General features: G+C 62.8%; 62 protein-coding genes (2 of these 62 running past the window's edge). 25 read left to right on the forward strand and 37 right to left on the reverse strand.

What is annotated here, in order from left to right; genetic code table 11:
• From sdhA to SM764_RS01650, 7 genes are all read right to left on the reverse strand, one after another.
• Positions 1-164 carry the 5' end (the start) of a succinate dehydrogenase flavoprotein subunit gene (gene sdhA / locus SM764_RS01620; protein WP_369000851.1) on the reverse strand. The gene continues 1,642 nt to the left of window position 1, outside the view, so the window shows 164 of its 1,806 coding nt (coding positions 1-164); its start codon is at positions 162-164; its stop codon lies beyond the left edge, outside the window.
• 15 nt (positions 165-179) lie between these two features.
• Complete coding sequence (gene sdhD / locus SM764_RS01625; protein WP_065272520.1) at positions 180-551, reverse strand: succinate dehydrogenase, hydrophobic membrane anchor protein; 372 nt, start codon at positions 549-551, stop codon at positions 180-182.
• A gap of 21 nt (positions 552-572) precedes the next feature.
• Positions 573-956: a succinate dehydrogenase, cytochrome b556 subunit gene (gene sdhC, locus SM764_RS01630; protein ID WP_065272519.1), complete on the reverse strand. Its 384-nt coding sequence runs from the start codon at positions 954-956 to the stop codon at positions 573-575.
• 299 nt (positions 957-1,255) lie between these two features.
• On the reverse strand, positions 1,256-2,302 hold the full coding sequence (locus tag SM764_RS01635) for a MaoC family dehydratase (RefSeq protein WP_369000852.1): 1,047 nt from the start codon (positions 2,300-2,302) through the stop codon (positions 1,256-1,258).
• Positions 2,302-2,505 (reverse strand): DUF1737 domain-containing protein, encoded by a 204-nt coding sequence (locus tag SM764_RS01640; protein WP_065272517.1) that lies wholly within the window; start codon positions 2,503-2,505, stop codon positions 2,302-2,304. The genes SM764_RS01635 and SM764_RS01640 overlap by 1 nt, the downstream gene beginning before the upstream one ends.
• 7 nt (positions 2,506-2,512) lie before the next feature.
• Positions 2,513-3,061 carry an NnrU family protein gene (locus SM764_RS01645; RefSeq protein ID WP_065272516.1) on the reverse strand — a complete coding sequence of 183 codons (549 nt, stop codon included), beginning with the start codon at positions 3,059-3,061 and terminating at the stop codon, positions 2,513-2,515.
• 36 nt (positions 3,062-3,097) lie between these two features.
• Positions 3,098-3,952, reverse strand: coding sequence for an HpcH/HpaI aldolase/citrate lyase family protein (locus SM764_RS01650; protein ID WP_369000853.1), 855 nt, complete (start codon positions 3,950-3,952; stop codon positions 3,098-3,100).
• 412 nt (positions 3,953-4,364) lie between these two features.
• Between SM764_RS01650 and SM764_RS01655 the strand changes: the two genes are divergently transcribed.
• Entirely contained in the window at positions 4,365-4,679 is a 315-nt protein-coding gene (locus SM764_RS01655; protein WP_065272514.1) for a hypothetical protein, read from the forward strand.
• A gap of 42 nt (positions 4,680-4,721) precedes the next feature.
• On the opposite strand, the gene SM764_RS01660 is transcribed toward SM764_RS01655, so the two are convergent.
• Positions 4,722-5,477, reverse strand: coding sequence for a sulfite exporter TauE/SafE family protein (locus tag SM764_RS01660; RefSeq protein WP_368947358.1), 756 nt, complete (start codon positions 5,475-5,477; stop codon positions 4,722-4,724).
• Between the two features lie 160 nt (positions 5,478-5,637).
• Here SM764_RS01660 and mdh point away from each other — a divergent pair, with 160 nt between their 5' ends.
• Positions 5,638-6,600, forward strand: coding sequence for a malate dehydrogenase (gene mdh, locus SM764_RS01665; protein WP_065272512.1), 963 nt, complete (start codon positions 5,638-5,640; stop codon positions 6,598-6,600).
• 67 nt (positions 6,601-6,667) lie between these two features.
• Here the strand turns inward: mdh and SM764_RS01670 are convergent, their stop codons facing one another.
• Complete coding sequence (locus SM764_RS01670; protein WP_369000854.1) at positions 6,668-7,255, reverse strand: TetR/AcrR family transcriptional regulator; 588 nt, start codon at positions 7,253-7,255, stop codon at positions 6,668-6,670.
• 83 nt (positions 7,256-7,338) lie between these two features.
• On the opposite strand from SM764_RS01670, the gene SM764_RS01675 reads away from it, so the two are divergent.
• The 8 genes from SM764_RS01675 to lpdA all read left to right on the forward strand — a co-directional run bounded on the left by SM764_RS01675 (position 7,339) and on the right by lpdA (position 17,361).
• Positions 7,339-7,752, forward strand: coding sequence for a DUF4345 domain-containing protein (locus SM764_RS01675; RefSeq protein WP_369000855.1), 414 nt, complete (start codon positions 7,339-7,341; stop codon positions 7,750-7,752).
• Between the two features lie 370 nt (positions 7,753-8,122).
• Positions 8,123-9,316: an ADP-forming succinate--CoA ligase subunit beta gene (gene sucC / locus SM764_RS01680; protein WP_065272510.1), complete on the forward strand. Its 1,194-nt coding sequence runs from the start codon at positions 8,123-8,125 to the stop codon at positions 9,314-9,316.
• Positions 9,317-9,377: 61 nt separating this feature from the next.
• A complete protein-coding gene (sucD, locus tag SM764_RS01685) occupies positions 9,378-10,265 on the forward strand; it encodes a succinate--CoA ligase subunit alpha (RefSeq protein WP_065272509.1) in 888 nt (295 codons plus the stop codon).
• A gap of 288 nt (positions 10,266-10,553) precedes the next feature.
• Positions 10,554-10,844: a hypothetical protein gene (locus SM764_RS01690; protein ID WP_065272508.1), complete on the forward strand. Its 291-nt coding sequence runs from the start codon at positions 10,554-10,556 to the stop codon at positions 10,842-10,844.
• A gap of 41 nt (positions 10,845-10,885) precedes the next feature.
• The gene (locus SM764_RS01695) at positions 10,886-13,837 is read left to right on the forward strand and encodes a 2-oxoglutarate dehydrogenase E1 component (RefSeq protein WP_065272507.1); all 2,952 of its coding nucleotides are present in this window, start codon (positions 10,886-10,888) and stop codon (positions 13,835-13,837) included.
• A gap of 11 nt (positions 13,838-13,848) precedes the next feature.
• A complete protein-coding gene (gene odhB, locus SM764_RS01700; protein ID WP_368947284.1) occupies positions 13,849-15,378 on the forward strand; it encodes a 2-oxoglutarate dehydrogenase complex dihydrolipoyllysine-residue succinyltransferase in 1,530 nt (509 codons plus the stop codon).
• Positions 15,379-15,480: 102 nt separating this feature from the next.
• Positions 15,481-15,870, forward strand: coding sequence for an MAPEG family protein (locus SM764_RS01705; RefSeq protein WP_274831420.1), 390 nt, complete (start codon positions 15,481-15,483; stop codon positions 15,868-15,870).
• Between the two features lie 96 nt (positions 15,871-15,966).
• Positions 15,967-17,361: a dihydrolipoyl dehydrogenase gene (lpdA, locus tag SM764_RS01710; protein WP_369000856.1), complete on the forward strand. Its 1,395-nt coding sequence runs from the start codon at positions 15,967-15,969 to the stop codon at positions 17,359-17,361.
• 124 nt (positions 17,362-17,485) lie between these two features.
• Here the strand turns inward: lpdA and SM764_RS01715 are convergent, their stop codons facing one another.
• Genes SM764_RS01715 through SM764_RS01730 form a run of 4 tightly spaced genes read right to left on the reverse strand, consistent with a single transcriptional unit; the run spans position 17,486 to position 20,400 of the window.
• Positions 17,486-18,091 carry a pyridoxamine 5'-phosphate oxidase family protein gene (locus tag SM764_RS01715; protein WP_369000857.1) on the reverse strand — a complete coding sequence of 202 codons (606 nt, stop codon included), beginning with the start codon at positions 18,089-18,091 and terminating at the stop codon, positions 17,486-17,488.
• The gene (locus SM764_RS01720) at positions 18,069-18,818 is read right to left on the reverse strand and encodes a lysophospholipid acyltransferase family protein (protein ID WP_368947287.1); all 750 of its coding nucleotides are present in this window, start codon (positions 18,816-18,818) and stop codon (positions 18,069-18,071) included. The genes SM764_RS01715 and SM764_RS01720 overlap by 23 nt, the downstream gene beginning before the upstream one ends.
• A complete protein-coding gene (locus tag SM764_RS01725) occupies positions 18,815-19,726 on the reverse strand; it encodes a cell division protein FtsX (protein ID WP_347509551.1) in 912 nt (303 codons plus the stop codon). The genes SM764_RS01720 and SM764_RS01725 overlap by 4 nt, the downstream gene beginning before the upstream one ends.
• Positions 19,723-20,400, reverse strand: a complete 678-nt coding sequence (locus SM764_RS01730) for a cell division ATP-binding protein FtsE (protein ID WP_065273706.1) — start codon at positions 20,398-20,400, stop codon at positions 19,723-19,725. The genes SM764_RS01725 and SM764_RS01730 overlap by 4 nt, the downstream gene beginning before the upstream one ends.
• A gap of 205 nt (positions 20,401-20,605) precedes the next feature.
• Between SM764_RS01730 and SM764_RS01735 the strand changes: the two genes are divergently transcribed.
• Positions 20,606-21,541, forward strand: coding sequence for a zinc-ribbon domain-containing protein (locus tag SM764_RS01735; RefSeq protein ID WP_369000858.1), 936 nt, complete (start codon positions 20,606-20,608; stop codon positions 21,539-21,541).
• Between the two features lie 101 nt (positions 21,542-21,642).
• Here SM764_RS01735 and SM764_RS01740 read toward each other — a convergent pair whose 3' ends face one another.
• From SM764_RS01740 to SM764_RS01750, 3 genes are all read right to left on the reverse strand, one after another.
• Positions 21,643-24,282, reverse strand: a complete 2,640-nt coding sequence (locus SM764_RS01740; protein ID WP_369000859.1) for a TIGR02302 family protein — start codon at positions 24,280-24,282, stop codon at positions 21,643-21,645.
• A gap of 75 nt (positions 24,283-24,357) precedes the next feature.
• Positions 24,358-25,623, reverse strand: a complete 1,266-nt coding sequence (gene lysA, locus SM764_RS01745) for a diaminopimelate decarboxylase (RefSeq protein ID WP_274831425.1) — start codon at positions 25,621-25,623, stop codon at positions 24,358-24,360.
• Between the two features lie 74 nt (positions 25,624-25,697).
• Positions 25,698-26,285: a TetR/AcrR family transcriptional regulator gene (locus SM764_RS01750; RefSeq protein ID WP_368947290.1), complete on the reverse strand. Its 588-nt coding sequence runs from the start codon at positions 26,283-26,285 to the stop codon at positions 25,698-25,700.
• Positions 26,286-26,426: 141 nt separating this feature from the next.
• Between SM764_RS01750 and SM764_RS01755 the strand changes: the two genes are divergently transcribed.
• Positions 26,427-27,320, forward strand: a complete 894-nt coding sequence (locus SM764_RS01755; protein ID WP_369000860.1) for an SDR family oxidoreductase — start codon at positions 26,427-26,429, stop codon at positions 27,318-27,320.
• Positions 27,321-27,488: 168 nt separating this feature from the next.
• Here the strand turns inward: SM764_RS01755 and SM764_RS01760 are convergent, their stop codons facing one another.
• Positions 27,489-27,665: a hypothetical protein gene (locus SM764_RS01760; RefSeq protein ID WP_165832669.1), complete on the reverse strand. Its 177-nt coding sequence runs from the start codon at positions 27,663-27,665 to the stop codon at positions 27,489-27,491.
• A 99-nt stretch (positions 27,666-27,764) separates the two neighbouring features.
• Complete coding sequence (gene argH / locus SM764_RS01765) at positions 27,765-29,159, reverse strand: argininosuccinate lyase (protein ID WP_274827589.1); 1,395 nt, start codon at positions 29,157-29,159, stop codon at positions 27,765-27,767.
• A 20-nt stretch (positions 29,160-29,179) separates the two neighbouring features.
• Here argH and SM764_RS01770 point away from each other — a divergent pair, with 20 nt between their 5' ends.
• The 6 genes from SM764_RS01770 to phbB all read left to right on the forward strand — a co-directional run bounded on the left by SM764_RS01770 (position 29,180) and on the right by phbB (position 34,561).
• The gene (locus tag SM764_RS01770; protein ID WP_197492318.1) at positions 29,180-29,743 is read left to right on the forward strand and encodes a TlpA disulfide reductase family protein; all 564 of its coding nucleotides are present in this window, start codon (positions 29,180-29,182) and stop codon (positions 29,741-29,743) included.
• A 109-nt stretch (positions 29,744-29,852) separates the two neighbouring features.
• Positions 29,853-30,239, forward strand: a complete 387-nt coding sequence (locus SM764_RS01775; protein WP_368947293.1) for a hypothetical protein — start codon at positions 29,853-29,855, stop codon at positions 30,237-30,239.
• 13 nt (positions 30,240-30,252) lie between these two features.
• Positions 30,253-31,200: a sterol desaturase family protein gene (locus SM764_RS01780; RefSeq protein ID WP_065272491.1), complete on the forward strand. Its 948-nt coding sequence runs from the start codon at positions 30,253-30,255 to the stop codon at positions 31,198-31,200.
• A 141-nt stretch (positions 31,201-31,341) separates the two neighbouring features.
• On the forward strand, positions 31,342-32,181 hold the full coding sequence (locus SM764_RS01785) for an EAL domain-containing protein (protein ID WP_065272490.1): 840 nt from the start codon (positions 31,342-31,344) through the stop codon (positions 32,179-32,181).
• Between the two features lie 291 nt (positions 32,182-32,472).
• Complete coding sequence (locus SM764_RS01790) at positions 32,473-33,648, forward strand: acetyl-CoA C-acetyltransferase (protein ID WP_065272489.1); 1,176 nt, start codon at positions 32,473-32,475, stop codon at positions 33,646-33,648.
• 190 nt (positions 33,649-33,838) lie between these two features.
• The gene (phbB, locus tag SM764_RS01795) at positions 33,839-34,561 is read left to right on the forward strand and encodes an acetoacetyl-CoA reductase (RefSeq protein WP_274827588.1); all 723 of its coding nucleotides are present in this window, start codon (positions 33,839-33,841) and stop codon (positions 34,559-34,561) included.
• 79 nt (positions 34,562-34,640) lie between these two features.
• Here phbB and SM764_RS01800 read toward each other — a convergent pair whose 3' ends face one another.
• Positions 34,641-34,787, reverse strand: coding sequence for a hypothetical protein (locus SM764_RS01800; protein WP_156767922.1), 147 nt, complete (start codon positions 34,785-34,787; stop codon positions 34,641-34,643).
• Between the two features lie 115 nt (positions 34,788-34,902).
• Between SM764_RS01800 and SM764_RS01805 the strand changes: the two genes are divergently transcribed.
• On the forward strand, positions 34,903-35,850 hold the full coding sequence (locus tag SM764_RS01805; protein WP_369000861.1) for a transcriptional regulator GcvA: 948 nt from the start codon (positions 34,903-34,905) through the stop codon (positions 35,848-35,850).
• Between the two features lie 162 nt (positions 35,851-36,012).
• Here the strand turns inward: SM764_RS01805 and SM764_RS01810 are convergent, their stop codons facing one another.
• The 3 genes from SM764_RS01810 to SM764_RS01820 all read right to left on the reverse strand — a co-directional run bounded on the left by SM764_RS01810 (position 36,013) and on the right by SM764_RS01820 (position 37,509).
• Positions 36,013-36,192, reverse strand: coding sequence for a YdcH family protein (locus SM764_RS01810; protein ID WP_065272486.1), 180 nt, complete (start codon positions 36,190-36,192; stop codon positions 36,013-36,015).
• Between the two features lie 322 nt (positions 36,193-36,514).
• Entirely contained in the window at positions 36,515-37,297 is a 783-nt protein-coding gene (locus tag SM764_RS01815) for a tRNA1(Val) (adenine(37)-N6)-methyltransferase (RefSeq protein WP_369000862.1), read from the reverse strand.
• Entirely contained in the window at positions 37,294-37,509 is a 216-nt protein-coding gene (locus SM764_RS01820) for a putative signal transducing protein (protein WP_369000863.1), read from the reverse strand. The genes SM764_RS01815 and SM764_RS01820 overlap by 4 nt, the downstream gene beginning before the upstream one ends.
• A 57-nt stretch (positions 37,510-37,566) precedes the next feature.
• Between SM764_RS01820 and SM764_RS01825 the strand changes: the two genes are divergently transcribed.
• Positions 37,567-38,565 (forward strand): polyprenyl synthetase family protein, encoded by a 999-nt coding sequence (locus tag SM764_RS01825; protein ID WP_368947297.1) that lies wholly within the window; start codon positions 37,567-37,569, stop codon positions 38,563-38,565.
• Between the two features lie 267 nt (positions 38,566-38,832).
• On the opposite strand, the gene SM764_RS01830 is transcribed toward SM764_RS01825, so the two are convergent.
• The 4 genes from SM764_RS01830 to soxR form a co-directional block, all read right to left on the reverse strand.
• Positions 38,833-39,672 carry a 4-(cytidine 5'-diphospho)-2-C-methyl-D-erythritol kinase gene (locus SM764_RS01830; RefSeq protein WP_369000864.1) on the reverse strand — a complete coding sequence of 280 codons (840 nt, stop codon included), beginning with the start codon at positions 39,670-39,672 and terminating at the stop codon, positions 38,833-38,835.
• Positions 39,662-41,401 (reverse strand): tetratricopeptide repeat protein, encoded by a 1,740-nt coding sequence (locus SM764_RS01835; protein WP_065273704.1) that lies wholly within the window; start codon positions 41,399-41,401, stop codon positions 39,662-39,664. Before SM764_RS01835 ends, SM764_RS01830 begins: the two co-directional genes overlap by 11 nt.
• A gap of 161 nt (positions 41,402-41,562) precedes the next feature.
• On the reverse strand, positions 41,563-43,212 hold the full coding sequence (locus SM764_RS01840) for an electron transfer flavoprotein-ubiquinone oxidoreductase (protein ID WP_274827582.1): 1,650 nt from the start codon (positions 43,210-43,212) through the stop codon (positions 41,563-41,565).
• Between the two features lie 174 nt (positions 43,213-43,386).
• A complete protein-coding gene (soxR, locus tag SM764_RS01845) occupies positions 43,387-43,854 on the reverse strand; it encodes a redox-sensitive transcriptional activator SoxR (RefSeq protein WP_065272480.1) in 468 nt (155 codons plus the stop codon).
• A 95-nt stretch (positions 43,855-43,949) separates the two neighbouring features.
• Between soxR and SM764_RS01850 the strand changes: the two genes are divergently transcribed.
• From SM764_RS01850 to SM764_RS01860, 3 genes are all read left to right on the forward strand, one after another.
• Complete coding sequence (locus SM764_RS01850) at positions 43,950-44,330, forward strand: VOC family protein (protein ID WP_274837542.1); 381 nt, start codon at positions 43,950-43,952, stop codon at positions 44,328-44,330.
• Between the two features lie 340 nt (positions 44,331-44,670).
• Positions 44,671-45,141 carry a transcription elongation factor GreA gene (gene greA / locus SM764_RS01855; protein ID WP_065272478.1) on the forward strand — a complete coding sequence of 157 codons (471 nt, stop codon included), beginning with the start codon at positions 44,671-44,673 and terminating at the stop codon, positions 45,139-45,141.
• Between the two features lie 20 nt (positions 45,142-45,161).
• Positions 45,162-46,184, forward strand: coding sequence for a hypothetical protein (locus tag SM764_RS01860; protein WP_274827580.1), 1,023 nt, complete (start codon positions 45,162-45,164; stop codon positions 46,182-46,184).
• Positions 46,185-46,403: 219 nt separating this feature from the next.
• Here SM764_RS01860 and SM764_RS01865 read toward each other — a convergent pair whose 3' ends face one another.
• The 5 genes from SM764_RS01865 to SM764_RS01885 form a co-directional block, all read right to left on the reverse strand.
• Positions 46,404-47,660 (reverse strand): molybdopterin-binding protein, encoded by a 1,257-nt coding sequence (locus tag SM764_RS01865; RefSeq protein ID WP_369000865.1) that lies wholly within the window; start codon positions 47,658-47,660, stop codon positions 46,404-46,406.
• The gene (locus SM764_RS01870) at positions 47,657-48,469 is read right to left on the reverse strand and encodes a molybdopterin guanine dinucleotide synthesis (protein ID WP_369000866.1); all 813 of its coding nucleotides are present in this window, start codon (positions 48,467-48,469) and stop codon (positions 47,657-47,659) included. The genes SM764_RS01865 and SM764_RS01870 overlap by 4 nt, the downstream gene beginning before the upstream one ends.
• Positions 48,466-48,957, reverse strand: coding sequence for a molybdopterin-guanine dinucleotide biosynthesis protein B (gene mobB / locus SM764_RS01875; protein ID WP_065272474.1), 492 nt, complete (start codon positions 48,955-48,957; stop codon positions 48,466-48,468). The genes SM764_RS01870 and mobB overlap by 4 nt, the downstream gene beginning before the upstream one ends.
• Positions 48,954-49,589 carry a molybdenum cofactor guanylyltransferase MobA gene (gene mobA / locus SM764_RS01880; protein WP_369000867.1) on the reverse strand — a complete coding sequence of 212 codons (636 nt, stop codon included), beginning with the start codon at positions 49,587-49,589 and terminating at the stop codon, positions 48,954-48,956. Before mobA ends, mobB begins: the two co-directional genes overlap by 4 nt.
• 109 nt (positions 49,590-49,698) lie before the next feature.
• Positions 49,699-50,586 carry a formate dehydrogenase accessory sulfurtransferase FdhD gene (locus SM764_RS01885; protein ID WP_369000868.1) on the reverse strand — a complete coding sequence of 296 codons (888 nt, stop codon included), beginning with the start codon at positions 50,584-50,586 and terminating at the stop codon, positions 49,699-49,701.
• Positions 50,587-50,651: 65 nt separating this feature from the next.
• Here SM764_RS01885 and SM764_RS01890 point away from each other — a divergent pair, with 65 nt between their 5' ends.
• Positions 50,652-51,386 (forward strand): AzlC family ABC transporter permease, encoded by a 735-nt coding sequence (locus SM764_RS01890; RefSeq protein ID WP_274827574.1) that lies wholly within the window; start codon positions 50,652-50,654, stop codon positions 51,384-51,386.
• Positions 51,383-51,730 (forward strand): AzlD domain-containing protein, encoded by a 348-nt coding sequence (locus SM764_RS01895; RefSeq protein ID WP_065272470.1) that lies wholly within the window; start codon positions 51,383-51,385, stop codon positions 51,728-51,730. The genes SM764_RS01890 and SM764_RS01895 overlap by 4 nt, the downstream gene beginning before the upstream one ends.
• 58 nt (positions 51,731-51,788) lie before the next feature.
• Here the strand turns inward: SM764_RS01895 and SM764_RS01900 are convergent, their stop codons facing one another.
• The 6 genes in view from SM764_RS01900 to SM764_RS01925 are tightly spaced (at most 42 nt apart) and all read right to left on the reverse strand, a layout consistent with a single transcriptional unit that may run on beyond the window.
• A complete protein-coding gene (locus tag SM764_RS01900) occupies positions 51,789-52,430 on the reverse strand; it encodes a hypothetical protein (protein WP_237028373.1) in 642 nt (213 codons plus the stop codon).
• Positions 52,431-52,440: 10 nt separating this feature from the next.
• A complete protein-coding gene (locus SM764_RS01905) occupies positions 52,441-52,575 on the reverse strand; it encodes an aa3-type cytochrome c oxidase subunit IV (RefSeq protein WP_065272469.1) in 135 nt (44 codons plus the stop codon).
• Between the two features lie 11 nt (positions 52,576-52,586).
• Positions 52,587-52,727 carry a hypothetical protein gene (locus SM764_RS01910; protein WP_368947308.1) on the reverse strand — a complete coding sequence of 47 codons (141 nt, stop codon included), beginning with the start codon at positions 52,725-52,727 and terminating at the stop codon, positions 52,587-52,589.
• 40 nt (positions 52,728-52,767) lie between these two features.
• Positions 52,768-53,307 (reverse strand): DUF6173 family protein, encoded by a 540-nt coding sequence (locus tag SM764_RS01915; protein WP_370570628.1) that lies wholly within the window; start codon positions 53,305-53,307, stop codon positions 52,768-52,770.
• Between the two features lie 42 nt (positions 53,308-53,349).
• On the reverse strand, positions 53,350-54,396 hold the full coding sequence (locus SM764_RS01920) for an MBL fold metallo-hydrolase (protein ID WP_369000869.1): 1,047 nt from the start codon (positions 54,394-54,396) through the stop codon (positions 53,350-53,352).
• On the reverse strand, positions 54,396-54,612 hold the 3' portion of the coding sequence (locus SM764_RS01925; protein ID WP_369000870.1) for an acyl-CoA dehydrogenase family protein. It continues 1,487 nt past the right edge of the window; the window shows 217 of its 1,704 coding nt (coding positions 1,488-1,704); the start codon falls outside the window, past its right edge; its stop codon occupies positions 54,396-54,398. Before SM764_RS01925 ends, SM764_RS01920 begins: the two co-directional genes overlap by 1 nt.

The raw sequence follows: 54,612 nt of genomic DNA on the forward strand, positions 1-54,612 counted from the left end.
CCGCCCTGCGCCGCAACCGTGTGGGAGCGGGTCGGGAAAACCTTGGTCACACAGGCCGTGCGCAGACCCTGTTCGGCCATGCCGAGGGTCGCGCGCAGACCGGCGCCGCCGGCACCCACCACGACCACGTCATAGTCATGTGTTTCGTATTCGTAAGCAGCCATTGGGAACCTCGGGGATTAAAGGGCCAGACGGACGAGGGCGTAAACCCCGGTCACGGCGACGGCGTAGGACAGGCAGGTCATCAGGATGATCGCTAGGCGGCCCTTGAAGCCGTGGACGTAATCCTCAAGCATGATCTGCGCACCCGATTTGAAGTGCATCATGCCGACCCAGATGGTCAGCGCGGCGATGATCGCCGGGAAGGGACGCGCGTAATAGGCGGTGATCTCTTCGTAGGATCCGCCCAGCGCGCAGCCGAAGGTGAAGATGAACAGCGGCACCAGGATCAGCAGCGCGACCGAGCTGACCTGCATCGACCAATGATGCTCGGTTCCGGATTTCGCGGCGCCCATGCCAATGGCGCGCTTGCGGTCTGTAAGATATCGCATAGCTTTCTCTCTCCCTTGGCGTCAGACGATGATCAGGGTGATGGCGGTCAGGACAACCGACCCGATGACGACAACCCAGCCCAGTTTCTGCGCGGGTTCCAGATCCATCATCTTGCCGTTGTCCCAGAGCAGGTGACGCACACCGGCCAGCAGGTGATACCACATGCCCAGGACCGACAGGCTGAGGACCAGATCGCCGAACCAGCTGGTCAGCACTCCGTTGGCGATTGCGAAATATTCAGCAGAGGTCGCCGCAGCGAGGAACCACCAGACAACCAGCAATGCGGTCACGATCAGGGCGTTGCCTGTGATCCGCGTGAGGATCGAGGTGACAGAGGTGATCTGCGGGCGGTAAATCGACAGATGCGGCGAAAGCGGGCGATTGCCCCGATTTACATCGGCCATGTTGGCTCCTTTCCGGTTAGCTGCTCACGTTTTAGCGGATTTTTGCGCGCTGTCACGCAAACGAGTGGTAAAAATCGGGTCATATTTGTACTGCATCGCAGAAAAGCCGGATTTTGTGATCACGCGGGTCAGATAAGTGATCACAAATCTTGGTTTCCCAAAAATTGCGCAGAATCACGGCTGCGGCGCTTCGGCTCCGCCTGGCCGACGATATATCCGTATTTCGATGTCAGAAGTGTAGTGCCCCCGCACCGTCCCGGGCAACAGCCGGGTCGCAAGCGGGGGCGGGTCTTTTGAGCTTACTTGGGCATCAGCGCCCAGTAGTCGAGATCCAGCAGGACCTCGGGCAGGTATTTGCCGTCTTCGCCCTTCAGCGCGAAGGGGGCGCCGCCGCTGGTGGCGACCAGGCGCAGGCGGATGGCACCGACGCCGGGGGCTTCGGTATCGGCCTTGTCCAGTACCTCGGACCAAGCGCGGATGGTGGTGCCGGACAGGCAGGGGTTCGCATGCGCACCGCCGTTGAGCCCGACGATCATCTGCGCATTGGCCAACCCGTTGAAGGACAGCGCCCGCGCCATGGAGATCACGTGACCGCCATAGATCAGCCGAGTACCATCGGGCCGCGCGGTGGCGTCGAAATGCACCTTGGCGGTGTTCTGCCACAGACGGGTGGCCAGCATATGCTCGGCCTCTTCGACTGTCACACCATCGACGTGGTCGATGGTCTCGCCCACCTCGTAATCGCCCCAGCGATGCGCCTCACCGGCAAGGGTGAAGTCATAGGTGCTGAAATCAAGCCCACCGGGGATCTTCAGATCCGAGGCCGGGATCACCTTGCTCAGCTCGGGGATCACGGTTTCGGGCGCGGGCGCATCAAGGTCCTTCTTACGCACCATCACCCAGCGCACGTATTCCATCACGACATCGTCGTTCTGGTTCAGCCCGCGGGTCCGCACGTAGACCACGCCCGATTTGCCGTTGGAGTTCTGCTTGACCCCGATCACCTCGGATTCCGAGCGCAGGGTATCGCCCTCGTAAACAGGCAGCAGCCAGCGGCCCTCAGCATAGCCCAGGTTCGCCACGGCATTGAGCGAGATATCCGGCACCGTCTTGCCGAATACGATGTGGAAGGCCGCCAGATCATCCAGCGGCGCTGCAGGCAGACCACAGCCGCGCGCAAATTCATCCGAGGAATAGAGCGCATGACGCGCCGGATAGAGCGCGTGATACAGCGCCCTTTCGCCCCCCGAAACGGTGCGCGGCACCGCGTGGGCGATCACATCCCCCACCTTGTAGTCTTCGAAAAAGCGCCCCGGATTGGTTTTCGCAGCTGTGGTCTTCGCCATCAGTGCTCTCCTAGTTTTGTGTCAGGTGTGTAGGTGCCCTCCACCTCTTTCACCACGGATTGGCCGCAACGCATGATGCCTTTGACCGGGTCAAAGGTCTGGGTGGGACTGCCATACAGCTCCCATCCCTTGTTCAGCGCATCGGTCACCTTGTGACAAAAGGCAGAAGTGTCGTCTTCGCTCAGAAAGCGGTAAAGTTTCATGGCTCAGTTATCCCGGAAATGGTGTGGGGCCGATCAGCCCGTGAATATAGCCGATCACCGCGAGCAGCACGATCGAGGCGACAAAGAACATGCCATCCTTGGCGATGCTGCCCTTGGGGCCGGGCGTCCATTGCGGCTCTGCACGGTTGATCAGCATCATCTGCACCGGCACATAAAGCAGCATACCGCCAAACAGCACGATCGAGGCGAGATCGCCATTGACCAGAAGGTGCGCAATCGCCCAAAGCGCGAAACCCGTCAGCATCGGATGCCGCATACCGGACAGCAGCGCGCCCTTTTTCGGGGCCGGAGACATCATATAGATGGCGATCAGCACCAGCAGGTTATTGATATGCACCATGAAGGACGGCGGCGCCCAGACGTAGATGAAATCTGTAGCGCGATAGCCGATGACCATCAGGACAATGCCCGCCACGATGGCCAATGCGGTGATCCCCTTGCCTTTGTCGCCAAGGGAGGCGCGCGCGTCGGGGGCGAGGCGTTTGAACATATGCCCGCCCCACCAAAGCAGGATGCCCAGGACCAGAAGTGCCATATCAGTCTCCGATTTAGGTGTTAAACTGATTCACACCTAGGCCGAAATGGCTGCGATTGCATCCGCTTTTGCAAGAATCTCCCGCGCCGTCGCCACGTGCAGGTTCTCGACGATCTTGCCATCAACCACGGCTACGCCCTGCCCCGAGGCTTCGACCTCTTCAAAGGCGGCAATCTGGCGGCGGGCCAGATCAATCTCGGCCTCACACGGGGCAAAGGCGGTGTTGGTCACATCAACCTGCGCCGGGTGGATCAGCGTCTTGCCGTCGAACCCCATGTCGCGGCCCTGATCGCATTCAACTTTCAGCCCCTCATCATCCTTGAAGGCATTGTAGACGCCATCGACGATGATCTTACCTTCGGCCTTGGCCGCGAGCAGGCACAGGCCCAGCCCGGCCATCATCGGCAGGCGGTCGGCGCGGAAACGGGTCTGCAACTCCTTGGCCAGATCGTTGGTGCCCATCACCATGCCCTGCAATTTGGGATGCGCTGCGATCTCCGCCGCATTCAGCATGCCGCGCGGGGTTTCCATCATTGCCCAGAGCGGCTTGTCACCGGTGATTTCGGCCAGCGCGTCCAGATCGCCGGGAGAGGAAACCTTCGGCAGCAGGATCGCATCGCAATCCATCTTTGCCGCCGCCTCGGCATCGGCGCGGCCCCACTGGGTGTCCAGCCCGTTGATCCGCACGATCCGCACCCGGGCGCCATACCCCCCTTCGGCCAGCGCGGCAGCCAGCGTGTCGCGGGCGTTTTCCTTTTCCTCGACCGAAACCGCGTCCTCGAGGTCAAAGATCACCGCATCAACCGGCAGGTTGCGGGCCTTGTCCAGCGCGCGCGGCTTTGAGCCGGGGATATACAGAACCGAACGATAAGGGCGGGTGCGCGGGTCCATCTGATCTCTCCAAGTTATTTTGTTGCGCAAACCGGTACAGATTCGGCCAGATACTTTCAAGAAAAATCCTGCCGCAGTGCAGAAAGCACAAAATCCGCGCAACAAAGTCCTTGAATTTCCAACCGAATCGTGAGCGCGCACAGGGTTAACCTGTTATCAGCACCTTCTTGGCACAGTTTACCTATCGCGCAGGTGATCACGGCCAGCCCATTTCAGTCCGACTGTGATCCGCCCGCACGGGGCCGGAATGGCCTGCATTGAACCTGCTGACCCGGCGGTCCGCAGCACTCCCCTGGGCCAAAGGCCCGCATAACGATTACGTCACTCACACACCGGCCCACACATGGGACTTCGGAAGAGCGCAGGTTGCTGTCTCTTTCCCTGTCAGGCCGTTCGGGAAAGGGTAAAACCCATGAAGAAGACGATGTTCAAAACAACCGCAGGTCTGGCCATCCTGGTGCTGACCGCAACGCAATCCTTCGCCCAGGGCCGCAACTGCGCCCCACGCGAGGTCGTCGTCGGACGACTGGCCGAGAAATACGGCGAAAGCCGCCAAAGCATCGGCATTGGCGGTCAGGGCGTGGTGATGGAGACCTTTGCCTCGACCGAATCCGGCACCTGGACCATCACCGTGACGATGCCCAATGGCATGACCTGCCTGATGGCCTCGGGCCAATCCTACGAGGCGCTGGCCGAAGCCCTGCCCAACGCAGACAACGACGCCTGATACGGCCTGCTGACACGGGCCGGGATGCGCAGGGCGTAGCCCTCAGGTCAGCCCGTCCCAGATCAGTTTGACGCCCGTCACCGTCAGCAGGACATAGGCCAGGGCAAAGAATACCCTTTCGGGAATGCTGTGGTGCAGCCGCACCCCCGCCCATGTCCCGAATAGGGCAAAGGGCGCCAGCATCAGATCCAGTTTCAGCGTCTCGGCGCTGAACAGGCCCAGCCCGGCATAGGGCACGGCCTTGGCGATGTTCAGCACCCAGAAGACCAGCACCGTGGTTGCCTGATATTCGGTTTTCGTGGGGCGGCGGCTCAGCAGATAGACCGCGGCGGGCGGCCCGCCCGCGTGGCTGACGAAGCTGGTGAAGCCCGCAACGCCCCCGGCCAGAACCCCGCTCCAGCCGGGCAGATCGCGCTGCGCCTGCATGGCCAGCCCGATGCGGCCGCGCAATTGCCAGATCACAAAGGCAATCGACAGCCCCCCGATCAACAGCCGCATGGTATCGGCCTCGATTGCGGAGAACAGCCAGGCCCCCAGCGCCACCCCCGGCAACCCGCCCGCGATCAGCAACAGACCATCGCGCCCATTCCAGCGCCGCCAATAGGGTCTGAGAGACGCCACATCGATCAGCATCAACAGCGGCAGCATCAGCGCAAGCGCCTGACCCGGCTCGACAATCAGCGCAAGAATCGAAGCTCCGGCAAAGGCCGCGCCCGAGCCAAAGCCGCCCTTGGACACCCCGGCAAAGACCACGGCAGGCACCGCAACGGCGAAAAACATCGGGCTGACATCCACCATCGGCACGCAGCAGAACTCCTTTATTTCAAAATCATTTAGCCCGCCTATCCACTGGCCCGCAAGCCGCGCAAACCCCACGCCGCAGCGCAGAAGGCTTGCGTGGCGGCGCGTTAGGGCTTAGGCATCGCTGCAAATTCAACCGGACCGGAGAGACATCCCCATGGCACGACCCAAAATCGCCCTTATCGGCGCAGGTCAGATCGGTGGCACCCTTGCCCATCTCGCAGCTCTGAAAGAACTCGGCGACGTCGTTCTTTTCGATATTGCCGAAGGCACCCCGGAAGGCAAAGCGCTGGATATCGCAGAATCCGGTCCCTCCGAAGGCTTTGACGCCTCGCTGAAGGGCACCCAAAGCTATGCCGATATCGCGGGCGCAGACGTCTGCATCGTCACCGCCGGCGTGCCGCGCAAGCCGGGCATGAGCCGCGATGACCTGCTGGGTATCAACCTGAAAGTCATGAAATCCGTTGGCGAAGGCATCCGCGACAACGCGCCCGACGCCTTTGTGATCTGCATCACCAACCCGCTGGACGCGATGGTCTGGGCTCTGCGCGAATTCTCGGGCCTGCCCCACGAGAAAGTCTGCGGCATGGCCGGCGTTCTGGACTCCGCCCGCTTCCGCCACTTCCTGGCCGAAGAATTCAAGGTCTCCATGAAAGACGTCACCGCCTTTGTTCTGGGCGGCCACGGCGACACCATGGTTCCGCTGACCCGCTACTCCACCGTTGCCGGTATCCCGCTGCCCGACCTGGTGCAGATGGGCTGGACCACACAAGAGAAGATGGACGCCATCGTGCAGCGTACCCGTGATGGCGGCGCCGAAATCGTTGGCCTGCTGAAAACCGGCTCCGCCTTCTACGCACCGGCGACCTCGGCAATCGAAATGGCCGAAGCCTACCTGAAAGACCAGAAGCGCGTTCTGCCCTGCGCCGCCTATGTGGACGGTGCACTTGGTCTCAACGGCATGTACGTGGGCGTGCCCACCGTGATCGGTGCCGGCGGTGTCGAGCGCGTCATCGACATCAAGATGACCAAAGACGAGCAAGCCATGTTCGACAACTCGGTCAACGCAGTCAAAGGTCTGGTCGACGCCTGCAAAGGCATCGACGCCTCGCTGGCCTAAGACCAGCACCAAGCGATTTGGAAAAGGGTCCGGTTTTCCGGGCCCTTTTTCGTTGCGGATCAGCGGCTCACTGCTTGACCAGCGCCAGGGTGATCACCCGCTGCATCTCGGCCAGGTAGTCCTCATCAGACCAGCCGTTTTCCAGCACGCAATGGGCCCATCCATCCATGCTGAGCAGGGTGAAGTAGAGATCCGTTGCCTGTGCTTCGCTCAGATGCTCCAGCAGGTCGCCATCTGATTTCAGCGCCTTCACCGCCTCGGCGCAGCCTTCCTTCATGGCGCGGATCCTGTCCTGCCAAGCGGATTTCGCCTCTTCGTCACTCGCGCCCATCCGCATCAACGACTGTTTCAGCGGGTAGATCTCCGGAAAGAACTCCAGCATCGCCCGAGTGTAAGCCTCCAGGCGGCTGCGCCCGTCCGGCGCCGTGCGGCTGGGCGCCAGCCGCGCCTCTATATCGAGCTGATCGCCGAAATGCAGGATCGCCGAGATCAGCATCTCCGAACGATTAGAAAAATGGGCATAGACCGTTTGCCGGGTCACCCCGGCAGCCTTGGCCACATCCACCATCCGCAGGGGCGATCCCCCGGGGGCCAGAAGCAACGATAGGACGGTTTCAAGGAGTAGATTGCGGGTTTGCACGCGCTTATTTGACACGATGTAAGATTCCAGCTTGACACGATGTAAGATTATGCGCCACAAGATCACAAATCTTACACCGTGTCAAAGGAGGCATTCTCATGTCGAAATACGTAAAACTCTATCTGTTTCTGTCCGCTGCAGTCCTGCTCTTCGTCGGGGTGATGCTCAGCTTTGCGCCCGAAGCGCTTTATGCCAGCTCTGCCCAGATCCTGCCGAACAGCACCATGATCCGATCGGACCTGCGCGCAGGCGGGGTGGTGGTACTGATTTCCGGCCTTTTCGTGCTGGGCGCGGCGCTGCGCGGACAGAATATGCAGCCTGCCCTGCTGCTGTCCCTGCTGATCTATGCAGGCTACGGGCTGGGCCGCATCGTCAGCATCGGATTTGACGGTACCCCAGATGCCGCACTGATCATCGTGACGGTGACCGAATGGGCGTTTGTCCTTGGCGCGCTGATCCTGCTGCGGCGCGGGCGATCTGTCGACACTGCCCAGCCGATGGCTGCGCACTAACCCACCCACCTCCAGAACCGGGTCTTGCGGGTCTCATCCCATCATAATTCAAAGGTGGGTGAGACCCGTTTTGCGGTCCGGGATTGCGCTGACGATCTGACCGATGCGTTGTTCCGGAGGGGATCATGGCGACAGGCTTTGCCGGAGCCGCCCGTGCGAGGGTGACGACATTCGGTATTTTGAATAAATTTTCAGCGCCAGACGAATCAAGCGCCGCGCCGTCAAATTTGTGATCACAGCCCTCAAACGCGTGATCACAAATGCGAAAAAACTTCATCATTTCTCGGACTGCCGTCAGAAAACCCTTTAAACCTTTGCTCTATGACGGCGTTATAGTGACGACCAATTTAGCCAGACGGGACAGTTTTCTATGAACATCCACGAATATCAGGCCAAGGCCCTTCTCCGCAGCTACGGCGCTCCGGTGTCCGACGGGCGCGTGGTGCTGAAAGCCGATGAAGCAAAAACCGCAGCCGGCGAGCTGGACGGCCCGCTCTGGGTTGTCAAAGCGCAGATCCACGCAGGTGGCCGCGGCAAGGGCTCCTTCAAGGAAGCCGATGCCGGTGAAAAAGGCGGCGTGCGCCTGACCAAATCGGTCGAAGAAGCCGCCGAAGAAGCCAAGAAGATGCTGGGACGCACCCTTGTGACCCACCAGACCGGCCCGGCGGGCAAACAGGTCAACCGCATCTACATCGAAGCCGGCTCTGGCATCGAGACCGAACTGTACCTGGCGCTGCTGGTAGACCGCCAGACCTCGCGCATCTCCTTTGTCTGCTCCACCGAAGGCGGCATGGACATCGAGGAAGTCGCGGCAGAAACCCCGGAAAAGATCCTCTCCTTCTCGGTCGATCCGGCCACCGGTTACCAGCCGTTCCACGGCCGCCGCATCGCCTTCTCGCTCGGTCTCAAGGGCGCGCAGGTCAAGCAGTGCGTGCAGCTGATGGGTCAGCTCTACAAGGCCTTCGTCGAAAAAGACATGGAGATGCTGGAGATCAACCCGCTGATCGTGACCGATGGCGGCGATCTGAAGGTGCTTGACGCCAAGCTGGGCTTTGACGGCAACGCCGTTTACCGCCACCCCGACGTGGCCGCCCTGCGCGACGAGACCGAAGAAGACCCCAAGGAACTCGAAGCCTCCAAGTATGACCTGAACTACATCGCGCTGGACGGTGAGATCGGCTGCATGGTGAACGGCGCGGGCCTGGCGATGGCCACCATGGACATCATCAAACTCTACGGCGCTGAGCCTGCGAACTTCCTCGACGTGGGCGGCGGCGCCACCAAGGAGAAAGTGACCGAGGCGTTCAAGATCATCACCTCTGACCCCAACGTCAAAGGCATCCTGGTGAACATCTTCGGCGGCATCATGCGCTGCGACGTCATCGCCGAGGGCGTTGTCGCCGCGGTGAAGGAAGTCGGCCTCAAGGTTCCGCTGGTCGTGCGTCTGGAAGGCACCAACGTCGAAGCAGGCAAGGAGATCATCAACACCTCCGGCCTCGATGTGATTGCGGCAGACAACCTGTCCGACGGCGCCGAGAAGATCGTTAAGGCCGTCAAAGGCTAATCCTTGGGGTGGGTGACAACCCACCTTTCCCCAAAGCTCAGAATTCTAAGGAGAACGCCAAATGGCAGTCCTCATCGACGAAAACACCAAGGTCATCTGTCAGGGCTTCACCGGCTCGCAGGGCACCTTCCACTCTGAACAGGCCATCGCCTATGGCACCAAGATGGTCGGCGGCGTGACCCCCGGCAAAGGCGGTCAGACCCACCTTGACCTGCCGGTCTTCAACTCGGTCCACGAGGCCAAGCACGTGACCGAAGCCAATGCATCCGTCATCTACGTGCCGCCCCCCTTCGCGGCGGATTCCATCCTTGAAGCGATCGACGCCGAGATGGAGCTGATCGTCTGCATCACCGAAGGCATCCCGGTTCTGGACATGATGAAGGTGCAGCGCGCGCTGGAAGGCTCCAAATCGCGCCTGATCGGCCCGAACTGCCCCGGTGTCATCACCCCCGACGCCTGCAAGATCGGCATCATGCCCGGCCACATTCACAAACGCGGGAGCGTGGGTGTTGTGAGCCGTTCCGGCACCCTAACTTACGAAGCCGTGAAACAGACGTCTGATATCGGCCTCGGCCAGTCCTCTGCGGTTGGCATCGGCGGTGACCCCATCAAGGGCACCGAGCATATCGACGTGCTGGACATGTTCCTCGATGACGACGAGACTCAGTCGATCATCATGATCGGTGAAATCGGCGGTTCCGCCGAAGAGGAAGCCGCAGCCTTCCTCGCCGAGCAGAAGAAGAAAGGCCGCTGGAAGCCGGTTGCTGGCTTCATCGCCGGCCGTACCGCCCCTCCGGGCCGCCGCATGGGCCACGCGGGCGCGATTGTCGCCGGCGGCAAGGGCGGCGCCGAAGACAAGATCGAAGCCATGAAATCGGCCGGTATCGTGGTCGCCGACAGCCCCGCGGGCCTGGGCGAAGCGGTGCTGAAAGCGATCGAGCTGGGCTGACATGTCTGCGGCTGACCATATCAGCCACGGGCAGCGCCCGACCCTGGGGGGGTGCGAAAGCGCCCTCCCGTGGAGTGGGTTGGGCGCTGCCCGGCGTTGCTGCCGGGCGGTGTCTTCAGTTTTGACAAATCACATTCACCCGGACCCTGTTGCTGAAGAGGCCATCCCGGCATCTTTTGCAGCAGCGTCCCGTTGCGGCTTCACCTTTCGGAAACCCGGGTCGGCCAGTCTGCTCCGAATGACCACAGGCCACGTCGCACACGGTTCCACCCTGCAAGAGGCGCCCAAATGACTGAACACAACCCAGATGATGTCTTCCCTGCGTCCTCATTCCGCACGCGGCTGCACACCACTGCAGGCGCGCTGTGTCTTTCCGTGCTGACCGCAACCTCCGCTGCGGCCATCACCGCCCCGATGCAGGGTGTTCTGAATTTCGAACCCGGCACCCCCATCGAGGACATCAAAGCCCGCCTCGCAAACGAAATCTGCAAAGGCGCCAGTTCCATAACAATTACCTCCGGCCCGGAACCGGCGCTTGACCCGACCAAGGAACAAGTCACGTTCCAGTGCGAACCCTGATCTGACCCCACAACCGCATACCGACTCTTCGGGAGTTATAGATGACCGACCAAAGCCCAAATGACATTTTCCATGCGTCCTCGTTCATGCAAGGACACAATGCGGAATATCTGGAGCAGCTTTATGCCCAGTATGCCAATGACCCGAGTGCGGTAGATGCCGCCTGGGCCGAGTTCTTCCGCCAGATGGGCGATGCCGAGCTTGACGTGAAAGCCGAGGCCGCAGGCCCGTCCTGGGCCCGCAGCGACTGGCCGCCCGCGCCCAATGACGATCTGACCGGTGCGCTGACCGGCGAATGGCCCGCTCCGGTGGAGGCCAAGGCCGCAGGCAAGAAGATCGCGGAAAAGGCCGCCAAGGCCGGGGTTGAGGTCTCGGACGAACAGATCCAACGCGCGGTGCTGGATTCGATCCGCGCCCTGATGCTGATCCGCGCCTACCGGATCCGGGGCCATCTGGCCGCCGATCTGGACCCGCTGGGCATGCGCGGCCAGACCCCGCACCCGGAGCTCGACCCCAAAACCTATGGCTTCACCGATGCGGACATGGACCGGCCGATCTTCATCGACAACGTGCTGGGGCTTCAGGTCGCCTCAATGCGGCAGATCATCGACATCGTGAAGCGCACCTATTGCGGCACCTTTGCGCTGCAATACATGCATATCTCCGATCCCGAGCAGTCCTCCTGGCTGAAAGAGCGGATCGAAGGTTTCGGCAAGGAAATCCAGTTCACCCGCGAGGGCCGCAAGGCGATCCTCAACAAGATGGTCGAGGCCGAAGGTTTCGAGAAGTTCCTGCACGTCAAATACATGGGCACCAAGCGCTTTGGCCTAGATGGCGGCGAAAGCCTGATCCCGGCGATGGAGCAGATCATCAAGCGTGGCGGCAACCTCGGCATCGAGGAAATCGTCATCGGCATGCCCCACCGTGGCCGCCTGTCGGTTCTGGCCAACGTGATGCAGAAGCCCTATCGCGCCATCTTCAACGAATTCCAGGGCGGCAGCTTCAAGCCCGAAGACGTGGATGGCTCGGGCGACGTGAAATATCACCTCGGCGCTTCCTCGGACCGCGAGTTCGACAACAACACCGTTCACCTGTCCCTGACCGCCAACCCCTCGCACCTTGAGGCGGTGAACCCGGTGGTTCTGGGCAAGGTCCGCGCCAAGCAGGACCAGAAGAGTGACGCCACCCGCACCAAGGTTCTGCCGATCCTGCTGCACGGCGATGCGGCCTTTGCCGGTCAGGGCGTTGTGGCGGAATGTTTCGCCCTGTCGGGCCTGCGCGGACACAAGACCGGCGGCACCATCCATATCGTGGTGAACAACCAGATCGGTTTCACCACCGCGCCACATTTCTCGCGCTCCTCGCCCTACCCCACCGACAACGCACTGGTGGTCGAGGCGCCGATCTTCCACGTCAACGGCGACGATCCCGAAGCCGTGGTGCACGCCGCCAAGGTCGCGACCGAGTTCCGTCAGAAGTTCGGCAAAGACGTGGTCATCGACATGTTCTGCTACCGCCGGTTCGGTCACAACGAGGGCGACGAGCCCATGTTCACCAACCCGCTGATGTACAAGAACATCAAGAGCCATAAGACCACGCTCAGCCTCTATACCGAGCGTCTGGTCAAGGACGGTCTGATCCCCGAGGGCGAAATCGAGGACATGAAGGCCGCCTTCCAGGCCAAGCTGAACGAGGAATTCGAAGCCGGTAAGGACTTCAAGCCCAACAAGGCCGACTGGCTGGATGGCCGCTGGTCGCATCTGGACAAGCAGAAGGACGACTATCAGCGCGGTCAGACCTCGATCAGCGAAGAGACCTTCAACGAGGTTGCCGGTGCTCTGACCCGCCTGCCCGACGGTTTCCCGGTGCACAAGACCATCGGTCGCTTCCTCGATGCACGCGCCAAGATGTTCGAAAACGGTGCCGGCATCGACTGGGCCACCGGCGAGGCACTGGCCTTTGGCTCGCTCCTGACCGAAGGCTACCCGGTACGTCTGGCCGGGCAGGACTCCACCCGCGGCACCTTCTCGCAGCGCCATTCCGGCATCGTGAACCAGGACACCGAAGAACGCTACTACCCGGTCAACAACATCCGGGCGGGCCAGTCGCAATACGAGGTGATCGATTCCGCCCTGTCGGAATACGCGGTTCTGGGCTTTGAATACGGCTATTCGCTGGCCGAGCCCAACGCGCTGACCCTGTGGGAAGCCCAGTTCGGCGATTTCGCCAACGGCGCCCAGATCATGTTCGACCAGTTCATCTCCTCCGGTGAAAGCAAATGGCTGCGGATGTCCGGCCTTGTCTGCCTTCTGCCGCATGGTTTCGAAGGTCAGGGCCCCGAGCACTCCTCGGCGCGTCTGGAACGCTTCCTGCAGATGTGCGGACAGGACAACTGGATCGTCGCCAACTGCACCACGCCGGCGAACTACTTCCACATCCTGCGCCGTCAGCTGCACCGCACCTTCCGCAAGCCGCTGGTGCTGATGACACCGAAGTCGCTGCTGCGCCACAAGCTGGCGGTCAGCAAGACCGAGGAATTCACCACCGGTTCCAGCTTCCACCGGGTGCTTTGGGATGACGCCCAGCACGGCAATTCGGAAACCAAACTGGCTGCCGACGACAAGATCAAGCGTGTCGTGCTGTGCTCGGGCAAGGTCTATTACGACCTTTTGGAAGAGCGCGACGCCCGCGGCATCGACGACATCTACCTGATGCGGATCGAACAGTATTACCCCTTCCCGGCGATCAGCTTGGTGAAGGAGCTGGAGCGGTTCAAGGATGCCGAAGTGGTCTGGTGCCAGGAAGAGCCCAAGAACCAGGGCGCCTGGACCTTTATCGAGCCCAACATCGAATGGGTGTTGACCCGCATCGGCTCCAAGCACACCCGGCCCCAATACGTCGGCCGCGCCACATCGGCTTCGCCCGCGACGGGCCTGGCCAGCCAACACAAAGCCCAACAAGCCGCGCTTGTGAATGAAGCGCTGAGCATCTGAGGAAAAGAGATATGACCACCGAAGTGCGCGTACCCACCCTGGGTGAATCCGTGACCGAGGCAACCGTGGCCACCTGGTTCAAGAAACCCGGTGATGCGGTTGCTGCCGATGAAATGCTCTGCGAGCTGGAGACCGACAAGGTCACCGTCGAAGTGCCCGCCCCCGCCGCTGGGGTGCTGGCCGAGATCGTTGCCGCCGAAGGCGACACAGTGGGCGTTGATGCGCTGCTGGCGAATATCTCCGAAGCAGGCAGCGCCGGCTCCGAGACGCCGCAGCCCAAGGCCGCAGCCCAGGCCGAAGCGGCCCCCGCAGGCGGGGAAGACACCGCCGCGGCCGGCGGTGCCTCCACCGACGTGATGGTGCCGACCCTTGGCGAATCCGTGACCGAGGCGACCGTCTCCACCTGGTTCAAGAAGGTCGGCGACACTGTCGCGCAGGATGAAATGCTCTGCGAGCTGGAAACCGACAAGGTCTCTGTCGAAGTGCCCGCGCCCGCCGCTGGTGTTCTGGCCGAAATCACCGCGCCCGAAGGCACCACCGTGGATGCCTCGGCGAAACTCGGCGTGATCTCGGGCTCCGGTGCTGCGGTGGCGGCGGCCCCGGCTGCTGCGCCCGCTGCAGCTGCGGCACCTGCCGCCGCGGCCAAGGACGTCGCCAATGCGCCCTCGGCAGAAAAGGCCATGGCCGAAGCCGGGATCTCCGCCGCCAATGTCGAAGGCACCGGCCGCGATGGCCGCATCATGAAGGATGACGTCGCCCGCGCCGTGGCCGCCGCAGCCTCTGCCCCCGCGCCCGCAGCAGCCCCCGCCGCACCGCGCGCACCGGTTGCTGCCGACGATGCTGCACGCGAAGAGCGGGTGAAGATGACCCGCCTGCGCCAGACCATCGCCAAGCGTCTGAAGGACAGCCAGAACACCGCCGCCATGCTGACCACCTATAATGAGGTGGACATGACCGAGGTGATGGCCCTGCGCAATCAGTACAAGGACCAGTTCGAGAAGAAGCACGGCGTGCGTCTCGGCTTCATGTCCTTCTTCACCAAGGCCTGCTGCCACGCGCTGAAAGAGGTTCCCGAGGTCAACGCCGAAATCGACGGAACCGACATCGTCTACAAGAACTTCGTGCACATGGGCGTTGCCGCCGGTACCCCCACCGGCCTCGTGGTTCCGGTCATTCGCGATGCGGACAGCATGTCCTTTGCCGAGATCGAAAAGGCAATCGCCGAGAAGGGCAAGCGCGCCCGTGACGGCAAGCTGTCGATGGCGGAAATGCAGGGCGGCACCTTCACCCTGTCCAACGGCGGTGTCTATGGCTCCTTGATGTCCTCGCCGATCCTGAACCCGCCGCAGTCGGGTATTTTGGGTATGCACAAGATCCAGGACCGTCCGATGGCCATCAATGGTGAGGTGGTGATCCGCCCGATGATGTATCTGGCGCTGTCCTATGACCACCGCATCGTCGACGGCAAAGGCGCCGTGACCTTCCTGGTGCGCGTCAAGGAAGCGCTGGAAGATCCCCGCCGCCTGCTGATGGATCTGTAAAGAACCTAGGGCAGCGCCTGACCCTGGGTGGGTGCGAAAGCGCCCTCCCGTGGGGAGGGTCGGGCGCTGCCCGGCACTGCCGGGCAAACGAAGAGGCTAGGAATGACCGCTGAACTCACCGCCCTCACACTTGCCGCCCTGCTGCAGGTTCTGCAGTTCTTCGCCTATTCCATCACCGCCAACCGGCAGGTCGGCCCTAAGGTAGCAATGGGGCCGCGTGACACGCCGGTGCAACTGACCGGCACGGCAGGCCGCCTACAACGGGCGCTGAACAATCACTTCGAAGGACTGATCCTCTTCACCATCGCATGTGTGGTGGTGACCCTTGGCGGCCAGTCCACGGAATTCACCGCCGCCTGCGGCTGGGTCTATGTGCTGAGCCGGGTGCTTTATGTGCCCGCCTATGCATTCGGCCTCACGCCCTGGCGCTCGGTCGTCTGGTCGGTAGGCTTCCTGGCCACTACCCTCATGCTGATCGCGGCGCTGATCTGATGCGCGGCGCTCCTCCCCATATTCCCGAATACGGGCCGCTGGCGATGCATGACCATCGCCCCTGCCCTTTCCTTAGTTCCAACGAAAGGACCTCTCATGGCTTCCTATGACGTGATCATCATCGGCGCCGGCCCCGGCGGCTATGTCAGCGCCATCCGCTGCGCCCAGCTGGGTCTCAAGACCGCCATCGTCGAAGGGCGTGAAACCCTTGGCGGCACCTGCCTCAACGTGGGTTGCATTCCGTCCAAGGCGCTGCTGCACGCGACCCATAGCCTGCATGAGGCAGAGCACAACTTTGCCAAGATGGGCCTCAAGGGCAAAAGCCCTTCCGTCGACTGGAACCAGATGAAGGCCTACAAGGACGATGTCATCGGCCAGAACACCGGCGGTGTCGAATTCCTGATGAAGAAGAACAAGATCGACTGGCTGAAAGGCTGGGCCTCGATCCCCGCTGCTGGCCAGGTCAAGGTTGGCGACGATGTGCACGAGGCCAAGAACATCGTGATCGCCTCCGGCTCGGTTCCCTCCTCCCTCCCCGGCGTCGAGGTCGACAACGACAAGGGCATCGTGGTGGACAGCACCGGCGCGCTGGAGTTGCCCAAGGTGCCGAAAAAGATGGTCGTCATCGGTGCGGGCGTCATCGGGCTGGAGCTTGGCTCGGTCTATGCCCGCCTTGGCGCTGAAGTCACGGTTATCGAATACATGGACGCGGTCTGCCCCGGCATGGACAAGGACGTGCAGCGTACCTTCAAACGGATCCTTGAAAAGCAGGGCCTGAACTTCATCATGGGCGCCGCCGTTCAGGGCGTCGAGACCACCAAGACCAAGGGCAAGGTGACCTACCAGCCCAAGAAAGGCGGCGATGCAGAGGTGCTGGACGCCGATGTGGTGCTGGTCGCAACCGGCCGCAAACCCTACGCCGAAGGCCTGGGTCTGGATGCGCTGGGTGTCAAACTGACCGAACGCGGCCAGATCGCAACCGACGCGCACTGGGCCACCAACGTCAAGGGCATCTATGCCATCGGCGACGTGATCGAAGGCCCGATGCTGGCGCACAAGGCCGAGGATGAAGGCATGGCGGTGGCCGAGGTGATCGCGGGCAAGCATGGCCACGTGAACTATGGCGTGATCCCTGGTGTCGTCTACACCACCCCCGAGGTTGCCACCGTCGGCGCCACCGAAGACGCGCTCAAGGCCGAGGGCCGCAAGCTGAAGGTCGGCAAGTTCAACTTTATGGGCAATGGCCGCGCCAAGGCCGTGCACCAGGGCGAAGGCTTCGTCAAACTGATCGCGGACAAGGAAACCGACCGCATTCTGGGCGCAGCTATCATCGGCCCCGGCGCCGGTGATCTGATCCACGAAGTCTGCGTTGCGATGGAGTTCGGCGCCTCTGCCGAGGATCTGGCCCTGACCTGCCACGCGCATCCGACCTACTCCGAGGCCGTGCGCGAAGCTGCCCTAGCCTGCGGCGACGGTGCTATCCACGCCTGACACCAGGCATATGAGGGCAGCCTGCCCTTTGACCAAAAACAAGCGCCCCCGCAACATGCTGCGGGGGCGTTTTCATTTAGCAGGCCCGGTGCAGAATACGCAGGCCGCGCTGGCTCCTGCCCTCTCACCACATGGTCGCCGCCGCCCGTGCACCCCAGGCGTCATCATAGGGTTTGCCGCCTTCCTCGCCATTCGTCTGCTCGGCGAGGATCTCGCCCATGCTGGGCAGACCCTCACTCTGGTCACCTGCGGTCCAGGTCTTCGCCCGCATCAGGGCGCGGGCGCATTGGCTGTAGATTTCGTCGATGGCGATAACGATCACGGTGGCGGGCTGTTTACCCTGCCGTTCGAACCGGGCGCGCAGGTCCGCATCTGCGGTGATCCGTGCCTGACCGTTCAGACGCACCACGTTGTTCGATCCGGGCACGAAGAACATCAGCGACACCCGCGGATCCACCACGATATTACGAAGCGAGTCGATCCGGTTGTTGCCGCGCCAATCGGGCAGCGCCAGGGTGCCGGGGTCCAGCTCCAGCACGCAGGGACCATCATCGCCGCGCGGGCTGGCATCGGTGCCTTCGGGACCGACGGTCGAGAGGACGCACAGGCGCGAGGCCATGATCCATTTGCGATAGAGCGGCGTCATCCGACGCGCCACTTTTCGTAAAGAAGGCGCTCCCGGTTCCCCGTAAAGCGCCTCCAGATCTTCAAGTGTTTCGATGTAATCCATCCGGTTCAAACCCCGCTTCGCGCATCAATGCATCGGATCGCTCTTCGACCCGGTCTTCCAATATCTTCATGAATTCCTGCCGCGCCATGCCCGGCTCAATCGGGTCAAGGAACTCCACCACCGCGACACCGGGGCGGCGCATAATGCCCTTGCGCGGCCACAGCACACCGACGTTGGTGGCCACCGGCACGCAGGTTTGCTGCAACTGTTCGTAGAGCACGCCGGTGCCGACCTTATACTCGGCCTTCACGCCCGGGGCCACGCGGGTGCCTTGCGAATAGATCACCAACTGGCCCGCCTCCTGCCGCCCGGCATGCACGTCGGCAACCATCTTCTGGATGGCGGCGCCGCGCTTGCCCCGGTCCACCGCCACACAGTCCAACAGCTTGGCATACTGGCCGATCACCGGGGTGCGCAGGATTTCCTTTTTCATGATGAACTTGGCCGTTGGCAGCGCGGTGAAGATCATCATGATATCAAGGAACGACTGATGCTTGGCCGCGATCAGCGCTTCACCCGATGGCGGGGTGCCGCGCACCTCGCAGCGGATACCGACCATCCAGCGGGCGCTCCAGAACACCCAGCGCGAATAGGTCTTGCAACAGACGCGCGCACCGCGCTTGCTGAAGATCGCCCAGGGCGCAAAGGCAAGGCCAATCACCGGCATCATCAGATAGATCTGGCCCACGAACAGCAGCGAGCGCAGCCATTGAATTGCATCCTTCACGTCAATTCTCCCAGACGTTTGTTGGCCGCGCGGGTCGTCGCCACATAGGCCACCAGCGCCCCCAGCACCGGAATGACCAGCGGCAGCAGCCAGCCCCAGCCCTGAAAGCCAAGCCCGGTCAGAAAACCGCCCTCGTCCGAGGCGGCAGGCATCAGCCAGACACCCAACATGCCAAATCCCATCCCCACAATCGCGCCACTGAAGGCCCGCAGGGTAAAGCGGCGGATAAAGGCCTGCGCGATATAGCTGTCCTGCGCGCCGACAAGGCGCAGCACTTCGATCACCTGGGCATTGGCCGCAAGCGCCGCATTGGCCGCAAGCGAGATCATCGCCCCCATGGCGCCACCGATCAGCAGGATCGACACCACCGCCAGACGCCGCAGCGATTGCGCCGCATCCACCAGCGGCGCCCGCCAGCGGGTGTGATCGTCCAGCACCGCACCGGGCACCTCGGCCTGCAGGCGCAGGCGCAGCCCGGTGGCATCATAGCCGGGATCATCCTCGATCACTTCGATCAGCTGCGGCACCGGTAGCGCATCAATCGGCACCGAGGCGCCGAACCAGGGCGCCAGCAGCGCCGCCTGTTCCTCGGGGGTAAAGGCGCGTGCCGAGGCCACGCCCGGCGTCTGCCGCAAAATGGTCAGGGCCGCCTCGGTCTGGGCGGCACGCTGTTCGGCGGGAGCATTGATGCGCAGGGTCGCGGCGCGGGCCAGTTCATCCGCCCAACGGTCCGCCAGCCGCCCCGAGGCCAGCGACAGCGCCAGCGCAAAGACCGCCAGAAACGCCATCGCGCCCGCGGCAAACAGGGTCAGCTGCGCCGTGAAGCCACTGGGGGGCACCACCCGGTCGGCCTGTGCATCGCCGCTGATCAGCGCCCGCAGGCGCCCGCCAAAGCCGTCCCTGCTCATAGATCCGCTCCCGCAAGATGCAGCTGTTTGTCGTAAATCCTCAGCACCCGGGCCTGAACCTGGTTTTTGGCTGCCCGGATCAGCGACAGATCATGGGTTGCCACAAGGATGGTCTTGCCCATGCGGTTCAGCTCGACCAGCAATTGCAGCAGCCGTTGCGACATTTCCCAATCGACGTTCCCAGTCGGCTCGTCGGCGATGATCACATCCGGCGACAGGATCACCGACCGCGCCAGCGCCGCACGCTGGCGTTCGCCGCCGGACAGCTCTGGCGGCAGCGCATCCGAGCGCTCCGCGAGCCCGACCCAGTTCAGCAATTCGCGCAGGTTCGCCTGCTCCTGCCCCAGATCCCGCCCCGAGACGGTCAGCGGCAGGGCGATATTCTCGATCACCGGCAGGTGGTCCAGAAACCGGCAATCCTGATGCACCACGCCGACCCTGCGGCGCAGAAAGGCCATCTGGTCCCGGTCCAGCCCTTTGACATCCATGTTGAAGACGCGCACCCGCCCCGAGGTCGGGGTCAGCGCGCCATAGCATAGCTTCAGCAGGGTTGTCTTGCCGGTGCCCGAAGGACCAGTCAGGAAATGGAAGGATCCCGGCGCCAGCTGCATCGACAGATTGCTCAGCAGCTCTCCGCCGCCATAATTGTAGCCTACGTTGTCCAGCTCGATCACGGCGTCCCCCTGGTGCTGCTTGCTCGTTTTGCCCCAGAGCACCGCCAGTTTCAATGGCCCGCAGCCGTGCGGGCGCCGCCGGTCACGCCCGCGTGCGCGGTGCCCCGCGCAATTGCCCCTTCCTTGATGGCCCCGAACTCCCTATGGTCATTTGGAAATACCGCTGAATTGCACCCGGAACACTCCGGGTCCAAGGAGACCGAGAATGCGCCTGACATGTCCGAATTGCGCTGCCCAGTACGAAGTGCCGGATGACGTTATCCCGGAAGAAGGACGCGATGTTCAGTGCTCCAGCTGCGGCACCACCTGGTTCCAGCCCGCTGCAGGCGCCAGCGCAGAGCCCCCTGTGGCCGAGGACACAGCCCCAGAGCCTGAGGGCACACCAGAGGTATCCGAACAGGTCGCCACAGAAGAAGCCATCACATCAGAGGCCGCAGCCGAGGAAATACCTTCCCCAGAACACGCTCCCCATGTTGAAGAAGAGCAGATGCCCGAGGCGGCAGAGGATCTGACCACCTCCGAGGAGCTGCCAGCCGAGGAAGAGGACGAGCCGGAAGAGCCTGCCCCCGCCCCTGACATGGACGACGAAGCCGAACGCGCCGCGCGGCGGCAGCGGGGCCTGGACCCGGCGCTATCGGACATCCTGCGCGAAGAGGCAGAGCGCGAAGCCTCCCTCCGCGCGGCCTCTGCGCCTGCACAGGGGCTGGAGAGCCAGCCCAATCTGGGTCTGGATGATCTGCCCGAAAACGAACAGGCCCTGCGCGCCCGTCAGGCCAAGGACCGGATGGCCCGGATCAAGGGGCAGGACCCGCGTCAACTGGCAGCCGAAGCCAGCGGACAACGCCGGGGCGTGCTGCCGGATATCGAAGAGATCAACTCGACCCTGCGCGCCGGGGATGCCGCCGCCGTTCAGGCCGCTGCCGAGGACACGCCAGTGCCACGCAAAAGCGGCTTTGCACGCGGTTTTGCGCTCACCATCCTGCTCGCGCTGATCCTGATGATGATCTACACCAACGCCGCCAAGATCGCCGAGGCGGTACCGCAGGCCGATCCTTACCTCAGCAGCTATGTCACCTGGGTCGATCAGGCGCGGCTGTGGCTGGATGCGCAGGTCAAGGCGCTGCAAACACCGCAGCCCTGATCACCGCTGCCGGTCCGGCAGGCGCATTGATCGATTGCCTTTGAGAGCATCATTTCTTTAGAGAATGCCGTGCATAGGGTCTCAATTCACCCCTAGCGGCTTCAGAACCGGTCGAACAGCCGCTGCAGATAGTTGCGCTCTTCCTCGCTACGGCTGCGATCCTGCGACCGGCGGCGGATTTCCTCCAACAGATCCCAGGCCCGGCCATGCGCCGAACCCCGGTCCGGAACCGCACCTCTGTCGCCATTGTCCATGCCGCTGGCGCGTCCCAGCGGATCCAGCCCCTCGGCCGAGCCATTGGGCTGGGCCTGTCCCTGCTGTCCCTGGTTCTGTCCCGGCTGCTGGCGCTGTGCCATGGCTTCGCCAAGCGAGCGCATGCCTTCGCGCAGGGCCTCCATCGCATCGGATTGCTGGTCGATGGCCTCGGCCAGATCGCCGTTCCGCAACGACTCTTCGGCACCCTCCATGGCGCGGCCTGCCCGATCCAGCGCATCGCGGGCATTGCGCCCTTCCTCGCCCCCAAAGGGCAGGCCGTCACGCTGACGTTCCAGCTCATTCCGCAGGGCCTGCTGACGCTGAGCCAGATCCCCCGCGCTGGGATTGCCATCCGCGCCAGAGCCGCCCTGCCCCGGCTGGCCTTGCCCCGGATCGCCGCCGCCACCCTGCTGCTGGCCGGATTGTTCGCCACCCTCACCGGTACCGCCGGTTCCATCGTGGCTCTGTCCACGGCCCTGACCGCCGTTGCGGCCCTCGCTGCCCTGGCTTTGACCGCGCTGTGCATCGCTGTTGAACTGTTCCTGCAAATCGCGGAAGGCCTGATCGGAGAGGCCCTGCTGTTCGCGCAGGGTCTCGGCCAGACCTTCCATGGCCTGCCGTCCCTGATCGCCGCCCTGCTGGCCCTGCTGGCCGCGGGTCATGCGCATGTTTTCCATCATCTGCTGGAATTCACGCAGGGCCTGCTCGGCCTCGGCCATGCGGCCCTGTTCCATCAACTCCTGAATGCGGTCCATCATCGCCTGCAGGTCGTCCTGGCTGAGCTGCATCATGTTTTCGGGCATCTCGCCCGGTTCCATCATCTCGCCGTTCTGTTCGGCCTGACGTTGCAGCTGGCGCAGGTAATCATCGGTTGCTTCGCGCAGCTCCTGCATCAGGCGGGCGATCTCCTGATCGCTGGCGCCTTCGCGCATGGCCTGGCTCAGCCGCTCCTGAGCGCGTTTCATCCGCTCCAGCGCGTCGCCCACATCGCCTTCCTCGAGCGCGATGGCCAGATCCCACAGCGCCGCTGCGATGTCTTCCTGCGCAGGGGGTGTCAGTGCGCCTGCCGCCAGATGGCTTTCGAGCCGCCGCAGAATGCCGCGCAGGCGCAGATAGCTGCCCGCATCGCGGAAAATCCCATCGGGGCGATGCGACACCGCCCGCAGGATCTGCGCCACCCGCGGCGCATTGGCCCGCGCCCAGAGGATATCACGGCGCTGCTCGGCTACCGAGGCGGCCAGCGGATCAAAAAAGCGCCGCGCTGTCAGCGGCGCGCCAAATGGAGCCGCTGTGCCGCTCTGCCCCGCCGCGTCCTGCGCGGTGAAGGTATAAGTGACCGGCAAATTGGCCCAGGGATGCTGCGAGAAATCCTCGATCAGGCGTTCGGTAAAATCGCTCCGCCCGCCGGTGAGAGGCAGCGGCAGGTCCAGTACGATATCCTCGCGCGGGTCCGGGTCGATCTGCAGCCCGTGCCGCCGGTCCAGCGCCGCAAGGTCCAGAGAAATCCGCACGGTTCCGCCGACGACGCCGTAATCATCCTGCGCCGCGAAGGGTAGGTTCAGCGCGCCTTCGGGGCCTAGATCCGGCGCGCCCGCCACCGCAACTGCGGGCGGTGCATCCGGCGTCACCGTGACCTGCCAATCGCGCCCGCCCTGCCCGGCGATGGCCAGCTGACCTTCCTGACGGGCCTCGAATTCCTGCTGCGGATCGGTCGCCGGGGGCAGTTCGCCAGTGCGGGCGGAAACGGTTTCATCCAGCGTCAATGCGCCGATCTCACCATAGAACCGCAGGGTAATCTGGCTGCCCTCGGGCAGGGTCAGCTCTCCGGCAGGCTGATCGTTGAGGTAAAGAACCGGCAGGCCCGTGTAACGCGGCGGTGCGATCCAGCCTTCCCAGGTCGGCCCGTTCATCGCTGAGGCCGCGCCCGGTGTCATGCCACTGAGGCTGCTGACCCGCCAGAACGAGCCGAAGACCAGCGCCACGACCAGCGCCAGCAGCGCCATATACCGCAGGGCAAAGGGATCCGCCGCTGCGATTTTCAGATTTGGAGAGGGCGCGCGGGCCTGCCGCGCCGCTGTCGCCATGCGCCGCTGATGTGCCTGCCACAAGGCCGCCGAGGCCGGGTCGGAAGCGCCAATCGCCTGACTATCCAGAAGCGCGCTGACTGGTCGCCCCGGCAGGGTTGCGTCCAGCCGCGCCAGCGCCGCCGCATGGCTTGGCCAGGAAAACCGTTTGATGCCCCAGATGAGCGCCAGCCCCAGCGCTAGCACGCTGAGCACGGCACCAGACCAGACCAGTTCGACCGGTAATTCATCGTGCAGCCCCAGCATCACCGCCGCCAGCGCCAGCATCAGCACCGAGGCCGCAGGCCACAGGGCGCGCAGCAGCTGCTCCGCGATCATGCCCGCCCGCGTCAGGCGCAGGGGCCAGCGCAGCGGTTTCAGACGCGGGTCAGCCTTGGGGAATGCAGCGTCGGATGCGGCCATTTCGGCGATGCCTCTCTGCGCGGGTGCGGGCGCGGTTGCGGGGGTGCCCCGACCGCGAAAAGTCCGCAGCCGCGATCAGAGCCATTCCGGAATGGTATCGCGGTTTATCATTTCGTCAAAGGTCGGACGTCGGCGAATAACCGCGAATTGATCCCCATGCACCAGTACCTCGGGGATCAGGGGGCGCGAGTTGTATTCGCTCGACATCACCGCGCCATAGGCTCCGGCGCTGCGGAAGGCGATCAGATCCCCGGCAGCCAGCGGCGGCATATCGCGCTGCTTGGCAAAGGTATCGCCGGATTCGCAGACCGGCCCGACGATATCATAAGGCTGGCTTTCGACGCCCGGCTCCGGTTCGATCACCGGCACGATATCGTGATGCGCCTCGTACATGGCGGGGCGGATCAGATCGTTCATGGCCCCATCGATGATCAGGAAATCACGGCCCTCGCCGGATTTCACATAAATTACCTTGCTGACCATTAGCCCGGCATTGCCCGCGATCAGGCGACCCGGTTCGATCTCGATCTCGCAGCCGAGGTGGCCCAGCGTACGCTTGATCAGGGCGCCATACTCCATCGGCAGCGGCGGCGCCTCGTTCGAGCGGGTATAGGGAATGCCAAGCCCACCCCCCAGATCGAGGCGGCGGATGTCATGACCTTCGGCGCGCAGGGTCTCGGTCAGCTCCGCAACCTTCTGATAGGCGGCCTCGAACGGGGCCAGCTCGGTCAGCTGCGAGCCGATATGCACGTCGATCCCGATCACCTCCAGCCCCGGCAGGCTGGCGGCATGGGCGTAGACCTCGCTGGCGCGGGAAATCGGGATGCCGAATTTGTTCTCGGATTTTCCGGTGGCGATCTTGGCGTGGGTCTTTGCATCGACATCGGGGTTGATGCGGATGGTGATCGGCGCACGGGTGCCCAGTTCCAGAGCGACCGCGTTGATCACCTCCATCTCGGGCTCGGATTCCACGTTGAACTGGCGGATGCCACCGGACAGGGCGCAGCGGATTTCCTCGGCCGTTTTGCCAACGCCGGAAAAGACGATCTTGTCGCCCGGCACACCAGCCGCCTTGGCCCGCAGGTATTCGCCCTGACTGACCACATCCATGCCCGCGCCCGCCTGCGCCAGCGTCTGCAGGATGGCCTGGTTGCTGGCCGCCTTCATCGCAAAACAGACCAGATGCTCGGTGCCTTCCAGCGCCTCGTCGAACAGGCGGAAATGCCTGAGCAGCGTCGCGGTGGAATAGACATAGAACGGCGTGCCTACGGCGGCGGCGATTTCAGCCACCGGAACGTCCTCGGCGCAGAGCGCGCCATCGCGGTAAAGAAAATGATCCATGCCTTGGCGATTAGACCAAAAGAGGCCGCCGGATCAATGGAATTTGTCCTGCTACAGCGCTGTCCACTGCGCGTTTATCCCCGCAGCCCCGATGCGATCATGGTAAAGGCGGTCTCGCGCCGCAGGGTGGCGATCTTGGACCCCGCATCGAACAGGCTCAGATGCAGGAAAACCCCATCCAGCATCGCGATCACCGCCCGCGCCAACGCCATCGGATCGCAGTCAGCGCGGATTTCCTGCGCTTTGGCAAGATCTGCGAAATGTTCTGCCCAGTGCCGGGCCAGCCAATCGAAAAATCCGTCAATGATCTCTACGGCACGGGGATCCTTGAACCCCGGTCCCAGCACTTCAAAGATCAGCGATGTCATATCACGCTGCGCCAGGATCACCGTCTGGCGCAGGCCATCCAGATAAAGCTCAAGCGTCTGCGGGGCGGGCAGCAGGGTAATCTGGCCCCTCAGCCCGTCGAAATATTGCCCGATCAAGCTCAGGATGAGGTCATCCTTGCCGTCGCAATAAAGATAGAGCGTGCCCTTGGCCACGCCCGCGGCCCTGGCAATATCGGTCATTTTGGTGGCCTGATAGCCCGTGCGCGCAAAACACATCATCGCCGCCTCGAGGATCTCAGCCCTCATTTTATCCTTGTCGACGATCTTCGGCATTGCCGTTCCTTTTGGGCCTGATTGCACGGAATGCATAGCGGGGTTGACCTGTCCCGGCATATAAATGACTTGCGGGTCAGTCATGCGGCCCCTAGATAGCGCGCTATATCTGACCAATTGGTCAAAAATGGATTAGTGTCAATGAGTGAAAATCAGAAGATTGCATTTGTCGCCGGTGCAACTGGCCATCTGGGGCGCCATCTGGTGGCGCAACTGTCGGCCCGGGGCTACTCCGTGCGGGCACTGGTCCGGTCCGGCTCGGATACGTCCGGGTTTCCCCGAGGTGTTGAAATCGTCACCGCAGAGGCCACCGACCCGGCCAGCCTCAGCGGACTTATGGATGGGGTGGAACTCGTTGTCTCGGCTTTGGGGCTGACCCGGCAGACCGACCGTGTGACCTATCTGGATGTGGATTATCAGGCCAACCTCAACCTGCTGAAAGAGGCGGTGAACGCCGGGGTCGGTCAGTTTGCCTATGTGCATGTGCTGACCCGGGGCACCCCCACCTCTGATCTGGTGGCGGCCAAATCGCGGTTCGTCGGCGTGCTGCAAACCGCCCCGCTGCAGGCGTGCGTCATCCGCCCCAACGGGTTCTTTGCCGATATGGAAGAGATCCTGTCGATGGCGAAAAAGGGCCGGGTCTGGCTGATCGGTGACGGATCGGTGCGGATCAACCCGATTCATGCCCGCGATCTGTCCTGTGCCATTCTTGATGCCATCGAAGCCGGGGAGGCGGATGTGGAGATCGGCGGCCCCCAGGTGCTGAGCCTCGATCAGATCGCAGAACTGGCCTTTGACGCCCTCGGTAAACCCGCCCGGATCACCCACCTGCCGCTGTGGCTGGGCCATGCGGCCCTATCAGTGATGAAACGTTGCACCCCGCGTCATGTCTGGGGGCCATTCGAGTTTTTCCTTACTTCCTGCCAGCAGGACGCCATCGGACCGCAATATGGCAGCCGGTCGCTGGGCGATCACTATGCTGGGATTTGTTCAAATCGTGCCGGTACAAAGGTTTCGGCGTTCAGTTCCCGATAGAAACGCCAACCCGGGCGTACCCCGAAACTATCACACCCGACCCGGGTGTCTGAGACGCAGAGCTACCGCTTGCGGTATTCGTGGTGCGTTCAGGGGCCAGCGGCTCACATCCCGCCAAAGCGACCACGACCGGCAGCCAGAGGACGGCGCAGGCCGCGCGCGAAGGCATCAGAAGCCCAGAAGAAGGCTGAACGGTCCCTGCTGAACACCAACGCTGCCCCCGGCATGGACACCGCTGGTAGAGACCCCGACCCCGGCATTGAGTGTGGGGCGCACCGGCTCTCCATCCACGCCACAGGCCGCGAGTGTTGTGGCTGCAACGAAAAGAAAAACAAGAACGCGCATCGGAGAGAAGCCCTCGGCTCGGGTGGGTATTCGTTCAATATGGGCGGGGCGCTGGCCAATCACAAGCGCCCCCGCCACAGGATCTCGGCAAAGGCCTGCTTAGCCCGCCAGGATCTCTTTCCAGCGTTTCACCTGCGCGCGCACCTGCGCGGGCGCGGTGCCACCATAGGACATGCGCGAGTTGACCGAGTTTTCGACTCCCAGAACGGTGAAGATATCCTCGGTGATGCCTTCGTGCACGCCCTGCATGTCCTCAAGGCTGAGGTCAGGCAGATCGCAACCACGGCCCTCGGCCATCGCGACCAAGGCGCCGGTGACATGGTGGGCATCGCGGAAGGGCACCTTCAGCACCCGCACCATCCAGTCGGCCAGATCGGTGGCGGTGGAGAAACCCGAACCTGCGGCGGCAGCCAGCGACTCGCGGTTGCCAGTCATATCCTTGACCATGCCTTCCATCGCAGCCAGCGCCAGCATCCAGTTGTCGGCTGCATCAAAGACCTGTTCCTTGTCTTCCTGCATATCCTTGGAATAGGCGAGCGGCAGGCCCTTCATCACCATCATCAGTGCGGTGTTGGCTCCAAAGATCCGACCCACCTTGGCGCGGATCAGTTCGGCCGCATCCGGGTTCTTCTTCTGAGGCATGATCGAGGAGCCGGTGGAGAAGCGATCCGAAAGGGTCACGAAGCGGAACTGGGCCGACGACCAGATCACCAGCTCTTCGGCAAAACGGCTGAGGTGCACGGCGCAGATCGATGCGGTGCTCAGGAACTCCAGCGCGAAATCGCGATCCGACACGGCATCAAGCGAGTTTGCCGCAGGACGGTCAAAGCCCAGCGCCGATGCGGTCATGTCACGGTCGATGGGGAAGGAGGTGCCAGCCAGCGCCGCCGCACCCAGGGGCGATTCGTTCATCCGGGCGCGGGCATCACGCACGCGGGACAGATCGCGGCCGAACATTTCCACATAGGCCATCATGTGATGGCCCCAGGTCACCGGCTGCGCGGTCTGCAGGTGGGTAAAGCCGGGCATCACCCAGTCGGCGCCTGCCTCGGCCTGATCGACCAGCGCCTTGATCAGCGCCAGCAGGCCCTTTTCGGCAGCGTCGAACTGATCGCGCACCCAGAGTTTGAAATCGGTCGCCACCTGATCGTTGCGCGACCGGCCGGTGTGCAGACGCCCGGCGGGCTCTCCGATCACCTCTTTCAGGCGCGCTTCGACGTTCATATGGATGTCTTCCAGCGCGGTAGAGAACTGGAAGCTGCCGCTTTCGATCTCTGACAAGACCGTGAGTAGCCCTTCCCGAATGGCCTCGGCGTCGTTATCCGTAATGACGCCTGTCGCGGCCAGCATGGCGGCATGGGCTCTTGAGCCTGCGATGTCCTGGGCTGCCATACGCTTGTCAAACCCGATCGAGGCATTAATTGCCTCCATGATCGCGTCAGGGCCAGCGGCAAAGCGGCCGCCCCACATCTGGTTTGAGGATTGATCTGTCATGGCTGAACCCCGGAGATAACATGCGTCTGTTTCGTCACCTCACCCTTTATATGGCCCTTGCCTTGGGTGCAAATGCCGCCTTCGCCGCAGATGTCGCGACGCTGGAGGCGCTGCGCGCCGACAGTCTGAAACGGCTGGTCGTCCATTCCGAGCCGCGCCCCGTCTCTGACGCGGAGTTCTTTCTGGAAAACGATGGCGGCACCGCCACGCTGACCGATTATCAGGGCAAGATCGTTCTGCTGAACTTCTGGGCGACCTGGTGTGCCCCCTGCCGCAAGGAAATGCCGCAAATCGCCGAGTTGCAGGAAGAGTTCGGCGGCGAGGACTTCGAGGTCCTGACCATCGCCACCGGGCGCAATTCCCCTGCTGGTATCGTCAAGTTCTTCGAGGAAAACGGTATCACCGGCCTGCCCCGCCACACCGATCCGAAACAGGCGCTGGCCCGCAACATGGCAGTGATCGGCCTGCCCATTACCGTTCTGATCAACCGCGAAGGCGAAGAGGTTGCCCGCCTTCTGGGCGATGCGGAATGGAACAGCGACAGCGCCAAGGCGATCATCAAAGAGATGATTGCAACGCATTGATCTGCGCATCCCGCAACGGGTCCGGCCGCGCCCCGATCACGGCTTGACCTCACGCGACCTTTGACAGGCTCCTTCCCGGTCCGCCAATGTAGGGATCAGGGAGGAGCATATGCCACTAGAGATCCTGCTGATCATGGTTATCGGCGGCGTCAGCGCGGTCGCCGCGATCCTACACCTGTCGGGCCGCTCGGCGCAGACGGTGCTGTCGGTCGAGGACGCCCGCGCCGAGTGGCATCGCCATTTCCCCGATGATGTGATCCACCAGGTGCTGATCGCCGAAAACGGCCACGCCGCGCTGGTGCGGATCGAGGGCGGAACCGGCCTTCTCTGGGCCTTTGGCGCCGATACCGTGGCGCGCCATCTTATTGATTTTGATGTCTTTGAAACCGGAACCGGCCTCAGGCTGGAGTTCCACGATTTTGGCACGCCGGGCGTCTCGCTCTCTCTTGCGCCGCACGAACGCGCAGACTGGCAACAGATGATGATCCCGTCCTGAAGGAACCCCGCCGATGAGCGATCCAATCTCTTACCCCGATGTGACCCAATACGCGGTGCCGTTTTTCATCGCGGCGATCCTGGCCGAGTTCCTGTGGATCGCGATCAAAGGCCGGGGCGGGCGGTATGAAACCCGCGATGCATTGACTTCGCTGATCATGGGGGCGGGCAGCGTCGCGGCAGGGATCCTGCTGGGTTTCATCGCCTGGGCGTTCTTCATGGTTCTGTGGCGGCTCACGCCGCTTGATATGGGGACGTCGATCTGGGCGGTTCTGGTCTGTTTCGTGCTGGACGATCTGCGCTATTACTGGGTGCACCGGTTCGGCCACCGGGTACGCTGGGTCTGGGCCAGTCATGTGAACCACCATTCCAGCCAGCATTACAACCTGACCACCGCGCTGCGGCAGACCTGGACCGGCACCTTTACCTTCATGATGGTTGTCCGCGCGCCGCTGGTGCTGCTGGGATTCCACCCGGCGCTGGTGCTGTTCGTCGGTGGCCTCAACCTGATCTACCAGTTCTGGATCCACACCGAAGCGATTGGCAAGATGCCCCGCTGGTTCGAGGCAGTGATGAACACCCCCAGCCACCACCGCGCCCACCATGGCCGCAACCCGCGCTATCTGGACTGTAATTATGCCGGCGTCTTCATCATCTGGGACCGGATGTTCGGCACCTTCGTTCCTGAACAGGAAAACGACCGCGTCGATTACGGCCTTGTCCACAACATCGGTACTTTCAACCCGCTACGGGTCGCCTTTCACGAATGGGTCGGCATCTTCCGCGACATGACGCAGCCCGGCCTGACCCTGAAACAACGGCTGCTTTATGCGCTGGCGCCGCCCGGCTACAGCCACGATGGCAGCCGCGACACCAGCGAAACCATCAAGGCGAAATACCTGGCCCGCAACCCGGGTGACCGCGGCACGCCGGGATTTGAACAACCAGCCGACCCGACCTGACGGACCGGGCCGCGACATCAGATGCGACTTTTCCTAAAGTTTTAACTTTAATCCATGGTTCACCCTTTTGTCCGAGAGTGCAAAGCAACGCATAGTTTCCATGCACATGATCAGGCACAGGTATAGCCAGGGGGCAAAACAGTGAAACACAGTCGCTGGAAAAAAGCGGACCTGCCAGAAGGCTCAGAAAACCCACTGAACGCAGCGGTAGTATCCCGCGACCGGTCCACATTGGATATGGTTGCCGAGGCGGTGAAGCATGACCAGACGATGCTGGCCTTCCAGCCGGTCATGCAGGCCATGCCCCCGCATCAGACCGCCTTTTATGAGGGTTACATCCGGGTTCTGGACGCCACCGGCCGGGTGATTCCTGCCCGTGACTTCATGCACGTGGTCGAGGAAAAGGAAATCGGCCGCGCACTGGACTGTCTGGCGCTACAGCACGGGCTGCGGGCGCTGATGAAATCGCCCCAGATCCGCCTGTCCGTGAACATGTCGGCGCGCTCCATCGGCTACGGCCGCTGGATGGACGTGCTGAACCGCTTCCTGAAGAAAGATTCCACCATTGGCGAACGTCTGGTTCTGGAAATCACCGAAGCCTCGGCCATGGCCGCGCCAGAGCTGGTCATCGACTTCATGGAGCGGCTGCAGAAACACGGCATCGCCTTTGCGCTGGATAACTTCGGGGCCGGCACCACGGCCATCGCTCACTTTCGCGAATTCTTCTTTGACGCGGTAAAGATCGACGGTCAGTTCATCCGCGGCATCAGCGGCAATCCGGACAATCAGGCCGTGACCTGCGCTCTGGTTGGCATTGCCAAGCAGTTCGACATGCTGGTGGTGGCCGAGTCGGTGGAATCCGAAGCCGATGCGCAATACCTAGTTTCCATCGGCGTCGACTGCATGCAGGGCTTCCTGTTCGGCGCCCCGACGGTCAGCCCGCCCTGGCTGGAGGAACTGAAGGAACGCAGCCGCGCCTGATCCGCCGCGCTGCAGCGTTCGGGAATAGCCTCCTTGTTTCAGGGTCTTCTGTGCATCTGACCGCATGACCCCCAAAAAAGAGCCACCGCCACCGGTGGTTTTTTTGCGTTTATGCCGGTTGACTTCCCGTCAGCCGCTGGGACACCCTGTCGATTGCTGCAGGTGCAGCAATACGCTATGCCTGCCCCGGAGTACGGGAGGACGTGTTTGCCATCGCGGGGTTTTGATTTCACCACCGACCGCGCGGGTGCAACATCTCCGGAGTTAATTGATGGCAGAGGACCCATATCAATGACCAATGTTGTAATCGCATCCGCCGCGCGGACCGCCGTCGGCAGTTTTGGCGGCTCGTTCGCCAATACGCCCGCCCATGATCTGGGTGCCGCTGTTCTGGAGGCCGTTGTTGCCCGCGCCGGCGTCGACAAAAGCGAGATCTCTGAAACCATTCTCGGTCAGGTTCTGACCGCCGCTCAGGGCCAGAACCCGGCCCGTCAGGCACATATCAATGCCGGCCTGCCCATCGAAAGCGCCGCCTGGGGCATCAACCAGGTCTGCGGCTCCGGTCTGCGCGCCGTGGCCCTCGGCGCACAGCACATCCAGTTGGGCGATGCCGCCATCGTTTGCGCCGGTGGCCAGGAAAGCATGACCCTGTCGCCCCACGCCGCAAATCTGCGCGCTGGTCACAAGATGGGCGACATGAAGTATATCGACACCATGATCCGCGACGGTCTGTGGGATGCCTTCAACGGCTACCACATGGGCCAGACCGCTGAAAACGTCGCCGAACAGTGGCAGATCTCCCGCGATCAGCAGGACGAATTCGCCGTCGGCAGCCAGAACAAGGCCGAAGCCGCCCAGAAGGCGGGCAAGTTTGTTGATGAAATCACCCCCTTCACCGTGAAAACCCGCAAGGGCGACATCGTGGTGGACAGCGACGAATACATCCGTCACGGCGCCACCATCGAAGCCATGCAGAAACTGCGCCCCGCCTTCACCAAGGACGGATCGGTCACCGCTGCCAACGCCTCCGGGCTGAACGACGGTGCTGCGGCCACCCTGCTGATGAGCGCCGATGAAGCCGAGAAACGCGGTATCGAGCCGCTGGCCCGCATCGCCTCTTATGCCACCGCTGGCGTCGATCCCTCGATCATGGGCGTCGGCCCGATCCACGCCTCCCGCAAGGCGCTGGAGAAGGCAGGCTGGAGCGCCTCGGATCTGGATCTGGTTGAGGCCAACGAAGCCTTTGCCGCGCAGGCCTGCGCCGTGAACAAGGAAATGGGCTGGGATCCCAGCATCGTCAACGTCAACGGTGGCGCCATCGCCATCGGCCACCCCATCGGCGCCTCGGGCTGCCGGGTTCTGAACACGCTGCTGTTTGAAATGAAGCGGCGCGGTGCCAAGAAAGGCCTCGCCACGCTTTGCATCGGTGGCGGTATGGGCGTCGCCATGTGCGTGGAGCGCCCGTAACGTGGCCTCGTAACCGGACATATCTAAGGGCGCCATCTTGGCGCCCTTTTCTTTTAGGCTTCAAAGGTTTGTCAGGGGTGCGACAATTTATGCGGCGGCGCAGCAAAATCCGTTGCGCAATATTGTTGCTCAAACTAACCTCTGCATGTAGCAAGATTACCAAGTAAATGAATCACTGGAGGACAACTCAATGGCACGAACTGCACTCGTCACAGGCGGCTCCCGCGGCATCGGCGCAGCAATTTCCAAGGCTCTGAAGGCCGAAGGCTATGACGTCGCAGCCACCTATGCCGGCAATGACGAAGCCGCGGCCAAATTCACCGAGGAAACCGGCATCAAGACCTACAAGTGGAACGTGGGAGACTACGAGGAAAGCAAGGCCGGTATCGAAAAGGTCGAAGCCGATCTGGGTCCCATTGACGTCGTGGTGGCAAATGCTGGGATCACCCGCGATGCCCCCTTCCACAAGATGACGCCCGAGCAGTGGCACCAGGTGATCGACACCAACCTGACCGGCGTCTTCAACACCATTCACCCGATCTGGCCCGGCATGCGCGAGCGCAAGTTCGGCCGTATCATCGTGATCTCCTCGATCAACGGTCAGAAAGGTCAGTTCGCTCAGGTAAACTATGCTGCCACCAAGGCAGGCGATCTGGGCATCGTCAAATCCCTGGCGCAGGAAGGCGCCCGCGCAGGCATCACCGCCAACGCGATCTGCCCCGGCTATATCGCCACTGAAATGGTGATGGCCGTGCCGGAAAAGGTGCGTGATTCGATCATCGCACAGATCCCGACCGGCCGCCTGGGCGAGCCCGAGGAAATCGCCCGCTGCGTGACCTTCCTGGCCTCTGATGACGCAGGCTTCATCAACGGGTCGACCATTTCCGCCAACGGCGGTCAGTTCTTCGTCTGATCCGAGTGCGCAATGGTAAAAACAACAAGGGCCGGTCCTGATGGACCGGCCCTTTTTCAATCCCGTAAGGACATGTGCACTATGCCCAGCGGGAAACTCTTGTGCTGACCAGCGAAGGCTTGCCACGGCGGAACAGGCGCGCCCAGAAGGATTTCAGCACCTGGCCGCGTTCTTCATGTGCACGCTGCATGGCCAGTTTGATATCGGCGTTGACTGTATATTCCATCTCGCAAACCTCCGTTTCGGATCAGCATCATTAACCTGACACCAATATGATTGCGGGTGAAAAAACTTACAAACGAGACTTTTCAGTCATTCAGTTAAGTATTACTGATGTGATTATGCCAGAACACCTGCCCCCCCTGACCGCCCTGCGCGCCTTTGATGCCGCCGCCCGCCACATGTCCTTTGCCAAGGCGGCAGAGGAGCTGAACGTGACCCCGGCGGCGCTGTCCTTTCAAATCAAATCGCTCGAGGAGCACCTCGGCGCGCCGCTGTTCCGTCGGCTCAACCGTGCGGTGGAGCTGACCGAGGCCGGACGCACGCTGGCCCCAGGCGCCGCCGAGGGTTTCGAAATTCTTGGCGATGCCTGGCACGCCACCCGGCGGCTGCAGGACAACAGCACACTGACGGTGACCGCTGGCCCAGGCTTTACCGCGAAATGGCTGGCGCCGCGTCTTTATGAATTTGCGCGCGCCCATCCCGAAATCGACCTGCGCTTTTCCGCGACACTCAGACAGATGGATTTCCAGCGCGACGAGGTCGATGTGGCAATCCGGTTTGGCGTCGGCCCGGACGAGGGCCTTTGGTCCCTGCCCCTGCGCAAGGAATGGATGACACCGGTGATGACGCCGGAACTAGCAGAGAAATACAAAACCCCCGAAAGCCTGACCGAGGCGCCGCTTCTGTTCGACGAATCCCTGAACTTCCTGCAGCCGCCCTGCGACTGGCCAGCATGGTTCGCCGCCGTCGGAATCGATTTTGCCCCCACGCATGGCGCGCATTTCTCGCAGGCTGACCATGCGGTGGATGCCGCCCTGACCGGGGCGGGCGTCGTGCTTGGCCGCCGCGCCATGGTGGTGACCGATCTGCACGCCGGGCGTCTGGTGGCCCCTTTCGCGACTGCGATTGAAACAGAAGGACGGTTTCGCTTTGTCTGCGCCAAGGGCACCGAGGATCGCCCCCAGATCAAGGCGTTCCGCGACTGGTTCATGGGGGAGATCGACAAGACATCCTATGTGTCTGAGCGGTTCGATATCATCCCGGTCACCGATATCGCCCAGCCCTGAATACAGCATTCCTGACCACTCGCACGCGGTTCGCCCGGACAGCCCCCTTCAAAAGCAAAAGGGCCACCAGATCTGGCAGCCCAATTTCATCAGACATATCGTGGGCGCGCCGCCCGTGCCGGTTTTGCTCCGGTTTGCGGCTGCGCCCGAGTTGCTCGCGCGTCAGTGCGCCAGTTCGCTTGCGGACAATCGCTCAATCTCTTCCTTGAGCTTCAGTTTCTGCTTTTTCATGGCAGCGACTTCCAGACCGTCGGTACTGGGTGCACGTTGGGCCTGTTCGACTTCCATGCTGAGGTGCTCGTGCTTCTTCTTCAGTTCCGTGAGATGCGAGCTGAGGCTCATGCCGTTCCTCCTTTTTGAGCAAAATACGCCCTGCGTCAGCAGGACACCTCAAGTGGAGCATAAGAAAATGCGTCTGTCACGCTGCAGGCGCACAGTTTTGTCATCAATTTGTTGCATCGGCTGAAGACTGCCAAAAACCGCCGCTCAGCCTTGCAATAAAGGCGCAAAGCCACGGTAAAACGACTATGTAACGCTTGAAAGACGCAAGGGTCCTACCCATATGGGCATCCGGTCAGACAGGCCCCGGCAACGCTCTGATGGCAGTCCCCGATACCACGTCACCGCCTTGGCGACCGACTCGCCGCGATAGAGGATTGGCTGCTCAGGCGGGCCGCTTTTCCCCGGGCCAGGGCAGGGCCGCGCCCTGCCGCAGCACATCGGCCACCTCTTCCTGATAGCTTTCGCCGTCCCGCTCGTGCCGCGCGCCCTTGTGCAGGATCAGCGGCGCGTGCAGCCGGAACTCCGCCCGCCCCTCCTTGCGCGCGCGCAGGATCACCAGCTCTGCCGCCCGCCCCTGTCGCGGCGCCAGCGGCAGCACCTCCAGCGACCCCAGCCTCCCGGCACAGGCCACCAGCATATCCGGCAACCGGTCCGCGCGCTGGATCATGTGCAGGTATCCGCGCGGCGCCAGCCGTTTGGCGGCAACGGCGATCCAGTCCTGCAGCGGTGTCTCTTCTCCGAGGGCAACCCGCCGCCCGGCATCCTGCGCCGGGCTGTGTCCCCCTGCCCGGTAGTAAGGCGGATTGGCAATCACATGGGCGAACTGCATCTGGCGCAAAGACACCGGCAACTGCGCCAGGTCCGCCTCGATCACATCAATGTCCTGCCCGTTCAGCGCGCCATTGCGCCGCGCCAGGTCGGCATAGGTGGCCTGCAACTCCACGCCCGTAAGGCGCAGCCCCGGCACCCGTGCCGCAAGGCACAGCAGCGCCTGCCCCGCACCGCAGCCGAGCTCCAGCACATGATCCCCCGCCCGCGCCGGAACAGCGGCCGCCAACAACACAGGATCAACCCCGGCACGGTAGCCTTTGACGGGCTGATACAGCCGCACCCGGCCGCCCAGGAAATCGTTACAGGTCAGATCCGCGTCGGCAAAAATGCTCATTGGCCCAGCGGGATGTCATTGTCGCGCACCACCCGCAAAGCCGGGTCGTAATCATCCGGATGCACCATAAGGCGGCGCGGAAAAATTCCGATGCCGCCCTCGAGGATGCTCATATTTACGTCCAACTGAAAGCAGTCTATATCCTCTCCCTCAAGAAGGGCTGAGGCAAAGGCCAGGACGGTTGGATCGGTGCTGCGCAGAAGTTCCTTCATGGGGATGGATCTAAGAGCAAGGGCAATACCTTGTCGAGCCTGAAAGCCGGGAAAGCAATGGACCAAGTCATGACGCAAAAGCCGCATGAAATGCTGGCAGCCACCCTCAGCGACGAGATGGCGGCGGTAAACACGCTGATCCGCACAAGGATGGCCTCCGAGCACGCGCCCCGGATCCCCGAGGTGACCGCCCATCTGGTTGAGGCCGGCGGCAAGCGCCTGCGCCCGATGCTGACCCTGGCGGCGGCGCGCATGTGTGGCTACGAGGGCGACAATCACGTCAAACTGGCGGCCACAGTGGAGTTCATCCACACCGCTACCCTGCTGCATGACGATGTGGTCGACGAAAGCGGCCAGCGCCGCGGCCGCCCCACCGCCAACCTCTTGTGGGACAACAAAAGCTCCGTTCTGGTCGGCGATTACCTCTTTGCCCGCAGCTTCCAGCTGATGGTGGAAACCGGCTCTTTGCGGGTGCTGGACATCCTCGCCAATGCTGCCGCCACCATCGCCGAGGGCGAGGTGCTGCAGATGACCGCGGCAACCGACCTCAAAACCGACGAAGCGATCTACCTGCAGGTGGTGCGCGGCAAGACGGCAGCGCTGTTCTCCGCCGCAACCGAGGTCGGTGGCGTCATCGCCGGGGTGGAGGAGGCGCAGATCAAGGCGCTGTTCGATTACGGCGATGCCCTGGGCATTGCCTTCCAGATCGCCGATGACCTTCTGGATTATCAGGGCGACAGCAAGGCGACGGGCAAGAACATCGGCGACGATTTCCGCGAACGCAAGCTGACCCTGCCGGTGATCAAGGCAGTGGCGCAGGCCACCGATGAAGAACGCGCCTTCTGGACCCGCACCATCGAAAAGGGCCGCCAGGAAGAGGGCGATCTCGACCACGCTCTGGCGCTGATGGGCAAGTACAAGACGCTGGAGGCCACCCGCGACGACGCCATGGCTTGGGCCGAAAAGGCAAAGACCGCGCTGCAAAGCCTGCCGGAGCACCCGATCCGCCAGATGCTGCATGATCTCGCCGATTACGTGGTGGCTCGGCTGCACTAACCGCCGGAGCAACACGCCAAAGTCGGCATATCAGCCCCTTTCTTCCAAAGTCCGGGTCAAGGGAGGCGTTAGCCTCCGCGCCGCGCGCGGCTTGCCCTTGAGGCGGATTTTGGAACTCCACACTCGATGTGGCGCCTGCAGCGCAGACCTGCACTGCAGGCGCCTCTCAGCAGATCTGGAAAACAGCGCGCCGCAGGCGCGCTGCCGGGCCCAAGGCGGTTCGCTGCATCTTTGATGCGGCGATACAGGCGCGGGAGCCCCCCGCGCCTAGAGCAAGCGCCCCGAAGCCACCCACCAGTCAGGGTGTTTCGCACGAGTATCCTCTGCCGTGCTTTGCGCCTGCCCCTCGTCAGGTTCGAACAGCGCAAAACAGGTGGCGCCAGAGCCGGACATGGCCGAAAACAGCGCCCCCGAGCCACGCAGCGCGTCCAGAACCTCTCCGATCACCGGCGCAGCGGCCACGGCTGGGGCCTGCAGATCGTTACGCTGCCGCGCCAGCCATGCCGACAGCTCCAGCGCATCGCCCCAGCCCGGCAGGTCCTGCGGCATGGCCGGATTCTCGCGCGAGGCCAACCCGCGGAACACCACCGGGGTCGAGACCGCCACACCAGGATTCACCAGCAGGATATCGCAGGACGGCAAGGGTGGCAGCGGCGTCAGGTCCTCGCCAATCCCGGCCATGCGCCAGGCTCCCGGCGCCATGCAGACGGGCACATCTGCGCCGAGGCTTAACAAATCCGCTTCGCCGGGCAGCTCCACATCCCAAAGCTGCGCCAACGCCCGCAGCGTTGCCGCCGCATCCGAAGAGCCGCCACCGATGCCAGCCGCTGCAGGCAGGTGTTTTTCCAGCGTAATCTCAGCGCCCTGCCCGGCAGGTTTCAAAACCTCTGCCGCCCGCATCACAAGGTTGGAACCGTCCGTGGGCACGCCAGCCGCCCGTGGCCCGCTTACCTGCAGGGACAGATCCTCAGCCGGGCGCACCCGCACCTGATCCCCGACATCGCAAAACGCCACCAGAGAATCCAGCAGGTGATAACCATCGGCGCGCTGGCCGGTCACATGCAGGGTCAGGTTGATCTTGGCCGGGGCGAAAGCCTCAACCGCCATTGGCAACCTTCAGGGGATCCGCACCTTCTTCTTCCAGCACCACATCCAGACCGACCTCGATCTTGCGGCGGATCCGTTCGGGATCGGCTTCACCATCGCCTTCGCCAGAGTGGATGAAGGACAGCGCTCGTTTCCACTGGAATTCCGCCTCGCGTTGGCGGCCTACTGCCCAGAACACATCGCCAAGATGGTCATTCACCACCGGATCCACTGGCATCAATTCCACCGCGCGCTCCATGTGGCCCACCGCCTCGCTATAGCGGCCAAGACGATACAGCACCCAGCCCAGCGAATCGACGATATAGCCCGACTCGGGACGTGCTGCGACGGCGCGCTCGATCATGTCGAGCGCCTCATCTAGGTTCTTCTGCTTTTCCACCAGCGAGTAGCCAAGGTAGTTCAGCACCTGCGGGCGGTTCGGCTCCAGCGCCAGAGAGGCACGGAAATCGGCCTCGGCCTCGGCCCAGTTATCCAGCCTTTCGTGGCAGATGCCGCGGGCATAATAGAGGAACCAGCGACTCGGCGATTGCTCGGGCGTGTAGGTCAGCGCCTTGTCATAGGCGGTCACGGCGCCAGTGTAGTCTTCCTGCTGTCGCAGCAGGTCGCCCAGGCTGACCTGAACCTGCGGCAGTTCAGGATAGATCTCTGCCAGTTGCGCCAATACCTCGGCTGCGGCGTCCGGTTTGGCCGAGCGGCGCAGCGCCTCGGCGCGGCCCATTTCAGCGGCATAATAATCGGGATGGCTGCGCGGCACCTGTTTATAGGTGGCAATCGACAGCGGGAAGCGGCCCAGCTTGTCCAAGAGCTCCGCGCTTAGCAGAACCGCATCGACGTGATCCGGGTTCAGGACCGAGGCCATGCGGGCATACATCAGCACATAGTCATCCGCCTGCTGCCCATTCAGCGCCGATCCCATGGTGAAAAAGACTTCGGCGATCCCTTCGACCGGGCCGGGCGCCATGGTAAAGCCAAGCGCCTCGCCTGCCTCAAGTCGGCCCCGCAAATCCGCAAGCGCCGGATCAAAGCCGCTGCTGAAGGCCCCGCTCAGCACCTCAAGCGCCTTTTCGTTCTGCCCCAGCTGCGACAGGATCTGCATCCGCGCCAGAACCGATTGGCGCGACAGGCGGGTCAGCTTGCCATCCTCGGCGGCGAACATCGCCTCTGCGCCCTCGTAGTCCCCGACCGAGGCCAGCGCCAGCGCCTGATGAAACTGCGCGTAGGGGCGCAGGTTCTGGTCTTCGGCAAGGGCTTCGAAACTCTGCATCGCGGCGGAGACAGCCCCTTCGCCCATATGCGCCCAGGCTGTCAGCAACCCATCCACCAGCGGGTGAATATCGCGGATCGCCAGATCCCGCGCCAGAATGTCGACAAAGGCGCCGCGGCGGGCGAAATCGCCCACCATGACCATATTCGTCGCCTGGCTGCGCAGCTCCATCTCCCACAGGCGCTGTGCCACTGGCAGTGCACGATCCAGATCGCCCTGCGCCAGCTGGGCAAAGACCACATTTTCCATCAACACGGGGTTCTTCGGATCGCGGACCAGAGCGCGGGTGTAATATTCGGCAGCTGCCGAGAAATCACTCTCATAGGTGGCGGCACGACCAGCGAGGTAAGCCCCCGCCAATCCGTTGGCTGCAACTGGCGCCGCAAGGCCCAGCGTGGATGTGACCGAAACAGACAGCGCAACCAGCGCCGCGGATGACAGGTTGCGAAGATTTTGAACCGGCACCGGGACCTCCCCCAAGGGTATGTATTCGTGATTGTGAAAAAGGGTAATCCGGGCGCTGACAACACGCAATGGGGCGCCTCGGAAGGCGCCCCACTTTTGCGTTATTTCCGGCAAAACCGGAGGAAATCCGCCCGGCTGCGGGCAAATCTGCCCAAACCGGATCACATATTGGGATAGTTCGGCCCGTCACCGCCCTGCGGCGTGGTCCAGGTGATGTTCTGGCTCGGGTCCTTGATGTCGCAGGTCTTGCAGTGAACGCAGTTCTGGAAGTTCACCACGAACTCCGGCTTGCCGTCCTTTTCGACCACCTCGTAGACGCCGGCCGGGCAATAGCGCTGCGCCGGTTCGTCGTATTTCGGCAGGTTGACCGAGATCGGCGTATCCGCATTGCCAAGGTGCAGGTGGCAAGGCTGGCTTTCCTCGTGATTGGTCATCGCGAAGGAGACGTTGGTCAGCCGGTCAAAGGACAGGGTGCCATCGGGTTTCGGGTAATCAATCGGCTTGTGCTTGCTGGCTTCTTCGGTGGCTTCGGCGTCGTTCTTGCCGTGACCAAGGGTGCCAAAGAAGGACAGGCCAAGGATGTTGTTGGTCCACATATCCAGACCACCCAGCATCAGCGAGGCAGTGAGACCCCACTTCGACCACATCGGTTTGACGTTGCGGACCATCTTGAGGTCCTTGCCGATAGCGCCTTCGCGCACGTCTGTCTCATAGGCGGACAGCTCGTCACCGGAACGCTCGGCCTTGATGGCGTCATAGGCAGCTTCGGCTGCGGCCTTGCCCGACAGCATGGCGTTGTGGTTGCCCTTGATGCGCGGCACGTTGACCATGCCTGCGGCGCAACCCAGCAGCGCCACACCGGGTGCCACAAGCTTCGGCATCGACTGCCATCCGCCTTCGGTAATGGCGCGGGCGCCATAGGCAACGCGCTTGCCGCCTTCCAGCAGCTCGGCCACCATCGGGTGGTGCTTGAACCGCTGGAATTCCATGTAGGGGAACAGGTAGGGGTTCTTGTAGTTCAGGTGCACCACGAAGCCCACGTAAACCTGGTTGTTCTCCAGGTGATAGATAAAGGAGCCACCGCCCGCGTTGGAATTCAGCGGCCAGCCCATGGTGTGGGTGACGGTGCCTTCCTTGTGTTTGGCCGGGTCGATCTCCCAGATCTCTTTCATGCCAACGCCGTATTTCTGCGGCTCCTTGCCATCGGACAGGCCGTATTTGGCGATCACTTCCTTGGACAGCGAGCCACGTACGCCTTCGCCGAGGAAGACATATTTGCCGTGCAGCTCCATGCCCGGCTCGGTGTTGGGACCGTAAGAGCCGTCGGCCTCCAGACCGAAGACACCGGCGACCACGCCTTTGACTTCGCCGTTGTCGCCGTAGATCAGCTCGGAGCAGGCCATGCCCGGGAAAATCTCGACGCCCAGTTCCTCGGCCTGTTCAGCCATCCAGCGGCAGACATTGCCCATGGAGACGATGTAGTTGCCGTGGTTGTTCATCAGCGGCGGCATCGGGAAGTTGGGGATCCGCACCTCGCCCGACTCGCCCATCATGTAGAAGTTGTCTTCCTTGACCGGCGTGTTGAGCGGCGCGCCCTTTTCCTTCCAGTCAGGAATCAGCGCATCAAGACCGCAGGGATCCAGAACCGCGCCCGACAGGATATGCGCGCCCACTTCGGAGCCTTTTTCCAGCACCACGACCTCAAGGTCGCTGTCCAGCTGCTTCAGACGGATCGCCGCCGACAGACCCGCAGGGCCGGCCCCGACGATCACAACGTCATATTCCATCGCTTCGCGTTCAATCTCGGCCATAGATGATGTGCTCCTTGGCTATCGTTCGTTTCTGTCCCCATCGGACAGATGGTCCTGGGCGCAATTTTCTTTCGCGGTTGCTTAGCGTTTGGGGATTACAAAGGTCAATCCATACTCTGCGTTACGTTCCAGCAGAACGGGCTTTTCCGTATAAAACATACTCATTTCCGACGCTCATCCGTCATTTTCAACCTCTGGGCTGTCCCCCATCAGATAGCGCGGGCCGGTGCCCTTCTCTCCTGCCTTGTCCTGCGGATTATATAGCGCGCATCTCGGCAAGGACAGGCAGCCGCATCCGATACAGCCATCAAGGTTATCACGCAGCTTCATAAGCGTCTCGATTCGCTGATCCAGGTGATCGCGGAAGTCCGAGGAAATCGCCGCCCAATCCTCTTGCGTCGGGGTGCGCCCGCCCGGCAGTTTTTTCAGGTACTCGCGGATCTCCGGCAGGGAAAACCCGAACTGCTGCGCGATCATGATGAAGCTGAGCCGCCTGAGATCCGAGCGCAGGAACCGCCGCTGCCCGCCCGCATTGCGCCAGGGCTCTACCAGACCCTGCGCCTCGTAATACCGGATGGCAGAGACCGCCAGCCCGGTGCGCTCTGCCAGATAGCCAATCGAAACACCTGCGGATTTTGCCATGTCGGATCCCTTCCCTGACGTGATGAAAAATACCTTGATCTAAAGTTAGGTTTAGAAATTACACAGGATGCAGAGATTATCAAAGGAGATTCGAAATGACCGCCATTCTTGAACACGCGAACCTCTGCGTCAGCGATCCCCATGCCACCGCCGCCTGGATGGAAAAGGTCTTTGGCTGGCGCATCCGCTGGCAGGGTCCGGCAATTCACGGCGGCCTTTCGGTCCACGTCGGCAGCAAGGACAGCTATCTTGCGCTTTATACGCCACCGGAAGACCTGGGTGATCCGCTGCCCCGCTATGCCAACAAGGGAACGCTCAACCATCTGGCGCTGATCGTCGAGGATCTGGACCGCACCGAGGAGGCGGTTCGGGAGGTCGGCTTTACGCCGATGAACCACGCCGATTACGAACCCGGACGACGGTTCTATTTCCTGGATGGAGAGGGGGTGGAATATGAGCTTGTTCAATATGATTGAGTTGTTGGGGATCGACGCACACAGGCGGCCCCGGGGCAGGCACAACACGCGGTTCCACGGCGATCAGGCCGAGGCACAGTTCTGGCGCATCGAAGCGCATCTGCCGGTACCGGACCCGCTGCCACCGCGACATATCAAGCGGCGATAAATCCCGCAGCAAGTCCCGGTCCCTGCAGCAAAACTCTGCCCGTGGCCGCAGGTCCCCCTTGCATTTGGTCCCACGATTGGGTCAGGTAAATGCCAACACAAATAAATGCCCCGTCGCACCTGCGGCGGGGCTGTCACGTTCAAAAGACCCGTAGCACATGCACGGCACGACCAGACGAAAGCGGAGCAGACCATGGAAAAGATCCCGATGACGCCGACGGGCTTTCAGGCCCTCGAAGCGGAACTCAAGAACCTGAAATCCGTCGAGCGCCCGGCCATCATCCAGGCCATCGCCGAAGCCCGCGAGCTCGGCGATCTGTCGGAGAATGCCGAATACCATTCGGCGCGCGAAAAACAGTCCTTCATCGAAGGCCGCATCAAGGAACTTGAAGGCATTCTGAGCCTCGCCGATGTGATCGATCCGGCGAAACTGTCGGGGTCTGTGAAATTCGGCGCCAAGGTCACCGTGGTGGATGAAGACACCGACGAGGAAAAGACCTGGCAGATCGTCGGCGAGCACGAGGCCAATATCGAAGCAGGCCTGCTGAACATCAAATCACCGATTGCCCGGGCCTTGATCGGCAAGGAAGAAGGCGACAGTGTGGAGGTACGCACCCCCGGCGGGGAGCGCGCCTATGAGATTTTGCAAATCGTTTATTCCTGACAAGACAGAACCCATCCGCCATGACCGCACCGGATCCCGCCTCAAAGACCGCCCATAACCAGCCGCTCGGCACGTTCGAGCGCCCCTCGGCCACGGGATTGGGCGGCGCCGAGATGGGGGCGATCGTGCTGGGCTGCATCTGGCTCCTGGCGGTTCTGGCGGCCTACCTTCTGGCTCCTGCTGAAACGGACGGTGCCGATGGCTGGACCGGCTGGGTGCAGACGGCGCTGGCCGTCTGCCTGCCGGTGATCCTGCTCTGGGGCGGCGCCATGGTGCTGCGGTCGATCCGGATCATGCGCGAGGAAACCCTGCGCCTGCAATCGGCCATCGACGGGCTGCGGCACAGCTACCTGACCCACGCCCAGCAGGCCACGGCGGTGGCGGAGCCTTCGGTCACCAAGAAGCTCGAGGAAATCGCCGAGGCGACGCGCAAGACCGAAAGCGCACTGGCCACTTTCCAGAGCAGCCGCCGCAACCCGCCGCGCCCGGCGATCCCCGCCGAAGCCGCCCAGATGGCCGCAGCGGATCAGGGTACGCTGGCCCTTGGCACCTCCTCGGAAGACATGTCGCCGCCGCTGCCGGTGGACCAATTCATCCGCGCGCTCAATTTCCCGGAAACCGCAGAGGACGAAGAAGGCTTCTCGGCCCTGCGCGCCGCGCTCAAGGACCGCAAAGCCTCGCAGGTAATCCAGGCGGCCCAGGACGTTCTGACCCTGCTCAGCCAAGACGGCATCTATATGGACGATCTGCGCCCGGACATGGCGCGCCCCGAAATCTGGCGCCAGTTCGCCCAGGGCGCCCGTGGCCGCGCCGTGGCGGCGCTTGGCGGGGTGCGGGACCGGACATCGCTGGCCCTGACCGCCGCGCGGATGAAACAGGATCCGATCTTCCGCGATGCCGCGCATCACTTCCTGCGCCGGTTCGACCAGATGTTCACCGAATTTGAGACCGAAGCCAACGACAGCGAAATCTCCGCTCTTGGCGACACCCGCACCGCGCGCGCCTTCATGCTGGTGGGCCGCGTCGCGGGCACCTTCGACTGAGCCTCAGCCAACACCCCCCGTTTCGCCCGCCAGAGCGCTCCCGTCCGGATCCCGGCGATCACAGATCACCGCTCTCCCGTTGGGTCCGGCGCCACGCTAGGCGCGGCGCGGTTGCCACCATCCCGCGCCCTGCACCGCAGGGCGCCCGGCCCAACCGCGAAGGTCATTGCCTGCAATGATACTGAATGGGCGGGAGCTCCCCGTCCCACAGACACCTGCCTAAAGGGAAAAACTGCCATAGGGCAGGAAACGCACCGGATCGCCGGGCCGGATATGCGCCGCATCCTCGCCAATCTCGACCAGACCCTCGGCCCAGCTCAACCCACTGATCCGGCCAGAGCCTTCAGATTTGAACACCTCGGCGCGCCCCTGGCGGATACGGGCGCGCAGGTATTCCCGCCGCCCCGGTTTCTTGCGCTTCTCAAACCCGGCAGGCACATCGAACCCCTGCGGTTCCTGCCACCCGGCCCCCGCCATCACCCCGATGGCAGGGCGCGCAAAGATCAGCGTGCAGACCAGCGCCGCCACCGGATTGCCCGGCAGGCCAAAGACCGGCATCCCCTGCCACATCCCCAGCGCCAGCGGACGGCCGGGTTTCAGGGCAATGCGCCATTCCTGCATGGCGCCTGCCTCCCGCAAGAGGGCCGAGACATGATCTTCATCCCCCGCCGAGGCACCGCCGCTGGTCAGGATCACATCCGCCTGTGACGCCGCGCCGTCCAGCCGCGCCCGCAGCGCAGCGCGATCATCACCGACGCGTCCCAGATCCACGGCAATCACGCCCAACTGCCGCAGCAACGCCAGCAGCATCGGCCGGTTGGCATCATAGATCTGCCCCGGCCCGGCAGGCGCCCCCGGATCGCGCAGTTCATCCCCGGTGGACAGCACCCCGACGCGCAAGGGCTGCCGAAGTGGTAATGTGTCGTTTCCCGTCGCCGCAGCTAGCGCCAGATCGGCAGGTGTCACCACCCGCCCCGCACCCAGAATCACATCTCCGGCCGCCACATCCTCACCGGCGCGGCGGGTATTGGCGCCCTGTTTCAGCGGCCCGTGAAAGGCGATCTGACTGCCATCCGTGGTCACGTCTTCTTCCAGGATAACGGTATCGACGCCTTCGGGCAGAGCGGCCCCGGTCAGGATACGAATGGCCTGCCCCGCAGGCACCACGCCGTCAAAGGGCACCCCCGCCGCCGCACGCCCGGCGACCAGATCCATGACCTGTGCCCCTTCGGCTATGGGACCGGCAAAGCCATAGCCATCCACTGCGGTATTGGGCTGCGGCGGGTTCGATCGCTGCGCCACCACATCTGCGGCCAGCACCCGCCCCACAGCCTGATCCAGCGGCAGGCTCTCCACGCCAGTCACCGGCCCCAGCCGCTGCCGCAGCAGCGCCAGCGCATCCTCGACCGGGGTCCAGTTCACGCCCGCCGGCAAGGCAAAGCAATCATCGCGCAGCGGCGGCGGCTTCAGGGTCATCTCGGCTCCACTCCAAGGATCCAGCCCTCTTGGGGGGCGGTGATATCCAGCATCTTCTCCAGTTCTGCCACAGGGCGGCCGGCAAGTTCCAGAGCCACCTGCTGCACCTGCCAGGCATCCTTGATCATGCCAGCAGGCGGCGTAGGAACGGTGAGAGAGGGCCAGATCTCGACCAGCGCCACCGGCCTGTCCAGCGCCTCAAACGGCCAGGCAGCCACATGCGGCGCAAAGCGGCGGCGCAACCGGGACAGCACCGGCAATCCCATCATCACCTGACCACCGACAGAACCTGCGCCAGCCATCTGCCAGCAGGTGAAGGCGCCCGGCGCCAGATGTTCGACCGCGCGCCGATCCGGAAAGGGGTTTTGGTAGGTGCGCTTGGTGCGCGGCAGCCCGTCGATATCGCGCTTCAGCGCATTGGCCCAGAAAGGCCCCTGCCCGCCAAAGCGGCGGTTGATCTCGCCCGCCAGATCAAAACGGTTGTTTGCCCTGGGGCTGTCTTCGATGCGCGCCTCGAACCAATCCCAGAGCGCCAGAGGATCGCTCTGCCCGGTCAGCGTCGGGCCAAAGCCTGCGGGATAGCCAAAGGGAAAATCAAATCCGATGCAAAGCCGTTGATCCCGGCTCAGCGCCAATTCCACCTGATCGCAGAGCCAGTCTTCGACCAGCTGGCGATTGCGGAAATAAAGCGGGTCTTCGGCGCCGTCCCGGACCGCCAGGCAGGCCCAGATCGCATCGCGGCGTGGACGCGGTCCGGCATCGTTGCCGCCGGACCAATCCACCATCACGAAGGTGTCAAACGGCCTCACAAGCCCAGTTCACCCGCGATGAAATCGGCAATCGCCACGGTATCGTCCAGATCAAACACGGGCCGATCCAGATTGAGGGAAATGTCGCTGGCCACGGCCCGGATCGATTGATCCCCCGGCGCGATCAGCGGATTGCCCGCATCAGTGCGATAGGCCTCGATCTTGGGATGCGGCTCGCGTTTGAAACCCTCGACAAGGACCAGATCCACTGGATTGAGCCGCGACAGCAGATCGACAAAGGACGGCTCTTCCGCATCGCGCAATTCCTGCATGATCGCCACCCGGTTGGGCGAGGCCAGAAGAACCTCTGAGGCGCCCGCGCTGCGATGGCGGTGGCTGTCGGTGCCGGGCTGATCCACATCGGTGCTGTGATGGGCGTGTTTCAGGGTCGAAACGCTCAGGCCACGAGCACAGAACTCAGCCACCAGCCGCTCCATCAGGCCTGTCTTGCCGGCGTTTTTCCAGCCGGTCACTCCGTAAATTTTCATACTAGTAATCTCTCCGCACGCGCCAGATCCTCGGGCGTGTTGACGTTAAAAAATGGATCAAAGGGATCGGCCTCAAACAGCGCTTCACGCCCGCCATGGGCATCGGTCCACAGGACCACCTTGCGCAGGCCATCATTAAGGGCCGCGCGCAGATCATCGCGCAGCGCCACGGGCCAAAGGCCGAATGTGGGGTGGCGGTTCACCTTGCTGCGCCCGCCGGATTTCAGTTCCTCCCCGGTGCGCGGGGTTGTGGCGAGCACCAAGGGATGGGTCTGCCCTTCGGAGGCCTCCATTAGCCGCGCCGCCAGATCGATAGGGAAGAAAGGCGTGTCGGCAGCCGCCGTCACGATGGCTTCAGCGCCTTGCTCGGCGGCCCAGTCGAGCCCAGCCAGCACACCCGCCAGGGGCCCGGCAAAACCTTCGATACTGTCGGCGACCACCGGCAGGCCGAGGTCGGCAAAGCGCGCAGCATCGCCATTGGCATTAAGCGCGAGGCCCGCCACCTGCGGCGACAGCCGATCGATCACGCGGGACAGAAGGCTTTGCCCGCCGATGTTCAGCAGCCCCTTGTCGCCACCGCCCATGCGGGTGGCCAGACCGCCCGCCAAGATCACGCCGAGCGGTTTGGTCATGCCACACCCTCCCAGCGTCCGACCCGGCGGGGAGGGTGCGAAGCGCCCGCCCCGTGGGGGGCGGGTTGGGCGCTGCCCGGCTTTGCCGGGCAATGACGAGTAGCTGACATCATCCCGCGCTCTTCCTGCGATGTTTCTTGTCTTCCTGCGGCATCGATGCGGGGTCCACGTCCCGTTCCAGCCGGTCATCGCCAGACAGGCAAATGAACCGCTGGCCGCGCATCCGGCCAATCAGGGTCAGACCGACCTCGCGGGCGATCTCTACCCCCCAGGCGGTAAAGCCCGAGCGGGAGACCAGCACCGGAATGCCCATCATCGCCGTCTTGATCACCATTTCAGAGGTCAGCCGCCCGGTGGTATAAAGGATCTTATCCGCCGGATCGCTGCCCGTGGACAGCATCCAGCCCGCGATCTTGTCCACCGCATTGTGGCGGCCGACGTCCTCCATATAGACCAGCGGGCGGTCCCGATGGCACAGCACCGTGCCGTGGATCGCACCGGCCTCAAGGTAAAGCGACGGCGTGCGGTTGATCTTATGCGCCAGCGCATAGAGCCAGGAGGTGCGCACCAGCGTTGCGGGCAGGCGGACATCCTCCAGCCCCTCCATCATGTCGCCAAAGACGGTGCCCACGGCGCAGCCCGAGGTGCGGGTCTTTTTCTGCAGCTTTTCCTCGTACGAAGTCTCGACCTCGGTGCGCACAACGGCGGTTTCCAGCTCTGCGTCGTAATCGACGCCGGTGATCACATCATCGTCGCGCAGCATGCCCTGATTGCGTAAAAAGCCAAGCGCCAGGTACTCGGGATAATCCCCGATTGTCATTGCGGTGACGATCTCCTGCCGGTTGAGATAGATGGTCAGCGGACGTTCCTCGACCACGGAAATCTCGCTTTGGGCGCCGGTGTGATCGACGCCCGTCACCGCGCGTGTCAGCCGCGCGTTCTTCGGCGCAGGCGCGATGATATACTCTGCGTGATCTTCGGCTTTTGCCAATTGCAAACCTCCCCAATCCCCCGTAGGCCATGACAGCAGCCCCGTGCTGCGTCTCAATTTAGGACGTGCAAATGGCGATCACCACACCCAAATCGGCCTTTTGGAAGGGCGTCCGCGATGGCGCACCATTTCTTCTGGTGTCAGGACCTTTTGGCCTGCTGTTTGGTGTTCTGGCCGCCGAGGCGGGACTTATTGTCCCCGAGGCACTGACCTTCTCGCTCGCGGTGTTTGCCGGATCGGCTCAATTCACCGCTCTGCAACTGATGCAGGAGAACGCGCCGATTCTCATCGTGCTGATTTCGGCGCTTGCGGTGAACCTACGGGTGGCGATGTATTCGGCCTCGCTGACGCCCTATCTGGGGTCGGCGCCGCTGTGGCAGCGGGCGATTGCCGCCTATTTCACCGTCGATCAGTCCTATGCCCTGTCGATCGTGCAATTCGAAACCGAGCCGGAGATGACCGTACCAGAACGCATGGCGTATTTCTTTGGCACCAACGGGTTGGTGGCACCGGGCTGGATGATCGCGACCTTTACCGGTGCCATGATCGGCGCGCAGGTCCCCGACAGTTGGGGCCTCGACTTTGTGCTGCCACTGGCCTTTTTGGCGATGATCGGACCGATGCTGCGCACCCCGGCGCATCTGGTGGCCTGTTTCGTCGCCGTCGCGACCGCCCTGCCCGCCGCGGCGCTGCCCTATAACCTGGGTCTGATCGTGGCCGGGCTGGCCGGGATGATGGCCGGCGCCCAGACAGAGGTCTGGCTGGAAAACCGGCTGCGCCGCAGCCAAGAGGAGACCGCGCAATGACCAGCACTGCCCCTGCCCTGATCGACCCCGTGATCCTGTGGACGGCCATCATCGGACTGGCTGTTGGCAGCTTTGCCCTGCGTTTTGCCTTTATCGGGATTGTTGGCGGGCGCGCCATGCCGGACTGGCTGATGCGCCACCTGCGCTATACCGCTGTTGCCATCATCCCGGCGCTGGTGGCGCCGCTGGTGGCCTGGCCCGCTCCGACCGGCGGCACCCCAAGCCTGCCGCATGTCGCGGTGGCGGCGCTGACGCTCGCAGTCGGCTATCTGACCAAGAATGTACTCTTGGCCATGGGAACTGGCGCAGGGTCCTTCGTGCTGCTGCTCTACGTATCGGGCTAAAACGCAAGCGTCAGCCACGGGTCCTCCGCTGCGGCGCACGTTCTGAGGATTCGCCGCGTTATTCTCCGTTCAGGATCGCATTGTTGCGCGCGAGTCCTTCCTGAAGGTCGGCGCTGTCGTTCTCGTAATAACGGGTGGTTTTCACGCCGGGCCGCTGTTCAAACTGGTCGGCCAGCTTCACCGGATAAAAGGTAACCTTGATATCCTCGAAACCGGGAACCTGTTTCAACACCGAAGCGGTGGCATTGGCGCAATAGGCACCGGGCACGCGGCCATTGCTGACAACCAGTTCATAGGCGCGTTGCGCCTGTTCCGGCGTCACTGCAACTTCCTGAACCATCACGTGATGGGTGCTGCGGGCGTGCGATCCGCGATAGGCCTTTTCCACGGCAGGCGTGATCCCGTAAAGCACGTCATCCCGTTCGGGTACGCGGTCTGCATAAAACGACCCGGCGGGATCAAAGATGACCCGCTCCGAAGCATTGACCATCAGCGAGGTATGCCCGCCCTGTCCGGTCCGGTTGTTGACCATCGTATAAAGGGTCAGGGATGGGGCGCCCTCGGCGCGATACGCGACACGTTCCAGCGTTGCATCATCGGCATTGGGCTGCGGCTGCGACGCGCAGCCCGACAGCGCAAAAGCTCCCCCTGCAACCGACGCACAAAGCGTCAGGCGCAGCAGCAAACGGCCCACGGACATGGCCCGAAGATCAGGTCGCGAAGACGGCCAGGAAGACCGCGAAGAGCGCCAGAGCGATGCAGAAGCGCACCGTGAAGGTCACAAAACCCGCAAAGGTTTTTTCCTGAACCGAGATGTCCATGGTTCCGTGTTTATGCTCAGCCATGTCTAAATGTCCTATTCGCGTTCGATTTCCTGCTGATTACTGGATTTCCCGCGCCCTGTCACGACGTCAATGCAGCGCAGCAGGGCGAAAAACCCAAGGCCTGCGGCCTGTTTGCACAGCAGTTTCGCCCCGACTTGCGGGTCGTCACGCATCAGATCGCCGAATCGCGCGGTTGCCCCTGCACCGGGTCTCTCAGGTATCCGGCTCTGCCTCTGCCACGATATCGGGATCAGCATCCGGGGCCGGATCAGGCTCCAGATCCTTCGCCAGACGAAATCCGATCCGCATGGCCGGGGTTTCCGGCTGCGCCTTGGGCAGGGCCCGCAGCATCACGTTGAGCTGCGTCACATGCTGGACCAGCTGCGTGCGGGCACCGGAGTTATCCGACCCGTAAAAGGTCACGATGTCAGGGTCGAAATAGCCCATACCCTCGATCCGCATGACACCGGCGTCGCCACCGGCAAACCCCATCGCGACCTCATGAGCGCTGTCCAGCTGCTCCTCGAAGTTCTTGATGTAGAGAATCATCCGCTCATAGGCCCAGCGGGCCGGGCTTTTCTCTTCGGCCGGTTTCTGCATCGCCTTGGGCAGCGTCGGGCTGCTCTGGCCCGGCCTCGGGTCGCAATGCACCTCATGCACCTGCGGCAGGATCGCCGCTTCGACGGCCTCGGCGCTGGTATCGATACTGTCGTGAATGGCCGAAGCGCCCGGTTTGCGTGTCTTGTCACTCATCTGTGCCCGCCTTTCCCGGCGTGGCGCCCTGGCGCCACCCCGTCAGTCTTTGCGTTGATACAGCCAGGCGCCGTCTTGGCGCTGTTCGCGTGTGACCCGCCCCAGATGGAAGAGGTGATTGACGTGGGCCACCGCCTCGACCAGGGCCAGGCCGTATTCACCCGGCCCGATGGCACGTTTGAACAGCGGCGAAAAACACTCGGCCGCGGTGCGCGGGCTGTCGAGATGATCCATCAGCCGATCCAGTGCGCCGTGGTGGTTGTCGATCAGCTGCCGCATCCGCAGCGGCAGGCGCGAGAACGGCAGCTTGTGACCCCCAAGGGCCAGATGATCATGCCGTGCCAGCGGCGCCAGACGTTCGCAGGCCTCCAGCCATTCGCCCAAGGGGTCCGCCATCGGTTCGGTGGCATAGACGCCGATATTGGGGCTGATCGACGAGAGAATCTGATCCCCGGTGATCACCAGATTGTCGTCACGACTCCAGAAGGTGGCATGTTCCGGCGCGTGGCCGTTGCCCATGTGCACATCCCAGTCGCGCCCGCCCATGCGGAACACATCGCCCTGCTGCACCCGGGTAAAGCCCAGCGGCATCGGGTAGACGGTATCGGCAAAATTGAACGGCCGGTCCGCAACCCGCTGGTCATAGATTTCCTTGTCCATGCCCGCGCTGCGGTAATAGGCCAGCGTTTCCTTGGGCCAGGTTTCCTGCACATCCAGCGTCAGCATGCGGGCGAACAGCCAGGCAGTGCGGGTGGTGACCAGCTCGGCGCCGTATTCGGACTGGAACCAGCCCGCCAGACCGATGTGATCCGGGTGATGGTGGGTGGCGACGACACGGCTGATGGGTTTGCCCTTCAGCGGGCCTGCCATCAGGCTTTGCCACAGTTCGCGGCTCTTGCGGGTGTTGAACCCGGTGTCGATCACCGTCCAGCTATCGCCCTCATCAAGCGCGTAGACGTTGACGTGGTCCAGCTTCATCGGCAGCGGCTGGCGCATCCACAGGACGCCTTCGGCGACCTCGATCACCTCGCCCAGCGCGGGCGGTTCTTCCCAGGGGGTACGCGGGCCGACTTCGGGAACGGAGGCCATCAGCTGGCCAGCTCGTCCAGTGTCAGCGCCATGGCACCCTCGATACCTTCCTGCGCGTGCTGCAGCAGGCCGACATGCTCGGGCAACATCCGCTTGATGTAGAACCGCGCCAGTTTTTCGCGCGGGCCGCCCTTGTCAGCCAAGGCCGCCATCAGGTGGTAATGCCCCCCCAGAACACGGGCAAAGGCCCGCAGATAGGGCACCGCCCCGGCAAAG

It is taken from the genome of Pseudophaeobacter sp. 1A16562, assembly GCF_041008785.1.
Classification (GTDB): domain Bacteria; phylum Pseudomonadota; class Alphaproteobacteria; order Rhodobacterales; family Rhodobacteraceae; genus Phycobacter; species Phycobacter gallaeciensis_A.

Excerpts from the sequence above, each read along its gene's own strand:
- SM764_RS01640 (WP_065272517.1), bottom strand. The coding sequence starts at position 2,505 with ATGAAACTTTACCGCTTTCTGAGCGAAGACGACACTTCTGCCTTTTGT.
- SM764_RS01865 (WP_369000865.1), bottom strand. The coding sequence starts at position 47,660 with ATGACCCTGAAGCCGCCGCCGCTGCGCGATGATTGCTTTGCCTTGCCG.
- argH (WP_274827589.1), bottom strand. The coding sequence starts at position 29,159 with ATGACAGATCAATCCTCAAACCAGATGTGGGGCGGCCGCTTTGCCGCT.
- SM764_RS01840 (WP_274827582.1), bottom strand. The coding sequence starts at position 43,212 with ATGGCCGAGATTGAACGCGAAGCGATGGAATATGACGTTGTGATCGTC.
- sdhC (WP_065272519.1), bottom strand. The coding sequence starts at position 956 with ATGGCCGATGTAAATCGGGGCAATCGCCCGCTTTCGCCGCATCTGTCG.
- SM764_RS01805 (WP_369000861.1), top strand. The coding sequence starts at position 34,903 with ATGCCAGAACACCTGCCCCCCCTGACCGCCCTGCGCGCCTTTGATGCC.
- SM764_RS01890 (WP_274827574.1), top strand. The coding sequence starts at position 50,652 with ATGGCGATCACCACACCCAAATCGGCCTTTTGGAAGGGCGTCCGCGAT.
- SM764_RS01770 (WP_197492318.1), top strand. The coding sequence starts at position 29,180 with ATGCGTCTGTTTCGTCACCTCACCCTTTATATGGCCCTTGCCTTGGGT.
- SM764_RS01690 (WP_065272508.1), top strand. The coding sequence starts at position 10,554 with ATGACTGAACACAACCCAGATGATGTCTTCCCTGCGTCCTCATTCCGC.
- phbB (WP_274827588.1), top strand. The coding sequence starts at position 33,839 with ATGGCACGAACTGCACTCGTCACAGGCGGCTCCCGCGGCATCGGCGCA.
- SM764_RS01635 (WP_369000852.1), bottom strand. The coding sequence starts at position 2,302 with ATGGCGAAGACCACAGCTGCGAAAACCAATCCGGGGCGCTTTTTCGAA.
- SM764_RS01775 (WP_368947293.1), top strand. The coding sequence starts at position 29,853 with ATGCCACTAGAGATCCTGCTGATCATGGTTATCGGCGGCGTCAGCGCG.
- SM764_RS01910 (WP_368947308.1), bottom strand. The coding sequence starts at position 52,727 with ATGCGTGACGACCCGCAAGTCGGGGCGAAACTGCTGTGCAAACAGGCC.
- SM764_RS01915 (WP_370570628.1), bottom strand. The coding sequence starts at position 53,307 with ATGAGTGACAAGACACGCAAACCGGGCGCTTCGGCCATTCACGACAGT.
- SM764_RS01780 (WP_065272491.1), top strand. The coding sequence starts at position 30,253 with ATGAGCGATCCAATCTCTTACCCCGATGTGACCCAATACGCGGTGCCG.
- SM764_RS01645 (WP_065272516.1), bottom strand. The coding sequence starts at position 3,061 with ATGGCACTTCTGGTCCTGGGCATCCTGCTTTGGTGGGGCGGGCATATG.
- mobB (WP_065272474.1), bottom strand. The coding sequence starts at position 48,957 with ATGAAAATTTACGGAGTGACCGGCTGGAAAAACGCCGGCAAGACAGGC.
- SM764_RS01755 (WP_369000860.1), top strand. The coding sequence starts at position 26,427 with ATGAGTGAAAATCAGAAGATTGCATTTGTCGCCGGTGCAACTGGCCAT.
- SM764_RS01760 (WP_165832669.1), bottom strand. The coding sequence starts at position 27,665 with ATGCGCGTTCTTGTTTTTCTTTTCGTTGCAGCCACAACACTCGCGGCC.
- lysA (WP_274831425.1), bottom strand. The coding sequence starts at position 25,623 with ATGGATCATTTTCTTTACCGCGATGGCGCGCTCTGCGCCGAGGACGTT.
- SM764_RS01675 (WP_369000855.1), top strand. The coding sequence starts at position 7,339 with ATGTCGAAATACGTAAAACTCTATCTGTTTCTGTCCGCTGCAGTCCTG.
- soxR (WP_065272480.1), bottom strand. The coding sequence starts at position 43,854 with ATGGCAAAATCCGCAGGTGTTTCGATTGGCTATCTGGCAGAGCGCACC.
- SM764_RS01790 (WP_065272489.1), top strand. The coding sequence starts at position 32,473 with ATGACCAATGTTGTAATCGCATCCGCCGCGCGGACCGCCGTCGGCAGT.
- SM764_RS01825 (WP_368947297.1), top strand. The coding sequence starts at position 37,567 with ATGGACCAAGTCATGACGCAAAAGCCGCATGAAATGCTGGCAGCCACC.
- lpdA (WP_369000856.1), top strand. The coding sequence starts at position 15,967 with ATGGCTTCCTATGACGTGATCATCATCGGCGCCGGCCCCGGCGGCTAT.
- SM764_RS01820 (WP_369000863.1), bottom strand. The coding sequence starts at position 37,509 with ATGAAGGAACTTCTGCGCAGCACCGATCCAACCGTCCTGGCCTTTGCC.
- greA (WP_065272478.1), top strand. The coding sequence starts at position 44,671 with ATGGAAAAGATCCCGATGACGCCGACGGGCTTTCAGGCCCTCGAAGCG.
- SM764_RS01815 (WP_369000862.1), bottom strand. The coding sequence starts at position 37,297 with ATGAGCATTTTTGCCGACGCGGATCTGACCTGTAACGATTTCCTGGGC.
- SM764_RS01740 (WP_369000859.1), bottom strand. The coding sequence starts at position 24,282 with ATGGCCGCATCCGACGCTGCATTCCCCAAGGCTGACCCGCGTCTGAAA.
- SM764_RS01920 (WP_369000869.1), bottom strand. The coding sequence starts at position 54,396 with ATGGCCTCCGTTCCCGAAGTCGGCCCGCGTACCCCCTGGGAAGAACCG.
- SM764_RS01695 (WP_065272507.1), top strand. The coding sequence starts at position 10,886 with ATGACCGACCAAAGCCCAAATGACATTTTCCATGCGTCCTCGTTCATG.
- SM764_RS01895 (WP_065272470.1), top strand. The coding sequence starts at position 51,383 with ATGACCAGCACTGCCCCTGCCCTGATCGACCCCGTGATCCTGTGGACG.
- SM764_RS01830 (WP_369000864.1), bottom strand. The coding sequence starts at position 39,672 with ATGGCGGTTGAGGCTTTCGCCCCGGCCAAGATCAACCTGACCCTGCAT.
- SM764_RS01850 (WP_274837542.1), top strand. The coding sequence starts at position 43,950 with ATGACCGCCATTCTTGAACACGCGAACCTCTGCGTCAGCGATCCCCAT.
- SM764_RS01705 (WP_274831420.1), top strand. The coding sequence starts at position 15,481 with ATGACCGCTGAACTCACCGCCCTCACACTTGCCGCCCTGCTGCAGGTT.
- odhB (WP_368947284.1), top strand. The coding sequence starts at position 13,849 with ATGACCACCGAAGTGCGCGTACCCACCCTGGGTGAATCCGTGACCGAG.
- SM764_RS01715 (WP_369000857.1), bottom strand. The coding sequence starts at position 18,091 with ATGGATTACATCGAAACACTTGAAGATCTGGAGGCGCTTTACGGGGAA.
- mobA (WP_369000867.1), bottom strand. The coding sequence starts at position 49,589 with ATGACCAAACCGCTCGGCGTGATCTTGGCGGGCGGTCTGGCCACCCGC.
- SM764_RS01860 (WP_274827580.1), top strand. The coding sequence starts at position 45,162 with ATGACCGCACCGGATCCCGCCTCAAAGACCGCCCATAACCAGCCGCTC.
- SM764_RS01650 (WP_369000853.1), bottom strand. The coding sequence starts at position 3,952 with ATGGACCCGCGCACCCGCCCTTATCGTTCGGTTCTGTATATCCCCGGC.
- SM764_RS01735 (WP_369000858.1), top strand. The coding sequence starts at position 20,606 with ATGCGCCTGACATGTCCGAATTGCGCTGCCCAGTACGAAGTGCCGGAT.
- SM764_RS01750 (WP_368947290.1), bottom strand. The coding sequence starts at position 26,285 with ATGCCGAAGATCGTCGACAAGGATAAAATGAGGGCTGAGATCCTCGAG.
- SM764_RS01655 (WP_065272514.1), top strand. The coding sequence starts at position 4,365 with ATGAAGAAGACGATGTTCAAAACAACCGCAGGTCTGGCCATCCTGGTG.
- SM764_RS01900 (WP_237028373.1), bottom strand. The coding sequence starts at position 52,430 with ATGTCCGTGGGCCGTTTGCTGCTGCGCCTGACGCTTTGTGCGTCGGTT.
- SM764_RS01905 (WP_065272469.1), bottom strand. The coding sequence starts at position 52,575 with ATGGCTGAGCATAAACACGGAACCATGGACATCTCGGTTCAGGAAAAA.
- SM764_RS01800 (WP_156767922.1), bottom strand. The coding sequence starts at position 34,787 with ATGGAATATACAGTCAACGCCGATATCAAACTGGCCATGCAGCGTGCA.
- mdh (WP_065272512.1), top strand. The coding sequence starts at position 5,638 with ATGGCACGACCCAAAATCGCCCTTATCGGCGCAGGTCAGATCGGTGGC.
- sdhD (WP_065272520.1), bottom strand. The coding sequence starts at position 551 with ATGCGATATCTTACAGACCGCAAGCGCGCCATTGGCATGGGCGCCGCG.
- sucD (WP_065272509.1), top strand. The coding sequence starts at position 9,378 with ATGGCAGTCCTCATCGACGAAAACACCAAGGTCATCTGTCAGGGCTTC.
- SM764_RS01660 (WP_368947358.1), bottom strand. The coding sequence starts at position 5,477 with ATGGTGGATGTCAGCCCGATGTTTTTCGCCGTTGCGGTGCCTGCCGTG.
- SM764_RS01810 (WP_065272486.1), bottom strand. The coding sequence starts at position 36,192 with ATGAGCCTCAGCTCGCATCTCACGGAACTGAAGAAGAAGCACGAGCAC.
- sucC (WP_065272510.1), top strand. The coding sequence starts at position 8,123 with ATGAACATCCACGAATATCAGGCCAAGGCCCTTCTCCGCAGCTACGGC.
- SM764_RS01725 (WP_347509551.1), bottom strand. The coding sequence starts at position 19,726 with ATGAGCAGGGACGGCTTTGGCGGGCGCCTGCGGGCGCTGATCAGCGGC.